The sequence below is a fragment of the Enterobacter sp. 50793107 genome (genome assembly GCF_001463365.1).
Taxonomy (GTDB): domain Bacteria; phylum Pseudomonadota; class Gammaproteobacteria; order Enterobacterales; family Enterobacteriaceae; genus Enterobacter; species Enterobacter cloacae.
The window spans coordinates 1-57671 of record NZ_LNII01000079.1 but is presented as its reverse complement, the minus strand read 5'-3'; the positions used below and the strand labels follow the sequence as shown (position 1 = coordinate 57671).

At 56.1% G+C, this 57671-nt stretch carries 53 protein-coding genes and 1 riboswitch (1 of these 54 running past the window's edge); of the genes, 23 read left to right on the top strand and 30 right to left on the bottom strand.

All coding sequences use genetic code 11. The features are described from left to right. On the bottom strand, positions 1-870 hold the 5' portion of the coding sequence (yvcK, locus tag APU11_RS12190) for a uridine diphosphate-N-acetylglucosamine-binding protein YvcK (RefSeq protein WP_058650925.1). Its footprint begins 39 nt before the window's first position; 870 of the gene's 909 nt are visible here — the first part of the coding sequence; the start codon lies at positions 868-870; its stop codon lies off the left edge, out of view. A 226-nt stretch (positions 871-1096) separates the two neighbouring features. Then, positions 1097-1231: riboswitch (molybdenum cofactor riboswitch) on the top strand. On the opposite strand from yvcK, the gene moaA reads away from it, so the two are divergent. The 6 genes from moaA (at position 1219) to APU11_RS12160 (ending at position 4692) form a co-directional block, all read left to right on the top strand. Next, positions 1219-2208, top strand: a complete 990-nt coding sequence (gene moaA / locus APU11_RS12185; RefSeq protein ID WP_013097494.1) for a GTP 3',8-cyclase MoaA — start codon at positions 1219-1221, stop codon at positions 2206-2208. (Overlaps the previous riboswitch by 13 nt.) 24 nt (positions 2209-2232) lie before the next feature. Next, on the top strand, positions 2233-2745 hold the full coding sequence (gene moaB / locus APU11_RS12180; RefSeq protein ID WP_013097493.1) for a molybdenum cofactor biosynthesis protein B: 513 nt from the start codon (positions 2233-2235) through the stop codon (positions 2743-2745). 3 nt (positions 2746-2748) lie between these two features. Further along, positions 2749-3234 (top strand): cyclic pyranopterin monophosphate synthase MoaC, encoded by a 486-nt coding sequence (gene moaC, locus APU11_RS12175; RefSeq protein ID WP_013097492.1) that lies wholly within the window; start codon positions 2749-2751, stop codon positions 3232-3234. Continuing rightward, the gene (moaD, locus tag APU11_RS12170) at positions 3227-3472 is read left to right on the top strand and encodes a molybdopterin synthase sulfur carrier subunit (protein WP_038984997.1); all 246 of its coding nucleotides are present in this window, start codon (positions 3227-3229) and stop codon (positions 3470-3472) included. The genes moaC and moaD overlap by 8 nt, the downstream gene beginning before the upstream one ends. A 1-nt stretch (position 3473) precedes the next feature. Beyond that, complete coding sequence (moaE, locus tag APU11_RS12165) at positions 3474-3926, top strand: molybdopterin synthase catalytic subunit MoaE (RefSeq protein ID WP_013097490.1); 453 nt, start codon at positions 3474-3476, stop codon at positions 3924-3926. A gap of 58 nt (positions 3927-3984) precedes the next feature. Then, positions 3985-4692, top strand: coding sequence for a Bax inhibitor-1/YccA family protein (locus APU11_RS12160; RefSeq protein ID WP_014831151.1), 708 nt, complete (start codon positions 3985-3987; stop codon positions 4690-4692). A gap of 82 nt (positions 4693-4774) precedes the next feature. Here APU11_RS12160 and APU11_RS12155 read toward each other — a convergent pair whose 3' ends face one another. The 3 genes from APU11_RS12155 to APU11_RS12145 are packed head-to-tail and all read right to left on the bottom strand — an operon-like array spanning position 4775 to position 7733. Further along, a complete protein-coding gene (locus APU11_RS12155; protein WP_013097488.1) occupies positions 4775-5737 on the bottom strand; it encodes a YbhN family protein in 963 nt (320 codons plus the stop codon). After that, positions 5737-6975: a cardiolipin synthase ClsB gene (clsB, locus tag APU11_RS12150; protein ID WP_038418944.1), complete on the bottom strand. Its 1239-nt coding sequence runs from the start codon at positions 6973-6975 to the stop codon at positions 5737-5739. Before clsB ends, APU11_RS12155 begins: the two co-directional genes overlap by 1 nt. Beyond that, complete coding sequence (locus APU11_RS12145) at positions 6972-7733, bottom strand: endonuclease/exonuclease/phosphatase family protein (RefSeq protein ID WP_013097486.1); 762 nt, start codon at positions 7731-7733, stop codon at positions 6972-6974. Before APU11_RS12145 ends, clsB begins: the two co-directional genes overlap by 4 nt. Positions 7734-7866: 133 nt before the next feature. Here APU11_RS12145 and APU11_RS12140 point away from each other — a divergent pair, with 133 nt between their 5' ends. Next, complete coding sequence (locus APU11_RS12140) at positions 7867-8277, top strand: YbhQ family protein (RefSeq protein ID WP_014831155.1); 411 nt, start codon at positions 7867-7869, stop codon at positions 8275-8277. Here the strand turns inward: APU11_RS12140 and APU11_RS12135 are convergent. Genes APU11_RS12135 through cecR form a run of 5 tightly spaced genes read right to left on the bottom strand, consistent with a single transcriptional unit; the run spans position 8239 to position 13879 of the window. After that, on the bottom strand, positions 8239-9345 hold the full coding sequence (locus APU11_RS12135) for an ABC transporter permease (protein ID WP_014831156.1): 1107 nt from the start codon (positions 9343-9345) through the stop codon (positions 8239-8241). The two genes, APU11_RS12140 and APU11_RS12135, sit on opposite strands and share 39 nt — an antisense overlap. A gap of 9 nt (positions 9346-9354) precedes the next feature. After that, a complete protein-coding gene (locus APU11_RS12130; RefSeq protein WP_038418946.1) occupies positions 9355-10488 on the bottom strand; it encodes an ABC transporter permease in 1134 nt (377 codons plus the stop codon). After that, complete coding sequence (locus APU11_RS12125; protein WP_013097482.1) at positions 10478-12217, bottom strand: ATP-binding cassette domain-containing protein; 1740 nt, start codon at positions 12215-12217, stop codon at positions 10478-10480. Before APU11_RS12125 ends, APU11_RS12130 begins: the two co-directional genes overlap by 11 nt. Further along, entirely contained in the window at positions 12210-13205 is a 996-nt protein-coding gene (gene hlyD, locus APU11_RS12120) for a secretion protein HlyD (RefSeq protein ID WP_013097481.1), read from the bottom strand. The genes APU11_RS12125 and hlyD overlap by 8 nt, the downstream gene beginning before the upstream one ends. Continuing rightward, positions 13202-13879, bottom strand: coding sequence for a transcriptional regulator CecR (cecR, locus tag APU11_RS12115; RefSeq protein ID WP_013097480.1), 678 nt, complete (start codon positions 13877-13879; stop codon positions 13202-13204). The genes hlyD and cecR overlap by 4 nt, the downstream gene beginning before the upstream one ends. A 205-nt stretch (positions 13880-14084) precedes the next feature. Between cecR and rhlE the strand changes: the two genes are divergently transcribed. After that, positions 14085-15437, top strand: coding sequence for an ATP-dependent RNA helicase RhlE (rhlE, locus tag APU11_RS12110; RefSeq protein WP_058650924.1), 1353 nt, complete (start codon positions 14085-14087; stop codon positions 15435-15437). Positions 15438-15534: 97 nt separating this feature from the next. Continuing rightward, complete coding sequence (dinG, locus tag APU11_RS12105; RefSeq protein ID WP_020684989.1) at positions 15535-17712, top strand: ATP-dependent DNA helicase DinG; 2178 nt, start codon at positions 15535-15537, stop codon at positions 17710-17712. On the opposite strand, the gene APU11_RS12100 is transcribed toward dinG, so the two are convergent. The 5 genes from APU11_RS12100 to APU11_RS12080 form a co-directional block, all read right to left on the bottom strand. Further along, positions 17699-18199 carry a fimbrial protein gene (locus APU11_RS12100; RefSeq protein ID WP_058650923.1) on the bottom strand — a complete coding sequence of 167 codons (501 nt, stop codon included), beginning with the start codon at positions 18197-18199 and terminating at the stop codon, positions 17699-17701. The two genes, dinG and APU11_RS12100, sit on opposite strands and share 14 nt — an antisense overlap. Positions 18200-18209: 10 nt before the next feature. Next, entirely contained in the window at positions 18210-19193 is a 984-nt protein-coding gene (locus tag APU11_RS12095) for a fimbrial protein (protein ID WP_072200411.1), read from the bottom strand. A gap of 23 nt (positions 19194-19216) precedes the next feature. After that, positions 19217-21712: a fimbria/pilus outer membrane usher protein gene (locus tag APU11_RS12090; RefSeq protein ID WP_058650926.1), complete on the bottom strand. Its 2496-nt coding sequence runs from the start codon at positions 21710-21712 to the stop codon at positions 19217-19219. 71 nt (positions 21713-21783) lie between these two features. Then, positions 21784-22458, bottom strand: coding sequence for a molecular chaperone (locus tag APU11_RS12085; RefSeq protein ID WP_058650922.1), 675 nt, complete (start codon positions 22456-22458; stop codon positions 21784-21786). 61 nt (positions 22459-22519) lie between these two features. Then, positions 22520-23053, bottom strand: coding sequence for a fimbrial protein (locus APU11_RS12080; protein WP_029882477.1), 534 nt, complete (start codon positions 23051-23053; stop codon positions 22520-22522). Positions 23054-23278: 225 nt separating this feature from the next. On the opposite strand from APU11_RS12080, the gene ybiB reads away from it, so the two are divergent. Further along, positions 23279-24241: a DNA-binding protein YbiB gene (ybiB, locus tag APU11_RS12075; protein ID WP_058650921.1), complete on the top strand. Its 963-nt coding sequence runs from the start codon at positions 23279-23281 to the stop codon at positions 24239-24241. A gap of 114 nt (positions 24242-24355) precedes the next feature. Here the strand turns inward: ybiB and ybiJ are convergent, their stop codons facing one another. From ybiJ to mcbA, 3 genes are all read right to left on the bottom strand, one after another. Next, a complete protein-coding gene (gene ybiJ, locus APU11_RS12070; RefSeq protein ID WP_013097471.1) occupies positions 24356-24616 on the bottom strand; it encodes a DUF1471 family protein YbiJ in 261 nt (86 codons plus the stop codon). 285 nt (positions 24617-24901) lie between these two features. Then, a complete protein-coding gene (locus tag APU11_RS12065; RefSeq protein WP_013097470.1) occupies positions 24902-25168 on the bottom strand; it encodes a DksA/TraR family C4-type zinc finger protein in 267 nt (88 codons plus the stop codon). 117 nt (positions 25169-25285) lie between these two features. Continuing rightward, entirely contained in the window at positions 25286-25552 is a 267-nt protein-coding gene (mcbA, locus tag APU11_RS12060) for a DUF1471 family periplasmic protein McbA (protein ID WP_013097469.1), read from the bottom strand. 243 nt (positions 25553-25795) lie between these two features. Here mcbA and rlmF point away from each other — a divergent pair, with 243 nt between their 5' ends. Beyond that, positions 25796-26704, top strand: a complete 909-nt coding sequence (gene rlmF, locus APU11_RS12050) for a 23S rRNA (adenine(1618)-N(6))-methyltransferase RlmF (protein ID WP_058650920.1) — start codon at positions 25796-25798, stop codon at positions 26702-26704. A gap of 45 nt (positions 26705-26749) precedes the next feature. Here the strand turns inward: rlmF and ybiO are convergent, their stop codons facing one another. From ybiO to rhtA, 6 genes are all read right to left on the bottom strand, one after another. Further along, the gene (gene ybiO / locus APU11_RS12045; protein ID WP_058650919.1) at positions 26750-28963 is read right to left on the bottom strand and encodes a mechanosensitive channel protein; all 2214 of its coding nucleotides are present in this window, start codon (positions 28961-28963) and stop codon (positions 26750-26752) included. Between the two features lie 129 nt (positions 28964-29092). Beyond that, positions 29093-29815, bottom strand: coding sequence for a glutamine ABC transporter ATP-binding protein GlnQ (glnQ, locus tag APU11_RS12040; RefSeq protein ID WP_013097465.1), 723 nt, complete (start codon positions 29813-29815; stop codon positions 29093-29095). Beyond that, the gene (gene glnP, locus APU11_RS12035; RefSeq protein ID WP_003858462.1) at positions 29812-30471 is read right to left on the bottom strand and encodes a glutamine ABC transporter permease GlnP; all 660 of its coding nucleotides are present in this window, start codon (positions 30469-30471) and stop codon (positions 29812-29814) included. Before glnP ends, glnQ begins: the two co-directional genes overlap by 4 nt. 93 nt (positions 30472-30564) lie before the next feature. After that, entirely contained in the window at positions 30565-31308 is a 744-nt protein-coding gene (gene glnH / locus APU11_RS12030) for a glutamine ABC transporter substrate-binding protein GlnH (RefSeq protein ID WP_013097464.1), read from the bottom strand. A gap of 361 nt (positions 31309-31669) precedes the next feature. Further along, the gene (dps, locus tag APU11_RS12025) at positions 31670-32173 is read right to left on the bottom strand and encodes a DNA starvation/stationary phase protection protein Dps (RefSeq protein WP_013097463.1); all 504 of its coding nucleotides are present in this window, start codon (positions 32171-32173) and stop codon (positions 31670-31672) included. 299 nt (positions 32174-32472) lie between these two features. After that, positions 32473-33360 carry a threonine/homoserine exporter RhtA gene (gene rhtA, locus APU11_RS12020; RefSeq protein WP_058650918.1) on the bottom strand — a complete coding sequence of 296 codons (888 nt, stop codon included), beginning with the start codon at positions 33358-33360 and terminating at the stop codon, positions 32473-32475. A 354-nt stretch (positions 33361-33714) separates the two neighbouring features. On the opposite strand from rhtA, the gene ompX reads away from it, so the two are divergent. Next, entirely contained in the window at positions 33715-34233 is a 519-nt protein-coding gene (gene ompX / locus APU11_RS12015) for an outer membrane protein OmpX (RefSeq protein WP_013097460.1), read from the top strand. 149 nt (positions 34234-34382) lie between these two features. Here ompX and APU11_RS12010 read toward each other — a convergent pair whose 3' ends face one another. Both APU11_RS12010 and mntS read right to left on the bottom strand, forming a co-directional pair. After that, a complete protein-coding gene (locus tag APU11_RS12010) occupies positions 34383-35966 on the bottom strand; it encodes a phosphoethanolamine transferase (RefSeq protein WP_058650917.1) in 1584 nt (527 codons plus the stop codon). Between the two features lie 283 nt (positions 35967-36249). Beyond that, a complete protein-coding gene (mntS, locus tag APU11_RS12005; RefSeq protein WP_013097458.1) occupies positions 36250-36378 on the bottom strand; it encodes a manganase accumulation protein MntS in 129 nt (42 codons plus the stop codon). Between the two features lie 183 nt (positions 36379-36561). On the opposite strand from mntS, the gene mntR reads away from it, so the two are divergent. From mntR to APU11_RS11960, 9 genes are all read left to right on the top strand, one after another. Then, entirely contained in the window at positions 36562-37035 is a 474-nt protein-coding gene (mntR, locus tag APU11_RS12000; protein WP_013097457.1) for a manganese-binding transcriptional regulator MntR, read from the top strand. After that, entirely contained in the window at positions 37032-38141 is a 1110-nt protein-coding gene (locus tag APU11_RS11995) for an anion transporter (protein ID WP_058650916.1), read from the top strand. The genes mntR and APU11_RS11995 overlap by 4 nt, the downstream gene beginning before the upstream one ends. A 101-nt stretch (positions 38142-38242) precedes the next feature. Next, a complete protein-coding gene (locus tag APU11_RS11990; RefSeq protein WP_038418967.1) occupies positions 38243-39337 on the top strand; it encodes an HlyD family secretion protein in 1095 nt (364 codons plus the stop codon). After that, on the top strand, positions 39334-40905 hold the full coding sequence (locus tag APU11_RS11985) for a DHA2 family efflux MFS transporter permease subunit (protein ID WP_060578506.1): 1572 nt from the start codon (positions 39334-39336) through the stop codon (positions 40903-40905). The genes APU11_RS11990 and APU11_RS11985 overlap by 4 nt, the downstream gene beginning before the upstream one ends. After that, a complete protein-coding gene (locus tag APU11_RS11980; RefSeq protein WP_058650915.1) occupies positions 40905-42428 on the top strand; it encodes an efflux transporter outer membrane subunit in 1524 nt (507 codons plus the stop codon). The genes APU11_RS11985 and APU11_RS11980 overlap by 1 nt, the downstream gene beginning before the upstream one ends. Before the next feature lie 106 nt (positions 42429-42534). Then, positions 42535-43575, top strand: a complete 1041-nt coding sequence (locus tag APU11_RS11975) for an aldo/keto reductase (protein ID WP_058650914.1) — start codon at positions 42535-42537, stop codon at positions 43573-43575. A 147-nt stretch (positions 43576-43722) separates the two neighbouring features. After that, positions 43723-45099 carry a glycoside hydrolase family 1 protein gene (locus APU11_RS11970; RefSeq protein ID WP_058650912.1) on the top strand — a complete coding sequence of 459 codons (1377 nt, stop codon included), beginning with the start codon at positions 43723-43725 and terminating at the stop codon, positions 45097-45099. Between the two features lie 51 nt (positions 45100-45150). Then, positions 45151-46473: a PTS transporter subunit EIIC gene (locus APU11_RS11965; RefSeq protein ID WP_013097450.1), complete on the top strand. Its 1323-nt coding sequence runs from the start codon at positions 45151-45153 to the stop codon at positions 46471-46473. 15 nt (positions 46474-46488) lie between these two features. Continuing rightward, entirely contained in the window at positions 46489-47205 is a 717-nt protein-coding gene (locus tag APU11_RS11960; protein WP_013097449.1) for a GntR family transcriptional regulator, read from the top strand. A gap of 43 nt (positions 47206-47248) precedes the next feature. Here APU11_RS11960 and ldtB read toward each other — a convergent pair whose 3' ends face one another. Next, on the bottom strand, positions 47249-48169 hold the full coding sequence (ldtB, locus tag APU11_RS11955) for a L,D-transpeptidase (protein WP_020689864.1): 921 nt from the start codon (positions 48167-48169) through the stop codon (positions 47249-47251). A 221-nt stretch (positions 48170-48390) separates the two neighbouring features. Between ldtB and APU11_RS11950 the strand changes: the two genes are divergently transcribed. Then, a complete protein-coding gene (locus APU11_RS11950; protein WP_013097447.1) occupies positions 48391-49986 on the top strand; it encodes an ABC-F family ATPase in 1596 nt (531 codons plus the stop codon). A gap of 93 nt (positions 49987-50079) precedes the next feature. On the opposite strand, the gene APU11_RS11945 is transcribed toward APU11_RS11950, so the two are convergent. Beyond that, positions 50080-52443, bottom strand: a complete 2364-nt coding sequence (locus tag APU11_RS11945; RefSeq protein WP_058650910.1) for a glycoside hydrolase family 31 protein — start codon at positions 52441-52443, stop codon at positions 50080-50082. Positions 52444-52460: 17 nt separating this feature from the next. Then, positions 52461-53762, bottom strand: a complete 1302-nt coding sequence (locus tag APU11_RS11940; RefSeq protein ID WP_023621974.1) for an MFS transporter — start codon at positions 53760-53762, stop codon at positions 52461-52463. A gap of 286 nt (positions 53763-54048) precedes the next feature. On the opposite strand from APU11_RS11940, the gene APU11_RS11935 reads away from it, so the two are divergent. After that, positions 54049-55122 (top strand): LacI family DNA-binding transcriptional regulator, encoded by a 1074-nt coding sequence (locus tag APU11_RS11935; protein WP_058650909.1) that lies wholly within the window; start codon positions 54049-54051, stop codon positions 55120-55122. On the opposite strand, the gene APU11_RS11930 is transcribed toward APU11_RS11935, so the two are convergent. Then, a complete protein-coding gene (locus tag APU11_RS11930; protein ID WP_058650908.1) occupies positions 55119-56375 on the bottom strand; it encodes a DUF1479 domain-containing protein in 1257 nt (418 codons plus the stop codon). The genes APU11_RS11935 and APU11_RS11930 overlap by 4 nt on opposite strands. 152 nt (positions 56376-56527) lie before the next feature. Continuing rightward, entirely contained in the window at positions 56528-57343 is an 816-nt protein-coding gene (locus APU11_RS11925) for a Cof-type HAD-IIB family hydrolase (protein ID WP_029882866.1), read from the bottom strand. Positions 57344-57671 lie beyond the last annotated feature (328 nt).

Genomic DNA, 57671 nt, shown 5'->3' with positions numbered 1-57671 from the left:
CAACAAGTGACGGTCATGACGGTATTTGATATCGCTGGCCTCCAGCGGCTCCTGCACCACCACGCGATCGCCAATGCCCGACACATCCACTTTCGGCCCGACCACGACACCATCGATGATTTTTTTACCGACGTACTGCTCCATCAGCTCCAGTTTATCCGCCAGCGACAGGCTGGCCGCAGCCGGACTCAATTCGCGGCCTAAATTACCGATGTACACCATCGGGGCGGGCGTTCTGCGCAGGGCCTGTGCCAGCTCTTTCACCAGTAAAATCGGCATCAGGCTGGTGTAAAAACTGCCCGGGCCAATCAGGATCAAATCCGCCTCGGCGATGGCCTCAACTGCTTCGCGCGTGGCAGGAACGGCCGGGTAAGTCATCAGCTCTTTCGGCGGCAGCGTAAGCTGATCAATATTCACTTCGCCGTACACTTCATGACCTTCCACGTCGATAGCCATCAAATCGACCGGTTGTTCAGACATCGGGATCAGGAACGCATCCACTTTGAGCAGATTGCGGATGAGATTGATCGCTTCCAGCGGGCGCACGCTCAGGTGATCCAGCGCTTTAAGCATCAAATTTCCAAGGTTATGCCCGGAAAGTTCCCCGTTACCGCCAAAACGGTACTCAAACATCGCCGAGGCGACGCTCGGTTCGGTAATTAACTGGTTCAGGCAGTTACGCATATCGCCCCAGGCAATGCCGCCTTCTGCGCGTCGGATCCGCCCCGTCGATCCGCCGTTATCCGTTGTTGTTACTATCCCTGTCAGTCTTGAGCCAAGGGATGACAAAGAGGACATCACCCGGCCCAGACCATGGCCTCCACCCAGTGCCACCACCCGGTCAAGATCCGCAAAAGTGCGATTGCGCATACCTATTCCTTATCACGTTCGATCTGCGTAACAGTAACCTAACTACCCCTAAAAGACGATGCCTCAGCCAGGGCAAAATGACGTATATCAATGCGAATCTGCTGTTTTGGCGTATTCTGTAACGAAAATGCACGATCAGGTCGCTATATACATGTTTATATAGCGTTAAGCGGTAATGGCGAAAGGGTGATTTACGCGCTACTATCGCCATAACCACGTTTTCAAATTTGAAAACATACACTCTAGCCCTGGTGCCTGTGTCGAAAGATATGGCGCCCTGGCCGTGGCAACTATGCCACCAGGGTACAGAAAGAAATGACTGTGCCTCCCGTATCTGGAAAGGTGTACATGGCTTCACAACTTACTGATGCTTTCGCGCGTAAGTTTTACTACTTACGTCTGTCGATTACCGATGTGTGCAACTTCCGTTGCACCTACTGTCTGCCCGACGGCTACAAACCGGGCAGCGTCACCAATAACGGCTTTCTCTCCGTGGATGAAGTTCGCCGCGTTACGCGCGCGTTCTCGGCACTCGGCACGGAAAAAGTGCGTCTGACCGGCGGAGAACCTTCGCTGCGCCGTGACTTCCCCGACATTATTGCCGCCGTGCGTGAAAACGAACGCATCCGTCAGATTGCGGTGACCACCAATGGCTACCGCATGGCGCGCGATGTCGCAACCTGGCGTGATGCGGGCTTAACGGCCATTAACGTCAGCGTGGACAGCCTGGATGCCCGTCAGTTTCATGCCATTACCGGGCAGGATAAATTCCAGCAGGTGATGGACGGTATTGATGCCGCGTTTACCGCCGGGTTCGATAAGGTCAAAGTCAACACCGTACTGATGCGTGATGTAAACCATCATCAGCTGGATACCTTCCTGGCGTGGATCAAATCCCGCCCCATTCAACTGCGGTTTATTGAACTCATGGAGACGGGCGAGGGCAGCGAGCTGTTCCGCCGCCATCACATCTCCGGCATGGTGTTGCGCGATGAGCTGCTTAAACGCGGCTGGATCCACCAGATCCGCCAGCGCAGCGACGGCCCGGCGCAGGTCTTTTGTCACCCGGATTACGAAGGGGAGATTGGGCTTATCATGCCTTACGAGAAAGATTTCTGCGCCAGCTGTAACCGCCTGCGCGTCTCCTCGGTGGGCAAACTGCATCTCTGTCTGTTCGGGGATGGCGGCGTTAACCTTCGCGATCTGCTGGAAGACGATGCGCAACAGACCGCGTTGGAAGCGCGTATTTCTGAGGCGCTGACGCATAAAAAACAGACCCACTTCCTGCATCAGGGCAACACCGGCATTACTCAGAACCTGTCATACATTGGCGGGTAATCAGGCTTAAGAAGGAACCAGAAGATGAGTCAGGTCAGCGCGGAATTTATCCCGACACGTATTGCCATCCTTACCGTTTCCGACCGTCGTGGCGAAGAGGATGACACCTCCGGCCACTGGCTGCGCGAAGCCGCCCATGACGCCGGGCATAAGATCGTCGATAAAGCGATCGTCAAAGAGAACCGCTATGCCATACGCGCACAGGTCTCCCAGTGGATTGCCAGCGATGAAGTGCAGGTGGTGTTGATCACCGGCGGCACCGGTTTTACCGCAGGCGACCAGGCGCCAGAGGCGCTTATCCCGCTGTTCGACCGCGAGGTAGAAGGCTTCGGCGAAGTGTTTCGCATGCTGTCGTTTGAAGAGATTGGTACCTCGACGCTGCAGTCACGTGCGGTGGCGGGCATGGCGAACAACACACTGATATTCGCCATGCCGGGCTCGACCAAAGCCTGCCGCACCGCGTGGGACAACATTATCGCCCCGCAGCTGGATGCCCGTACCCGTCCGTGTAATTTTCATCCTCATTTAAAGAAATAAGCTATGTCGCAACTGACCCACATTAACGCCGCTGGCGAAGCGCATATGGTGGACGTCTCCGCCAAGGCCGAAACGGTCCGCGAGGCGCGTGCCGAAGCGTTCGTTACCATGCTGCCAGACACCCTGGCGATGATTATCGACGGCAGCCACCATAAGGGTGATGTCTTTGCCACTGCCCGCATCGCCGGGATCCAGGCGGCGAAACGCACCTGGGACTTAATTCCGCTCTGCCACCCGCTGATGCTCAGCAAGGTGGAGGTCAATCTTCAGGCCCAGCCAGAGCACAACCGCGTGCGCATCGAATCGCTGTGTCGTTTAACCGGTAAAACGGGCGTGGAGATGGAAGCGCTGACGGCGGCGTCCGTTGCCGCGCTGACTATCTACGATATGTGCAAAGCGGTGCAGAAAGATATGGTGATTGGCCCGGTTCGTCTGCTGGCGAAAAGCGGCGGCAAATCCGGTGATTTTAAGGTGGACAGCCATGATTAAGGTGCTCTTTTTTGCCCAGGTGCGTGAACTGGTGAATACCGACAGCCTGACGCTGGAAGCGACGTTTAAAGACGTTGCCGCACTGCGTGCGCATCTGGCGGCGCAAAGCGACCGTTGGGCGCTGGCGCTGGATGAAGGGAAGCTGCTGGCCGCCGTCAACCAGACGCTGGTGGAGTTTACCCATCCGCTGGAGGCAGGTGATGAAGTGGCCTTCTTCCCACCGGTGACGGGGGGTTAAGATGGCTGATACGCGAATTCTGGTTAGCCCTGAGCGCTTTAACGTCGGTACGGAATATCACTGGCTGGCAGAGCGCGATGAAGACGGTGCTGTTGTGACCTTCACCGGTAAAGTGCGTAACCATAACCTTGGCGACAGCGTAAAAGCGCTGACGCTGGAACACTATCCGGGCATGACCGAGAAATCTCTGGCTGCGATCGTCGAAGAGGCGCGAGGCCGCTGGCCGCTCGGGCGTGTGACGGTTATCCACCGCATCGGTGAGATGTGGCCGGGCGAGGAGATCGTTTTCGTGGGGGTGACCAGCGCCCATCGCGGCAGCGCGTTTGCCGCCGGGGAGTTCATCATGGATTACCTGAAAACCAAAGCCCCGTTCTGGAAACGTGAAGCGACGCCGGAGGGGGAGCGGTGGGTTGAATCGCGCGACAGCGACAAACAGGCCGCCAGCCGTTGGTAACAGGTTTATGTGGATGTGTTAGTCTTAACGTGTGTGTCTACTTAATCAGGAGTGAATCATGGACCGATTTCCGCGTTCCGATTCGATAGTACAGCAGACCCGTAGTGGCCTGCAGACGTATATGGCTCAGGTTTATGGCTGGATGACGGTGGGCTTACTGCTTACCGCATTTATCGCGTGGTATGCGGCCAATACCCCTGAACTGATGATGTTTATCTTTTCCAGCAAAATCACCTTCTTTGGGCTGATCATTGCGCAACTGGCACTGGTGTTTGTGCTCTCCGGTCTGGTACAGAAGCTGAGTGCCGGGATGGCGACCACCCTGTTTATGCTCTATTCGGCACTGACGGGGCTGACGCTTTCCAGCATTTTCATCGTCTATACCTACTCCTCCATCGCCAGCACCTTTGTGGTCACCGGCGGGATGTTTGGTGTGATGAGCCTGTACGGTTACACCACCAAACGTGACCTCAGCGGTCTTGGCAACATGCTGTTCATGGGGCTGATCGGGATTGTGCTGGCGTCGCTGGTGAACCTGTGGCTGAAGAGCGACGCGCTGATGTGGGCGGTGACCTATATCGGGGTGGTGATTTTCGTTGGCTTAACCGCCTACGACACCCAGAAGCTGAAAAATATCGGTGAGCAGATTGACGTGCGTGACAGTTCCAACCTGCGGAAATACTCGATTCTGGGTGCCCTGACGCTGTATCTGGACTTCATCAACCTGTTCCTGATGCTGCTGCGTATTTTCGGCAACCGTCGTTAAGTACAGCCCCTCACCCTAACGGTGCGGTTTTCTCCCTCTCCCTGTGGGAGAGGGCCGGGGTGAGGGCATCAGACCGCTGCGCCTATTTTGCCATCGCCTTCTCGTTCTTCGCTCTCAGCTTTTTCGCCCGGCTCTCAAGCACCAGATAACAGACCGTTGCCAGCGCCAGCGGCAGGAAGTAATAGAGCATGCGGTAGGCGAGCAGGGCGGCGATAATCGTCCCATGAGAAACATGTTCTCCGGCAAGCAGGGCGATAAATACCGCTTCCAGCACCCCAATCCCGGCCGGAATATGTACGATCACCCCGGCAATACTGCTCACCAGCAGCACCCCCAGCACGAAGAAATAATTCACATCTTCGCCAATGAGCAGCCAGATAATTGCCCCCATCGCCATCCAGTTGGCGCTGGAGACCGCCATCTGCAGCACGGCAAATTTCCATGAGGGTAAAACCAGCTTTTGCCCTTTGATGGTCATATGGCGGCGTCTGGCAAAGGCGCAGGCCCAGAGATACAGGGCGATAATGAGCAGGAGCGCGAAACCCAAAATCCGCAGCGTGGCTTCATCGATATACCAGTGTGCGGGCAACTGCACCACGCCGATGGTAAAGATCACCCCACCCAGCAGAATATAACCCAGCCAGTTGGTAGTGATGCTCAGCGAAAATATACGCGTGATAGTCCCACCGGGCAGTCCCAGGCGCGAGTACAGGCGATAGCGCATGCCAATCCCCCCGACCCAGGTGCTGAGCGTCAGGTTAAAGGCGTAGCAGATAAACGACACCAGCATGACCTGGCGTTTTGCCAGCTTGTGGCCGCAGTAGGCGCGACCCAGCAGGTCATAGCAGCCGTACATCAGATAGCTCACAATCACCAGCCCAACCGCTCCCAGCAGCACCATCCGGTTGTAGTTGCGGATGACTTTCCACACCTCTTCCCAGTCCACCTTTTGCGCGTAAACCACCAGCAGCACCGCAACGGCAATAAAAAACAGCCAGGTCAGGATCTTTTTCGCCATTCGCCAGCGTGGATGCGATTTAGACATCAGGTTTTCCCTCCATCTTCCGCCTCAATGCGGTCCTGGGTTTCCATTTCGGGTTGAACAGGCGGATCCACCAGCGCAAGTTTTGGGGTATGCGCCGGCAGCCAGCCCACCATCGCCGGGAAATGGCGCAGGAAGTGGAACACCACTACGCTGATCCCCAGATTCCACCAGGTGCGTTTTGGCACCATGGACTCGTCCACGCGCACGCAGTCGTTGACGATCAGCCCCTGCAGGTTATCCCGCAGGGTCTGGTTAAACTGGCGATCGTGAATGATCAGGTTCGCTTCCAGGTTGAGTGACAGGCTCAGCGGATCGAGGTTACTGGAGCCGACGGTCGCCCAGTGATCGTCCATCAGCGCGACTTTGCCGTGCAGCGGTCGGCGACGGTATTCGTAGATTTGCACTCCGCCTTTGAGCAGGTAGTTATAGAGCAGCCGCGCGCCGACTTTGACGATGGGCATATCCGGCTCGCCCTGTACAATCAGCTTCACGCGGACGCCGCGTCGGGCAGCACTGCGCATGGCGTGCAGCAGCCGGTAGCCCGGGAAGAAATAGGCGTTGGCGATGATCACTTCGCGTTTGGCATTCGCCAGCATTTTCAGGTAGTGGCGCTCAATATCGTCCCGGTGCTCGCCGTTATCCCGCCAGACGAACAACGCCTGCGCTTCGCCGGGCTTCCGGTTCTCTTCCGGACGATGGCGGCGCTTCCACCAGCGTCGGGCGGCCTCTTTGCCGGGTAAGTTTTCCAGTTCAAACAGCAAAATGTCCTGAACCACAGGCCCTTCGATGCGGATGGCGTAATCCTGCTTGGCCTCCGGGCCGTAGTCAGACATATGCTCGGCGGAGTAGTTAATGCCACCGACAAACGCCACCGTCTCATCAATGACGACGATTTTGCGGTGCATCCGGCGAAAGAGATTGGTACGCATGCCGAACAGGCGAGGGCCGGGATCGTAGTAGCGGAACACAACGCCTGCGGCAGTGAGCTCATTCACGAACGCATCGCTAAGATCGGGCGAGCCATAGCCATCCAGCAGCGCTTCAATTTTGACGCCGCGCTGGGCGGCGCGCAGCAGCACGCTGTGCAACTGTTTGCCCACATCATCTTCAAACCAGATAAAGGTCTCGAGGATCACTTTATGCTGCGCGCGGTCTATCGCATCAAAAACGGCGGGGTAATATTCGTCCCCGTTGACCAGCAGCGTGATCCGGTTGCCTTCCTGCCAGGTACATTTCATAAGTGGATCTCCGCGCTCAGCGGGGCATGGTCGGAAAGGTGGCGCCAGTTAAGCAACGCCAGCGCGGTCGGGCTGCTGGCATGGGCGTTTTTCACATAAATGCGGTCAAGCCTCAGCAACGGGAAGCGCACCGGAAACGTGCGCGCAGGTCTGCCGTGCGCGCGGGTGAAAATCTCCTCCAGCCCGGCCTCCACCTTCAGAGGGTGGTTAGCCCGCTGCCGCCAGTCGTTAAAATCCCCGGCAATGACCACCGGCTCTCCTTCGGGCAGGGCATTAGTCCACTCGGCCAGCATCTGCAGCTGTGCCTGGCGATGCGCTTCCCGCAGACCGAGATGCACACAGCCAACGTGCACCGGAAAATCGAGATCCGGCGGGGCGATACGGCAATACAGCAGCCCACGCTTTTCGCTTTCGCCGACGGAGACGTCCCGGTTCTCGTAATGTTCAATGGGATAACGCGACAACACCGCATTTCCGTGATGCCCTTCAGGATAGACCGCATTGCGGCCGTAAGCGTAATCACTCCACATGGTGTCGGCCAGAAATTCGTAGTGGGGCGTGTCGGGCCAGTTTTCGAAGTGCATCGGATGGACCTCGTGCGCGCCCATCACTTCCTGCAGGCAGACAATGTCCGCGCTGACGGTGCGAACCGCGTCGCGCAGCTCCGGTAAAATGAAGCGGCGATTAAATGCTGTGAAGCCTTTATGAATGTTTATCGTCAGCACTTTAAGCGAGAAATGCTGCATTTTTTTGGTCATAAGCTCCTTCCTGAGTGACTATCCCAATGAAAATAAAGTGTAGTCGTCGTCACAAAAAGATGCGGTGTTACGGAATTTTCCGTAAAGTGCGGTAGTCTGATTAAGCAGAGAAAAATCCTTCAGGAGAGAAGCCATGAAGTGGCAACAACGTGTTCGTGTCGCAACGGGTCTAAGTTGCTGGCAGATAATGTTGCATTTACTGGTCGTGGCCGTACTGGTGATGGGCTGGATGAGCGGCACGCTGGTGCGTGTTGGCTTAGGACTATGCGTCCTCTATGGCGTCACCGTGCTGTCGATGTTGTTCCTGCAGCGCCATCATGAAGCGCGCTGGCGCGAGGTGGGTGATGTGCTCGAAGAGCTCACCACCACCTGGTACTTTGGTGCCGCAATGATTGTGCTGTGGCTGCTGTCCCGCGTGCTGCAAAACAACCTGCTGCTGGCGCTGGCCGGTCTGGCCATTCTTGCAGGGCCTGCGGTGGTCTCTTTGCTGGCCAAAGAGAAAAAGCTACGCAATGTTGCGTCTAAACATCGCGTACGCCACTGACCCCGTCGTGGCCGCTATGACCAGTAGCGGCCACAAACTTCCCCAGATAATATCCAGACTCGCATCCTTCAGATAAATTTGCTTGGTGATATCCGTAAAGTGACGAATCGGGTTTATCCACGTCAGATCCTGTAACCACACCGGCATATTCTCAACCGGCGAAACATACCCGGAGAGCAGGATGGCCGGCATCATAAAGACAAACACGCCAATAAACGCCTGCTGCTGCGTGGAGCAGAGCGCGGAAATCAGCAGGCCAAACCCGACCAGCGACAGCCCGTAGATCACCATCGTGAAGTAGAACAGCGCCAGCGACCCGGCGAACGGGATCTGGTAGGCCCAGATCCCCACGCCCAGCACGATGGTGGCCTGGAACGTGGCAACAATCAGGGCGGGAACCGCTTTACCGACGAAGATTTGCCAGGTCGCCAGCGGGGAGACCAGCAGCTGATCGAGCGTACCTTGCTCGCGTTCGCGGGCGACGGACAGGGAGGTGACGATCATCACCCCAATGGTGGTGATCATGGCGATCAGCGACGGCACCACAAACCATTTGTAGTCCAGGTTTGGGTTGTACCAGTTACGTACCACCAGCTCGCTGTTGTTGGGCTTCGGTTTCCCCTCCATCAACTCCTGCTGATAATCCTTCACCACCTGTTGCAGATAATTCGCGGCAATCTGCGCGCTGTTGGAGTTACGCCCGTCGAGGATCAACTGCATGGGCGCGGGCTGGAAGGTGTCCAGATTGCGGGAAAAATCAGCCGGAAAACGCACCAGCAGCAGCGCTTTCTGGGTATCGATGGTGGGCTGGATCGCCTGTGGACTTTTCAGCAGCAGGATATGGGTAAAAGCCTTCGCCCGGGCAAAGCGCTGGGTCAGCTCGACGGAATGTTTACCGTTGTCTTCGTTGTAAATCGCGATGGTGGCGTTGGTCACCTCAAGCGTGGCGGCAAAAGGGAACAGAAACACCTGGATGAGCACCGGCAACACCAGAATGGCGCGGGTTTGCGGCTCGCGCAGCAGCGATTGCAGCTCTTTGCGTATTAACGTCCATAAACGGTGAAACATGTTCGCTCCTTAATCCAGACGCCGTTTGGTTTTCATCCACGTCAGCCCAATAAACATCGCCGCCGACGCCAGCAAAAACAGGGTATTGATAATCAGCACTACCGGAATATTCCCCGCCAGGAACAGGCTTTGCAGCGTGCTGACGAAATAGCGCGCCGGAATAATGTAGGTCACGGCGCGGATCACCGCGGGCATGCTGTCTATCTGGAAGATAAACCCAGACAGCATAATCGACGGTAAAAAGGCGGCGTTCAGCGCCACCTGCGCGGCGTTAAACTGGTTGCGGGTGACGGTGGAGATGAGCAGCCCCATGCCCAACGTGCTCAGCAGGAACAGGCTGGTGATGAAAAAGAGCAGCACCAGCGAGCCGCGGTATGGCACCCCGAGGATAAACACCGAGACCAGCATACAGAGCAGCATCGCCAGCATGCCGAGGAAGTAGTAGGGGATAAGCTTACACAGCAGCAGCTCAAGGCGCGTCACTTCGGTTGAAAGCAGCGCCTCCATGGTGCCGCGCTCCCACTCGCGGGCAATCACCAGCGAGGTCAGGATTGCGCCAATCACCGTCATAATGATGGTGACCGCACCCGGGATAATAAAATGCTGGCTGATGGCGGCAGGGTTAAACCAGTAGCGCATCTGTACGTCGATCAGCGGTTCGAACGTTTCGCCCCGGTCTTCGGCGCGCTGCATCTGCCAGAGCTGCCAGATCCCCTCTACGTAGCCCTGGACAAAGTTGGCGGTATTCGGCTCGCTGCCGTCAGTGATCACCTGGATCGGCGCAGCGGTATCTGCCCGCGCCATGTTGGCGGCAAAATCGACCGGGATCACCACCAGACCGCGGATTTTCCCGGCCTGCATCTTCTGAATAAGCGCTTGCCGGTTGTCGCTGATGGTGGCGTCAATGTAGGGCGAGCCGGTCATGGCGTGGGTGAAATCCAGCGCCTCTTCGCTCTGCTGCTCCAGTAATATCCCGACCCGCAGCTTGCTGGAGTCGAGGTTGATCCCATAGCCGAAGATAAACAGCAGCAGAAGCGGGATAACCACCGCAATCAGCCAACTGCTGGGGTCACGCACGATCTGACGCGTCTCTTTGATGCACAGCGCGCGCACCCGGCGCCAGGAAATCGCCTTATTGCGCATCGGCATTCTCCTTATCCCAGTCGTGGATGAGGGTGATAAACGCCTGCTCCATGGTCGGGTCCGGCACCTCGTCGTCTGCGGCCTGGGCTTTCAGGTCATCCGGCGTGCCGTGGGCAATCAGCTTGCCGCGATAGACCAGCCCGATACGGTCGCAATACTCCGCCTCGTCCATAAAGTGGGTGGTTACCATCACCGTCACCCCTTTCTCCACCATGCTGTTGATGTGTAGCCAGAACTCGCGGCGGGTGAGGGGATCAACACCTGACGTGGGTTCATCCAGAAACAGAATATCGGGCTCGTGCATCAGCGAGCAGGCCAGCGCCAGCCGCTGTTTGAATCCCAGGGGCAGCTCATCCGTGGCGTGGGAAGCGATAGCTGTCAGGCCAAACGCCTCGCTCATCCGGTGGATTTTCTCGTCCTGGGCGCGCCCTCGCAGGCCGTAAACGCCGGAGAAAAAGCGCAGGTTCTGCTCGACCGTCAGGTTGCCGTACAGCGAGAACTTCTGCGCCATATACCCCAGATGCTGGCGCGCCTTGCCGGAGCTGACTTTCAAATCCATATCCAGTACCAGCGCTTTGCCGGACGTAGGCACCAGCAGGCCACACATCATCTTAAAGGTGGTGGATTTCCCCGCGCCGTTTGGCCCGAGCAGGCCAAAAATTTCACCGCGCTTCACCGCGAAATTGACGTTATCGGTGGCGGCGAAATCACCGAATTTTTTGGTCAGGGATTTGGCTTCGATCACCGTCTCACCCGGCGTACCTTCTACCGTGTGCAGGATCGCCCCGAGCGGCGATTCCGAAGTACCCGCTCCGCCCAGCAGATCGATAAACGCGTCTTCAAAGCGGGGAGCCGTCTCTTCCATCTCAATGTCAGGCATGCCCGGCGCGTGACGAATATCCGCTTCGGTCGCCTCTTTGGTCAGGATCACGCGCACCGAACGGCCCTGAATCATCCCGTCGCTGACCTGGGGCAGCTTCAGCACCCGTTGCAGCAGTTTGCGGTTCGACTCCTGCGGGCTGTGCATCAGGAAACTGCGTCCGGCCATGCTTTGGGTCAGCTTCGTCGGTTCTCCCTGATAAAGCAGCTCGCCTTCGTTCATCAGCAGCACATCGCGACACTGCTCGGCTTCATCCAGATAGGAGGTGCTCCAGAGGATCAGCATTCCGTCACCGGCCAGCTCGTGCACCATCTGCCACAGTTCGCGGCGTGAAATGGGGTCCACGCCCACGCCGGGCTCATCCAGCAGCAGCACTTTCGGCTCGCCGACCAGCGTACAGGCCAGCCCCAGCTTTTGCTTCATCCCGCCGGAGAGCTTGCCCGCCAGACGATCGGTGAAGGGACCGAGGGAGGTGAAGGACAGCAGACGGGCGAAAGTCTGCTGACGGGTTTCACCGGTCACGCTGCGCAGATCGGCGTACAGATTAAGGTTCTCCATCACCGTCAGGTCTTCATAGAGACCAAACTTCTGCGGCATATAGCCGAGCATGGCGTGGAGTGCACCGTCATCTTTAATCGGATCGAGTCCGAGCACGCTGGCCGCCCCTTCATCGGGCTTAAGCAGGCCTGCCAGCATCCGCATCAACGTGGTTTTGCCTGCGCCGTCCGGACCAACCAGCCCGGTTACATAGCCTTTCTGGATGGTGCAGTTCAGCGGCGCGACGGCCGGTTTTTCCATGCCCGCGAAGCGTTTGACCAGATTGTCGAGCCGGATAACCGCGTCATTCATGTCGTTCCCCGCTGTTCACTTTTACGGTGACTGGCATGCCCTGACGCAGCGCATCGTCCGCATCGGTGACGATGATGCGCAGGCGATACACCAGGTCGGTACGCAGATCCGGCGTTTCCACCGTTTTTGGCGTGAACTCAGCGGTGGGTGAAACAAAGCCCACTTTGCCGTGATACGGTTTATCGGGACGGCCGTCGGTATAGAGCAACAGTTCGCGACCCGGCTGCATCTGGCCGAGGTTTGGTTCATCAATGTAGGCGCGCACCCATACCGGACGGGTGAGCGACAGGGTTAAAACGGTGCTTCCGGCGTTGAGCATGCTGCCGGGCTCCACGGCGCGGGTCATCAGCGTGCCGTCAGACGGTGCCACCAGCGTGGTGTCATGCAGATCGAGTTCCGCCTGGGCCAGTTGGGCCTGCGCCTGTTCAAGGCTGGCTTTGGCCTGGGCGATATCCTGCGGGCGGTTACCGGTGTGGTACTGACTCAGTTTGTCCTGTGCGGATTTCAGCGTTGCCTGAGCCTGATCTCGTGATGAACGGGCGTTTTCCAGATCGTTGGCCGAAATAGTGCGGCTTTTCCACAGCCCCTGCTGGCGGGCATAGAAATTCTGCGCATAGTCATAGGCTGCCTGCGCCTGTTTGACTGCGGCAGCAGCCTGGGCAATCTCTTCGTCACGATAACCGGCCAGCATCAGATCATATTGCGCCTGGGCGACGGAAACGCCGGCTTTTGCCTGCATTAACGCGTTCTCGTAGGGCGCTTTATCAAGCATCCCCAGCGTCTGCCCGGTTTTGATGGTGTCGCCCTCATCCACGTTAAGCGACGCCAGCCGCCCCCCGACGCGGAAGCTCATATTCACGGTGCGAATATCAACGTTACCGTACAGCGTCAGGCCGCGATCCTGATGGCTTTGATACCACAGCCAGCCACCGACGCCTGCGGCAAGCAAAACAACAACCACCAGAATGATGGCGACAGGTTTTTTCATGACTTCAGGCTCCTTTGCGTTAAGCCTTGCAGGATCAGATCCAGATGACAGGTGATAACCTGGCTAATCTGCGCGGCTTTATCCTCATCAAATTGTGTCCAGCCGGTGCGTAACAGAATCGTTTCTCGCCCCAGACGGAAGGCCAGAATCTCACCCAGCAGGGCGTGGGTATGCAAAATCGTAGCGGTATCGTTGGCGTCTTGCCCGGTATAGGCCGCGATCAGCCGGGTAAGGTGCGTGTGCATCGGGGCAATCACCTGGTCATGCACCAGCTGGTAGGCGGCAGTGGGGAAGAGCTGTTCACGGGAGATAAATCGACTCAGGTTCAGCGTGTCGTCGTGCGTCAGCAGGCGGATCATGTTGTGGCAGGCGTTGAGGATCAGCTGGCGGATAGCGTCACGATCGGGCGACGGCTGGCTGAGCAGCGCGGTGGCTTCCTCCACGTGTGGGTGAAACTGCGTGCCAATAAAATCGGCGATCCACTGGGCACAGGCGAGGTATAAATCCTCTTTTGAGCCAAAATAGTAGGGGATAGCCGCAATGTTTTGCCCGGCCTGCGCCGCGATATCCCGGGTGGTGGCGTGTAAGCCATACTCACCAAACTGCGCCAGCGCGGCAGCAATAAGCTGGCTTTTGGCCTGTTCGCCTTTAGAGGTTGTCGGGGTTGTATTCATAGCGGCATTAAAAATTAATCAATCGATTGATTAAGATTATGCCTGATTAGCGAAATCGTCGAGGGAAGGTGGAGGGATATTTTATGCGCCACGTCACAAAAGCTGCTACACTCCGCCCCTTCGCGACATTGTGGTTTTTGTCCTCCTAATTGTTATATCTCCCTGAAAACTACACCTGTGATGGTCGGGGCGGTTCGGAGTTTTTATGTCTTTTGATTCCCTTGGCCTGAACCCGGAAATTCTGCGCGCGATCGCAGAGCAGGGCTACGTTGAGCCAACCCCAATCCAGCAGCAGGCGATCCCTGCCGTTCTGCAGGGCCGTGACCTGATGGCCAGTGCCCAGACCGGGACCGGTAAAACCGCAGGCTTTACCCTGCCACTGTTAGAGTTGCTGGTAAAAAATCAGCCGCACGCGAAGGGGCGTCGCCCGGTTCGTGCGCTGATCCTCACCCCAACCCGCGAACTGGCGGCGCAGATTGGCGAGAACGTGCGTGACTACAGCCGCTATCTCAACATTCGTTCGCTGGTGGTTTTCGGCGGTGTGAGCATTAACCCACAGATGATGAAACTGCGCGGCGGCGTGGACGTGCTGGTGGCAACGCCGGGCCGTCTGCTGGATCTGGAACATCAGAACGCCGTGAAGCTTGATAACGTCGAAATTCTGGTGCTGGACGAAGCCGACCGCATGCTCGACATGGGCTTTATCCACGATATTCGCCGCGTGCTGGCTAAGCTCCCGCCGCGCCGTCAGAACCTGCTGTTCTCCGCGACCTTCTCCGACGAGATCAAAGCGCTGGCTGAAAAGCTGCTGCATAACCCGCTGGAAGTTGAAGTGGCGCGCCGCAACACCGCCTCTGAGCAGGTGACCCAGCACGTCCATTTCGTTGATAAAAAGCGTAAGCGGGAACTGCTCTCCCAGATGATTGGTCAGGGTAACTGGCAGCAGGTGCTGGTCTTTACCCGTACCAAGCACGGTGCAAACCACCTGGCGGAACAGCTGAACAAAGACGGTATTCGCAGTGCGGCTATCCACGGTAACAAGAGCCAGGGGGCGCGTACCCGTGCGCTGGCGGACTTTAAATCCGGTGATATCCGCGTGCTGGTGGCCACCGACATCGCTGCCCGTGGTCTGGACATTGAAGAGCTGCCGCACGTGGTGAACTACGAGCTGCCAAACGTGCCGGAAGACTATGTTCACCGTATCGGCCGTACCGGTCGTGCGGCGGCCACTGGCGAAGCGCTCTCGCTGGTCTGCGTGGATGAACACAAACTGCTGCGCGACATCGAACGCCTGCTGAAGAAAGAGATCCCGCGTATTGAAACGCCGGGATACGAAGTGGATCCGTCCATTAAAGCGGAGCCAATTCAGAATGGTCGCCAGCAGCGTGGCGGCGGTGGACGCGGTCAGGGCGGCGGCCGTGGTCAGCAGCAGCCACGCCGTGCCGAAGGCGGTGCGCCGAAGTCGGGCAATAAACCGCCTCGCCGCGACGGCGAAGGGAAACCGGCAGGAGAAGGGCAGCGCCGTCGCCGTCCGCGTAAACCGGTTAACCCACAGTAATCTGGAAGCCCGGCCGTAAAGCCGGGCTTTTCTTTTTGCGGCGACGAAAATAAAGTGCCACAATAGTGGCTGTTTATACAGTATTTCAGGTTTTCCGATGGCTTTAACCGCGGCGCTGAAAGCGCAGATTGGTGCCTGGTATAAGGCACTCCAGCAGCAGATCCCCGACTTTATCCCCCGGGCACCACAGCGGCAGATGATTGCCGATGTGGCAAAAACGCTCGCCGGTGATGACGGGCGACATCTGGCGATTGAAGCGCCAACCGGGGTCGGTAAAACCCTCTCTTATTTAATCCCGGGCATCGCTATTGCACGGGAAGAACAAAAGACGCTGGTGGTCAGCACCGCTAACGTGGCGCTACAGGATCAGATCTTCAGCAAAGACCTGCCGCTGCTGCGCAAAATTATCCCTGAGCTGCGTTTTACCGCCGCCTTTGGCCGCGGACGTTATGTCTGCCCGCGTAACCTGGCGGCGCTCGCCAGCAGTGAGCCCACCCAGCAGGATCTGCTGGCGTTTCTTGATGACGAACTGACGCCAAACAACAAGGCGGAGCAGGAACAGTGCGCGAAGCTGAAAGCCGATCTCGACAGCTACAGGTGGGACGGTTTGCGCGATCACACCAGCCAGGCCATCGGCGATGATTTATGGCGCAGGCTCAGCACCGATAAAGCCAGCTGCCTCAACCGTAACTGTCACTACTACCGCGAGTGCCCGTTTTTTGTCGCCCGGCGGGAGATCCAGGAAGCGGAAGTGGTGGTCGCCAATCATGCGCTGGTGATGGCGGCGCTGGAGAGCGAGGCGGTGCTGCCGGAGCCGAAAAACCTGCTGCTGGTGCTTGATGAAGGCCACCATTTGCCTGACGTAGCCCGGGATGCGCTGGAGATGAGTGCTGAAATCACGGCCCCGTGGTTCCGCCTGCAGCTCGATCTGTTCTGCAAGCTGGTGGCCACCTGCATGGAGCAGTTCCGTCCCAAAACCACGCCGCCGCTGGCGGTGCCCGAGCGTCTGAGCGAACACTGTGACGAGGTCTACGGCCTTATCGCATCCCTGAACAACATTCTGAATCTGTATCTCCCGGCGACTCAGGAGGCAGAGCACCGTTTTGCCATGGGGGAGCTGCCGGACGAGGTGATGGAGATTTGCCAGCAGCTGGCGAAGCATCTGGAAAAGCTGCGCGGCCTGGCAGAGATGTTCTTAAACGATCTCAGTGAAAAGACCGGCACCCATGACGTGGTGCGTTTGCACCGTATTCTTCTGCAAATGAATCGTGCGCTGGGCATGTTTGAAGCGCAAAGCAAACTCTGGCGGCTGGCCTCAATGGCGCAGGCGTCCGGCGCGCCGGTCACCAAATGGGCCACCCGCGAAGTGAGAGACGGGCAGGTACACCTCTTTTTCCACTGCGTGGGCATCCGCGTGGCCGATCAGCTGGAAAAGCTGATCTGGCGCAGCGTGCCGCACGTGGTGGTAACGTCAGCGACCTTGCGTTCCCTGAACAGCTTCTCGCGGCTGCAGGAGATGAGCGGCCTGAAGGAAAAAGCGGGGGACCGTTTCGTGGCGCTGGACTCGCCGTTTAACCACTGCGAGCAGGGCAAGCTGGTGATCCCGCGCATGCGCTACGAGCCGCTTATCGATAACGAAGAGCAGCATATTGCCGAAATGGCCGCCTATTTCCGCGAACAGCTGGAGAGTAAAAAATACCCCGGCATGCTGGTGCTGTTTGCCAGTGGACGCGCCATGCAGCGCTTTCTGGAACATGTTACCGATCTGCGTTTACTGCTGCTGGTGCAGGGCGATCAGCCGCGCTACCGGCTGGTAGAGCTCCACCGCCAGCGCATCGATAACGGCGAGCGCAGCGTGCTGGTGGGGTTACAGTCTTTTGCGGAAGGTCTGGATCTGAAGGGCGACTATCTGACCCAGGTGCATATTCACAAAATTGCCTTCCCGCCCATCGACAGCCCGGTGGTGATCACCGAAGGAGAATGGCTGAAAAGCCTCAACCGCTATCCGTTTGAGGTTCAAAGTCTCCCGGCGGCGTCGTTTAACCTGATTCAGCAGGTGGGTCGTCTGATTCGTAGCCACGGCTGCTGGGGCGAAGTGGTGATCTACGACAAGCGTCTGCTCACCAAAAACTATGGTCAGCGCCTGCTGAATGCCCTGCCGGTGTTCCCGATAGAACAGCCGGAGGTGCCTGAAATAAAAAAACGCCCGGCAAAACAGACTGCCGGGCGTCGGAAAAGCATCCGTGCTAAGGGGCGCGGTCCTACTGGTAAGTAAAGGTGGCCTGAACAACGCTGTTGAAGGTACCCGCCGTCACAGGCAGGGCGGTAGCGTAATAGCGTGCCGCCATAGGAAAATCGGCGGTGTGGGTACCGGCGTCAATCACCACGCTGAAGCGGGCTTCGGGGGCAAGCACGATGTAATCCAGACGGTCGGCCAGCTCTAATGCCACCCCTTTGGCAGTGCCACTATTGGCGAATTTAAAGGGGTGTTCCGTATCGCGGGGGCCGTCAACGCTGATGGTGGCAACCGTCAGCGTGGGCGGACAATTGGTGAGCTTTAAATCGAAGTTTTTCCACGGGCCGGTGTCGCCGATATCCTTAAAATCACTGGCGACGGCCTGTCCCAGATCCACCACCATGTTCTGGCTGGCGCTGTCTACCTGGCAGGTGGTGTCGTAAATATTCCCTTCGATATTGAGCGTCACGTCGGTCGCGCCCACAGAGAGGCTCGTCAGAGCGAGCAAAAGGGATAACGTTTTCATCTTCGCTCCGTTACTGGTATTCAAGATCGATGGTGGCAATCGTATTGGCTTTCCCCGCCGTGACGCTGGCATCTGTCTGGTAATACTGCACCGCGAAGGGGATCACATCCGGAACGCCTGGTTCGGCTCTTCCACCCACCGGGATTGGGTAGTCGTATTTAAGATCGACACCGTCAAGCAGCATTCTCACCCCCACGCCCGTGGCGCTGTCGCTGCCGGGCGTCAGGTTCAGGACATCTGCATACTGGCTGTTGATGCCATTTGCGCTGGTTACCGAGGCCGTAAGATTGACCTCTTCGGTACAGGTAGCGGTGATGTTGAAATACTTCCAGGCGGTATAGCTGCCCACGTGGGTAAATTGCGACACCGGGAAATTGCCGAGGGTCACCGTCAGATTTAGCGGATCAATAGAACAGGTCGCCGTTCTTTCGCTGACCGTGGCGGAATAGTGGCTGGTATTACGTGCACCAGAAATCCCCACAGAGTTATAAACCCCGAATCCATAGGGATCCTGCGCGAGCGAAAGGGTACCGCTACCGATATGTGATGCCGTTTTGATTAACCGCTGGGTGTAGCTGAAAGAAAATGTTTGTCCGCTGTCGCTGCTGACCGTCCCAATGGGCGTGGCGGTTGTATCGCATGAGTACCCTTTGCCGCGAACGATCTGCCCGCTGCTGTTCAGAAGCTCAATGCCGATGCCGTCAACATTGGTGGTGTACACGCCCGGCATGCCAGGCACTTCCGTTCCCGTTCCGTAATAGCAGGAAATTAGGGTGTGATTCGTCATCGTGCCGGTACAGCTGCCGTTAACGGTATGGGTCTTTGCCGAACCCGGGATGACGCCGCCAATATCGAGTGTTGTGGGAACAGAAAGCGTGCCCGCATCAAGGGTATAAGGCAGATCGGCGCTGTCACAGGAGGTTGCCGCCTGGGCATGCGGCACCAGACACGCGCTCGTGAGTAAAACCAGCAGTGCGAAGACATATCTACACATGTTCATTTTTTCCTCGGGAAGGGTCATACACACTGCGCCGTAACGTTAAGAACAGGGCCGTCGGCTTTGGTGGGCAGGTGATAAGTTGCCTTGCAATGGCTGTCGGCGGTTTTCCCCCAGCTGACATTAACCGTACCTGTCTCGTGCATACCGGTGAGGTACACCTGCCCGCCGTCGCCTACGATAAATTCACCGTCCTGATGGGCCTGAGATGCCGTTGCGCCAAAGGGGATCGGGCGACCATCCGCGTGTTTTAGTGTCATCAACACCCGACTGCCTACGTGCGTTTCATAATGTGCTCGCACAATGGCGCCGCGCGTTGGTGTCACCGTTTTTGCGGCCTGGTCGATATCGGCATTTTCCGGCAAGGTTTCGGTGTTCAGCGCGAGGGTGTTGTGACGGTATGGCGAAACGTACGGCACAATGGCATAGCCGCGAAAATCGGTGTTAATGCCTGTCTGATTGGTGACGTTGGTGTCGTCTGCGCCCGGCGCTTCGATCAGCGCAGCGGTCTCACCCATCGGCTGACCAAGGGTGATGCCATGCGCATGGGCGATCATGCTGCCCTGAAGACCGATATTGAGCTGTTGTTGCTGGTTATCCTGGGAATACCCGGCGCTCACTTCGCCGTAGGTGCCTTTATAATCGGCATTCAGACTGGTGCTGTCCCCACTGCTCTGACTATGGCCCTGCTGAACCCCCCAACTGAGGTTATTACCGGCCAGCGCCGTGCCGTTCAGACCCACGCTTTGGGTTGTTTCGTGCTTCGTGCTGTTCAGGTTGTAGTTCACCCAGGTGTTGCTGAGCCAGCGATCGAGCGGAACGGAGACGTTAAATGCAATCGTCTGCTCGCTGGTTTTCTCATTATTGTCATCCCCGCTGTCACGCGTGTTTTTATCCAGTCCGTAACTGAGACCGTAGCTGATGCCGTGCCAGGAGTTGTTGTAGCCGAGGTTCAGTGAGGTCATCCCCTGGCTTGAATTCCAGTAGTTCTCTTTGACCAGGCTTAACGTCAGGGAACCAAACGCCCCGCCCAGGGACTGGTCGACAGTCGCCTCCTCGCGGCTGCGGCGCGTGTCCGGCGTTTCCCAGTCGTCATTACGGGTATGGGAATCCAGCGTGTCCTGCAGGGTGTAGAACCCCTTGCTGTTATAGCGATAGCCAGCAATGGAAAAATGGGTACCGGTGGTGGCGAAATCTTTGCTGTAGCGGATGCGCCAGGAGCGCCCGCGAGTGGGGTCCTGATCCTGCATCTCTGATTTGGCGTCGGTGACATCCACCGAAAAGGCCCCGAGATCGCCGATATTCTTGCCGACCCCCAGCGCCAGCGCATCGTAATACTGGCTTGCCTGCACGCCGCCGTAGACCGTAAAGCCGTAAGGCAAGCCGTAGATTGCCGTACCCTGCATAAACGGGGTTTTTTCGACGTCGTTGTCATAGCTGCGATAGCGCCCCGCGGTGAGGCTGTATTTAAAGCGGCCTTCACGCTGCAACACCGGCACCGACGCATAAGGCACCACAAAATGCTGTTCGCTGCCGTCCGTCTCTTTTACGGTGACGTTCAAATCGCCGCTTCCGCCGGTGGGGTAGAGATCGTTGATCTCGAACGCGCCGGGAGCGACATAGTTCTGGTAAATGACGTAACCATTCTGGCGAACGATAACCTGGGCGTTACTGTGCGCCGTACCGCGGATCACCGGCGCAAAGCCCTTCATGCTGTCCGGGAGCATGTCGTCATCCGAGGCGATCTGCGCCCCGGTGTAAGAGATGCTGTCAAACACGTCGGAAGGGGAAGAGCTTTGGCCGAATGTGACGTTCCCGCCAAGGGCGATAATATCGCGCTGGGCGTAGGTATAGACCGAAGAAAACTGGCTCTCTGCGTCACCGTCACCGCTGGTTTTGCTCCAGGTGGAGTAGTTACGAAAACGCCACGCCCCGAGGTTAAGACCCGGACGCAGGTTAAGAAACTCGCTGCGCTGATCGCTACCGTTCTCACCTTTGCCGCGGTTGTTCCCGGCGGTGAAGCTGTAATTGAGCAGCAGGGCGTTAATTCCCTCGTCATATTCCTGCGGGTCGACGTAATCACGCGGCACCTGAGTAATTGCGGTCTGGGGAATGCTTAACAGCAACTGCTGCGGATTAACATGAAACGTTGCGCTGGCGGAGGGGATCACGCTCAGGTCAATACACTGCGCCTTATCGTCCTGCCCGAATTTTTCGATATTAATACCGAAGCTTTTTAGCTGGGCGGCGCTAAGACACGGCTGCAGGGTTGATTTACCACTGGCGTCTTTCTTCAGCGTGAACTCAATCTCTTTGCTTGCCACTTTATTATTGTTGACGTAAACGTCAACGTGATATTTACCGGGAGCCTGACCGGGACCAATCTCATAAATACTGAGGTCGGTTTTACCCTGGCCTGGGTTATCAATATCCAGTAGCGCCGGGTTGAAATAATCATCGGCCAGCACTTTTTGCACACACACACCCAACAGCGTGCAGCCCAATGCAATAAGCATTGAGCGTCCGTGCTGTTTGGGTGGTTCGGTGGAGTAGTCCCAGCTCATAATAATTTTCGCTATTCCAGACGTTATTTAATCTGTGCGCTATAGGACTGGCTAATACCGCCGTAATCATTGATGATTTTCCAGTTCACGGTGTGTGCTGTAATATTTCCTGGTGTCGTGAAATGGGTTTCACTTTTTGGGCCAGCATAGGTGGCTTTATCAACTTTTTTACCGTCGAGCGTTATTTCCTGGAAATTCATATAAAACGGCGTGGGGTTTTCGACAATCAGCTGGTTTCCCCGGGTGTGCCAGGATAATTGCGTGGCAACATCTTCCGGTTTACCGGTAATTCCTGACGGGCGATAAAGCAGCTTAATGCGGGTTTTAATCGCAATCTGCAGCGTATTAACGCTCTCATTGCGCGCAGAAGAGGGGATGGATTTAATATTCAGCCAGAACAGCGATTCGCGATCGGCAGGTAAGTTTCCCCCGGTTCTGATGATGCGCAGAACGTTCTCTTGCTTCGCATCAAGGCGAAACAGCGGCGGCGTGATCAGAAACGGTGCTTTCTCACGTGCGTTATCTTCCGTCTCGACCCATGACTGCACCAGATAATCGAGATTGTCCGGGTTGGTGATCCCAATAGAGGATTCTTTTTTACTTTCTGGGTAGACCACGCGCGTGCCGCCAATGGTAATACCCGCATGGGCAACGGAGGCAATAAATAAAAAAGAGGAGGCCAGAAGATATTTTCGCATAGTGACACCGTAATAAAGCAATAACAGATATTAGCCACTGGGGTAGCTAATATCTGTTTTATTAGTTGTAAACGATAGTGAAGGTAGACGCGGCATTCGCCAGTCCGGCAGACACCGTTCCTCCGGTCTGGATATAACGTGCACCAAACTGCAGATCGTTTGTTGTGGTACCAGGCGTGAGCGTATATGCAGCAGAGGCCGTATATAAACTCAGTGGATTTTCTGTTTTATCCAGCAACTGAACACCCACTCCTGACGCCGAACCGGTTCCTGATGTCACAGCAAGAATATCTTTGTTGTTACTGTCAGGTGTCCCGCCGAATGTCACCGAGGCGCTGGTAACCGTTTCAGGACAATCTTTTAACTGAATACTAAAGCGGGTTGTCGAGGTCGTCGAACCACTTCCGGTAAATGCAGATTTAGACACCTTACCTAATGAAACATTAAGCGGATTGCTTAAACCGTTTACCACAGTACATGCAGAATCAATAATCTCACCTGTGAAATTAATTTGACCTTCACCACTGGACGCAAATACAGAAACGGAAGCACACGCCATCCCGGCGGCGATCCCCGCAATAATCATTTTTTTCATTTAAATCCTCTGAATGAAAGTATGGCACTTCAGGTATTAATCATCACGTGGCTGATTAATTCGGCATGAACTATCGCTGAGAACTATTTTTCGTTCAATTTATCTTCAGACCATTTTTACTCTCGAAGGGCGTTTGTTCGGGTGTCGGGAGAGAAAGGAAAATGATTACCCGCCAGGCATTTATCAGGGCTATAGTATCTGCAAAGAGCCGCAAGGAGAGATGTCGTGGACTATCGTAAAATTATCAAAGAGGTAGGGCGGGGAAAAAATCATGCCCGCGACCTGGATCAGGAAACGGCCCGTGCGCTGTATACCCATATGCTTAACGGCGACGTGCCCGATCTGGAGATGGGCGGTATCCTGATTGCGCTACGCATTAAAGGTGAAGGCGAAGCGGAGATGCGCGGTTTCTATGACGCGATGCAGGCGCAAACGCTGCGCTTAACGCCACCGGTAGCCAGACCGATGCCGATTGTCATCCCTACCTACAACGGCGCGCGCAAACAGGCGAATCTGACGCCGCTGCTGGCTATTCTGCTGCATAAGCTCGGGTTCCCGGTGGTTGTTCATGGCGTTAGCGAAGATCCGACTCGCGTCCTGACGGAGACCATTTTTGGCATGTTAGGTATCGAGCCGACCCTGCACGCTGGACAGGCACAGGCAAAGCTGGATGGTCATCAGCCGGTCTTTATTCCGGTTAAGGCGCTCTGTCCACCGCTGGAAAAACAGCTGGATATGCGCTGGCGCATGGGCGTGCGCAACAGTGCGCACACCCTGGCGAAACTGGCGACGCCGTTTGGTGAAGCGGATGCCCTGCGCCTCTCCAGCGTATCGCACCCGGAGTATGTCACGCGGGTGGGCAAGTTCTTTGAAGATATCGGCGGCAGGGCGCTGCTGATGCACGGCACCGAAGGGGAAGTTTATGCCAATCCGCAGCGCTGCCCGCAGCTGGTGCTGATTGATGCCGCCGGCACGCGACCCGTGCTGGAGCGGGGTGAAGAGAATGTGGATGTGGTGTTGCCGGAGGCAAAAGATCCGCACACGACTGCGCACTGGATTGAGCAGTGTCTGGCCGGCAATGTCCCTGTTCCGCACGCCCTTAAGCTGCAAATGGCCTGCTGCCTGCTGGCAACCGGAGAAGTGGAGTATGTCCAGGCGGGGTTGGCCCGTGTGGAACAGGCGTTTTAGGCAAAAAAAAGCCCGTCCAGTGGCGGACGGGCAAGCAAGGGTAACAACAGGGTCAATGAGGGTTGGAGCAGCTCACCAGAGGGTATGGTGAGGGTGGAGCATTAATTCAGTCGATTATTTGTAGATAACCGCGGTACCGCTCAGCTTGTTATTGCCGTTAGCGGAGGTAATGGTGTATCCGCTTGCACCGGCCGCTGCCGCTTTCTCAGCCAGTTTGGCTTCCAGACCGTCCAGCGTGGTTGCGCCATCAGCACTCACCACACCTACTTTATTCATGTTCTGTGCCTGAGCAGAAGAAACGGGCTCTACAGCGAAAGCGCCAAAAGACAGAGCGGACAGGGCAACAGCAGCAACAGCATATTTGATGGTTTTCATAATTAATCTCTCGCAGGTTTTTCTGTTAAGGGGACGATGTTCCGTCGATGTGATAAGTATCACGTTTTTTTTTGGCAGATAAAATCGAAGAGAATTGACGTGGTTGCTCAAAAAAATTGAATGACAAATAACTTATTGAATATTAATAAATTCAGAAGGGCAATTTACAGTTCTTGTCGCTCCGGTTTACAGACGCATGATTCATGGCACATTTTGCTACGCGCCTGTTAAAAAATCGTGAGCGTAAAGGAAATCGCTTGCGCGGTGAACTTCGGTAAAGGAAAGTCAACGTAACTGGCTGTCTTTCGATCCTCTGCGATTATATCCTGAATGTGATTTATTCTTTGAATCTTTATTCTGCTGGCAGGAGACGCATAACCGTACGCCGGGCATGGCTTTACGGCGCGCTTCCGGAATCGTTTCTCCGCACTCTTCACATTCCGTTAAACTTTCCCCGCGCGGAATTTCACCGCGAGCACGGGCAACGGCATCTTCAATGGTACTGTTGATCTGTTCGTTAACGGCGTCATCATTCGCCCATCCGGAAGCCATGGCTTATCCTCACGTTCGGTGTGTATCTTATTAATGTGGGGTCAAAAAACGTACAGTCAAGACGGGAGGTGAGAACTGCATCTGTCAGCCAGATGCAGTGGTTCTCGGAAGGGGAACTTATTTATAGATGGTTGCTGTGCCATACATATGGTTATCGCCGCCAGCGGAATTCACCACGAAGCCTTTCGCACCTTCTTCGCGCGCTTTTTCGGCCAGCTTGTTTTGCAGATCGTCAAGGTTACTTGCACGGCTTACCGAGACGGTGCCTGCGGGGCGCAGCTGGCTGGTATCGGTACTTTCGGTCAGTGACTGAACGGCCATGGCAGAAAATGACGCACTCGCCAGCGCGCCAGCGATAACAACAAGAGTCAGGTATTTTTTCATAATCACATCCTCAGGGGGAAACAACAGGTGATTCCCTTTAAGTTTAGAAGCCTGACGAGTGTGATTTAGCGCAAAAATTTGATGATGATCTGCTTATTTTTTGAACGATATAAATTGACAATTCGCTGACAGATCAGCGACATAAAGGTCACTGATTTATGGCGTTTTTTTGCGCACAGCAGAGAGATATTTACCGTTGCTCCCGCACAGGGTATCTTACGCCGCTGTTTAAAGGAGAATGCCATGACTTCCAAGCCGGGATTACACCCGCGAAATCGCCACCGCAGCCGCTATGACATGAAGGCGTTATGCCAGAGCTGCCCTCCGCTGCAGGACTACATCGTGCAGACCCCAGCCGGTGAGCCTTCGGTCAACTTTGCCGACCCGCAGGCGGTAAAAATGCTGAATAAAGCCCTGCTGGCGCATTTTTACGGCGTTACGCACTGGGATATCCCGGAAGGCTTTCTCTGCCCGCCCGTGCCGGGGCGTGCCGATTATCTCCACTATCTTGCCGATCTTCTGGCTGACGATCGTGGCGGCGTTATTCCTCAGCAGGCCACGGTTCTGGATATTGGGACCGGCGCGAATCTGATTTATCCGCTCATCGGAGTGCATGAATATCACTGGCGCTTTACCGGGAGCGAAATTGGCGCTGAGGCGTTTGCCAGCGCGCAGGCGATCATTAATGCCAATCCTGGCTTAAGTCGGTCTATTCGCTTACGCCGTCAGAAAGATGCCGCCTCTATTTTCAACGGCATTATCCACAAGAACGAGCACTACGACGCCACCCTCTGCAACCCGCCATTCCATGATTCAGCGGCTGCCGCCCGGGCCGGGAGCGAACGTAAGCGTCGCAATCTGGGTCAGGCTGAAGATGGCGCGCTCAACTTCGGAGGCCAGCAGCAGGAGCTGTGGTGCGAAGGGGGCGAGGTGGCGTTTATCCTGCGCATGATCGCGGAAAGTAAACAGTTTGCCCGTCAGGTGAAATGGTTTACCACCCTGGTTTCGCGCGGCGATAACCTGCCGCCGCTCTACCGCGCGCTGACCGAAGCCGGTGCCGTGAAGGTGGTGAAAAAAGAGATGGCGCAGGGACAAAAACAGAGCCGCTTTATTGCCTGGACGTTTACGGACGATAACAAACGTCGCAAATAGCACGCCGTCGTAAGCCGGGTAAGGCGAAGCCGCCACCCGGCTCGGTTACAGCGTCGGCTCCTGCGGAGGGAGCGGCGAGGCAGGCGGCGGCAGCACCTGATACGTCTGCACCGGCATACGCACATCCGCCATATCAAAGTGTTTTTTCACCATGCTGTCGAGGGCAAAACGTACCGTCCACTGTTTGAGCGGCTGGGTAGTGAACGACACGCGCAGGGTAAAGGCGGTGTTGGTCAGCCCGACAATACCGGCAAACGACGGCTCGCCAATCACCAGGCCGCGAATATCCTCCATGGCCATCATCTCATCTACCGCATCCCGCAGCGCCTGTTTGGCTTTATCGGCATCTTCATGACGATCGACATCGTAATTTGCCACCACCGAGCCAATACCCCGGACGAAGTTGGCGAAGGTGGTTATCGATGACCACGGAATAATATGGTACGCCCCGGTGTCCTGGCGCACGCCGACGGATCGAATCGACATTCGCTCAACGGTGCCGGTCAGCGGCCCGATGGTCACCAGATCCCCGGTGTTCATGCCGTTTTCAAACTGAATAAAGATACCGGTGATAATGTCCTTCACCAGCGTCTGCGAGCCGAAGGAGATAGCCAGACCCAGCGCACCCGCACCGGCCAGCAGTGGCGCGATATTCACGCCGATTTCCGAAAGCACAATCATAATCGTGATGGTACTGATGATAACCGCCAGCGCGTTGCGGAACAGGGTGAGCAAGGTGCGGGCACGCGCGCTTGGCAGCGGCCTGCCGTGAATGTCAGAGACCAGGCGGTTCTCAATCAGGCTGGCCAGCAGCGTCCAGCCTACGGCAGAGAAGAACAGGATCAGCGCGATACGAATTAAAATATCAACGGTCTTTTCCCCCGCGCCGTTGTGCAGCCAGTTCCAGAAATCGAACAGTCCCCAGGCATTGAGCAGCAGCATAATCGCCACACAGACGGTGAGAATGCGCGCCACCTTCAGTGAAACCGAAAGCCAGCCGTTCACCCGTTTTTGCAGCTCCGGGTAATTGCGCTGGACCTGAGCAGACAAGGTAATGGTTTTCGATAGCCAGCGAGAGAGCAGGCCGGAAACAAAGGCCGCGACGCCAATAATGGCCAGGCTTTTAAACGTGGCACCCATCATAAATTTCAGGCTGTTGCCGGGATCGAACAGCGAGAAGAAGCACAGCACAATGAAGTAAGTGCTGGCCAGCCAGTGCCACACCAGGGCAAAAGCGCGAATAAAGAGGCTAAAGAACGAAAGGGAACGGTCGGCCAGATGCAGCAAGCTCTCGGTGATCGTCTTTTTGTTACGGAAGATGAGGTAGAGCGCCCAGACGGTAATGCAGATCATAATCAGCACATTCGCCAGCGCACCAGACTGGACGTTCACCTGGTTGGAGATAATTGGCACGGCCACCAGCAGACCATAACCAATCAACCCGCTGAGCACGCTCAGACGCAGCGCCCAGTATCTGGCGCTGCTATCCCGAATAGTGAAAGGGCGAAGATCCGGCACGCGTGGGCAAAATATCAGCCGCAGCAGCGCCTTAAAGAACTCAATTACGGCGAAGGCATTCAGAAACAGCGCCTGCTGGAAGGCGATAGTTTTGTTGCCGGTATTCAGCCTGTCGGCCAGCAATTGCCCTGTAAACAACGTCAGCGCCAGCAGCAGTAAATCAATGATAAACGCGGCGGCGATCATCAGCGGCAGATGCAACCAGCTGCTTTTCTGCTGATTCTTCTTGCGACCCCATTGCCCCATTTTTCGGTACAGGGGCCACGCGCACAGGCGCACCAGCCAGTAAAAAATGAAGACGGCGGACGCCAGCAGTAAAAATTGCGTGGCAGCCGCGGTAAACGTACGGGGGTTAAAGGGCTTGTGCGAAGAGCCCATCAGGTTGCGATAGAGCTGGGCAAAGCGCGAGGAGAGGGCATCGGCATAGTGGCGGCTAACCTCAGTCACATTTTCCAGCACCGTTTTTTGCTCTTCTACCGGCGGCGGGGTGATGGTTGGAACGGGCTCCTGGGGCGGTGTGGCGGCAATTTTTCGCAGCTGATCGACTAACTCTTGCCGGGAGGTGTCGTTTTCCAGCACATCGGCAAGGGCACTGTAGGCGGCTTTTTTCTCTTCTGCATCCGGTTCCGATGGAGGCGTTTTTTGCTGCGCAGTGGACGTTCCGGTGGTGACGCCGGGGATAGCAACGGCTATCGATGGCGCACTAAACAAGCTAAGCAACAACAGCAGGATCCACGGCACGGTGCCCTCCGGTGAAAATGTCGAACAAAATGATAAGTATAGAGGGCAGGGAGCGGAGGGCGTGTTTTGGGAACAATCTGGCGTAAAAAAGCCGGGCATGCCCGGCTTTGCATTTCAGAGGTCTGGTAATCAGGAGACGTGCTGCAGAAACTCCTGCAAACGCTGGCTTGGCGGGTTTGCAATCAGCGCCTGCGGGTTACCGTCTTCTGCGATACGGCCTTTATCAATGAAGATAAGGCGGGACGCCACTTTCTCGGCGAAGCCGATTTCGTGGGTCACGATCACCATCGTCATGCCCTCTTCGGCCAGATCCTGCATGACTTTCAGCACCTCGTGGCGCAGCTCCGGGTCGAGTGCGGAGGTTGGCTCATCAAACAGCATCATTTTCGGTTTAACCGCCAGCGCGCGGGCGATAGCCACACGCTGCTGTTGTCCACCGGAAAGTTCAGAAGGGTAGTGGTGAGCACGTTCTGCGAGGCCCACTTTCGCCAGCAGATCTTTAGCCAGCGCTTCCGCCGCCGCTTTGTTGGCACCGCGTACGCGCAGCGGGCCAAACATTACGTTTTCCAGCGCCGTCAGGTGCGGGAACAGGTAAAACTGCTGGAACACCATGCCCGCTTCCTGACGAATCAGACGGTCGTCCACTTTCGGATCATTCACCTTCAGACCATCGACGATCAGATCGCCACTGGTGATCTCTTCCAGCTTATTGATGCAGCGCAGCAGCGTGGATTTACCGGAGCCAGAGGGCCCGATAATGACAACCACTTCACCCTGTTTGATGCTCAGATCGATATTGTGCAGCACCTGGGTTGGACCAAAGTGCTTGGATACGTTTTTAAATTCAATCACAGGATTTTCATCCTTCTTTCAAGACGACGCAGAACGAAGCTAAGAACCAGAGTGATAATCAGGTAGACAACGGCTACCGCACTCCAGATTTCCAGCGCACGGAAGTTGCCAGCAATGATCTCCTGGCCCTGGCGGGTCAGTTCAGCAACGCCAATAACGATGAACAGCGACGTGTCTTTGATACTGATGATCCACTGGTTGCCCAGCGGCGGCAGCATGCGGCGCAGCGCCAGAGGCAGAATTACGTGACGGATGGTTTCGCGACGCGAAAGACCTAACGCCAGACCCGCTTCACTGAAGCCTTTATGAATCGACAGCACCGCACCGCGCGTAATTTCCGCGATGTAGGCACCTGAGTTGATCATAATGGTCACGACGGCGGCGCTGAACGGGTCGATGCGCAGGTCGGTGAAGGCCATTGGCAGGGCGAAGTAGATGAACATGACCTGTACGACAATAGGCGTGCCGCGGATCACTTCGATGAAAACCAGTGCGATGTGGTTTGCAATCCAGCCACCGTAGGTGCGGGCGAAACCGGCGACAAGACCGATAATCAACCCGCCAACCAGACCGAGGACCGAAATCCACAGGGTCATTTTAGCGCCTTCAAGCAAGAGAGGAATGGCAGGCCAGATGGCGCTCCAGTCAAACTGCATGATGTATTCCTGTATACCGTGGTGAAAAACGAAAAACGTAGGCCCGGTAAGCGTGAGCGTCACCGGGCGTTACAAACCTGAATTCAGGTAAAATTATTTAGGCTCGGTACCGAACCATTTTTTGTAGATTTCGTTATACGTGCCGTTCTCTTTCAGGGTTTTCAGCGCGCCGTTAACTTTCGTACGCAGGTCGTCGCTGCCTTTCGGGAAGGCAATACCGTACTGCTGTGCTTCCAGAGACTCACCGACCGCTTTGAACTTACCGTTACCTGCGGTTTTGATGAAATAGAGGATGTTAGGCGTATCGTGCAGAACCGCGTCAGCACGGTTGGTGCCAAGTTCCATATAGGCGTTATCGATGTTCGGGAACTGGCGCAGATCTTTGGTTTTGATGTTCGCTTTCGCGTAATCAACGGAGCCGGTGCCGCTCTTCACCGCCACCACTTTACCGTCGAGATCTTTCACGCTTTTAACATCGTTATTGTCAGCTTTGACCATCACCAGCAGGCCGCTTTTGTAGTAGCCGTCAGAGAAGTCGATCGCTTTTTTACGCTCATCAGTAATGGTGATGCCTGCCAGGGCCAGGTCTACGTTTTTGGTTTGCAGTGCCGGGATGATACCGCTGAAGTCCATTGGCTTCAGGGTGTAATCCAGTTTGAGTTCTTTTGCGATTGCGGCCCACAGATCCACATCAAAACCAACGTATTTATCACCCTGTTTGAATTCAAACGGAACAAACGCCGTGTCGGTGGCTACAACCAGTTTATCGGCGGCCTGAGAAGAGACCGCAAAAGCCAGGGTAAGTGCAGCCAGTGAAACTTTTAATACAGACTTCATAGCATTTCCTTTTATATCCACGGGGCGATCCCCTGCGAGAACGACAGGCACAATGAAAAAATCGTGCCAACTTTACAAGCTGTTGTTTTGCAAAGGGGAGGATGTCATGCATTGCACAATAAACGTGGCAATGATGTCTGATTGCACCAAGGTGGAGCACCGTTTTGGTGCGCGTCGTTTGGCTCAACTGACGGGGAGATATTTAGCGCAAATAATGATGAAAAAACAATCTTCCGTTAACGGTTGTGTGAGGTGATTATTACATTTCTTTCACGTTTGCAGCGTCTCAGTGGAAAAGTGTGCACCATAAATGTGCAAAACCCTCACCGGAGGCGAGGGTTTGATAGAAAATTCGTATGGATTATTCGATGTTAGATTCGATAAACCACAGGAATTGATCCAGGTCGCGAGACGCGGCGGTGAAGATATCCGCAGTATCTTCGTCTTTAGCCTGGCTAATCGCTTTACGCACGTCGTTAGCCACAATCGCATAACGGTCTGCCAGCTCTTTTAGGTGATCCTGAACGGTGTGAATATCCAGCGGATAGCTTTTCAGTGGCGTTTTGCTGTTAATCACCTGCGTGGTACCCAACGCCACACCGCCTAACTGCACGGCGCGTTCGGCCATGGTGTCCAGGTGGGTGACCAGTGCTGTGCGGAAGCCATCCAGCATTTCATGAACGGCAATAAAGTTTGCACCGCGCATATTCCAGTGGGCCTGTTTGGTGATCAGCGAAAGATCGATGAACTGGATCACCTGGCGATTCAGCAACTCAATCGTTGCTTTTTTGTCGCTGTCCGATACATCGTTACGGGTATAAAGCAGATTAGACGCTTTCGTTTTCACCAGTTTAGCGGTACTCATAATCTCATATCCTCTTGATGTTTATGTCCCAGGTAATTACGGAACTAAGTATAGCACCGGATTTTTTCCCTGCGGTTTGGCTGTGCCTATTGGTTTAATAGCAAGAAGGGAGTTGAATTATTAACTGCTTGAACTGTATGGTATTTTTTAAAATTGACACAGATCAATCTTAATTCTCTATTTACCATTAAGGGCGAGGGAAATATGACTTTTCGATGACGAAGAATGTAAGAAATTATAAATAATACAGAACTGGCCTTTATTCTGCATGGCACCGAGGCCATGCAGAATATACGGTATTAGCGGATGTCCACTTTCTCAACTTTTGGCTCAGGGCGCATGGTGAGCGTTGACCCCATCGACGCCGCAATAATGGAGCACAGCGCCAGCGTCTGGGTAAATGTGAGGGTTTCCCCGAGGAATACCATACCGGAGATGGCGGCCAGTGCAGGCTCCATGCTCATCAGGGTACCGAAGATGCGCGTCGGCAGCCGCGTGAGGGCAATCATCTCCAGTGAATAAGGCAGAGCCGTTGAGAGGATGGCGACAGCAAAACCCACCGGCATTACTGACCACTGCCAGATAGAGTCCGTCGCCTGAGCCATACCCAGCGGAACAAAGATGATGGCGGCAATGAGCGAGCCCAGCGCGACGGTCGCCGGGCCGTGCTCTTCGCCAGCGCGCTGACCCGTAAGGATATACACCGCCCAGCAGGCTCCGGCGCCCAGAGCCAGCGCGGCACCCGTCAGGTCGATTTCAGAGACGCTCTGGCCCAGTGGCAAGAGGAACCACAACCCCACAACCGCTAGCACCACCCAGATAAAATCGACAGGCCGTCGGGAGGAGAAAAGGGCCACCGCCAGCGGGCCGGTAAATTCCAGCGCGACGGCAATCCCCAGCGGAATGGTCTGGATAGAGAGATAGAACATATAGTTCATGGCCCCCAGCGCCAGCCCGTAGAAAAGCAGCGGGAGGCGCTGCTCTTTTTTGACGCGCAACCGCCAGGGTTTAAAAATGACCACGAGGATCAGGGTACCCAAAGCGATACGCAGGGCAGTCACCCCCGGTGCGCCTACCAGTGGAAAGAGCGATTTCGCGAGGGACGCGCCACTCTGTATGGACAGCATCGCAATCAGAATTACAGCAACCGGCATCCAGACCGATGACGTGCGGGATATCCCTGGCATCCTTTCTCCTGTCAATTTTTGTCAAATAGGGTAAAAGCCGCAGTGTAATTGAAATATGGCGCAACGGTTGAGCTACTGTTGAAAAAAAACCAGGGAAAATCCGTAAAATGGATAAGCGTTGCTGGTTTTATCGCCTGTCAGATTAGGAATAATCTGGATGAATGTAACGGCGTTGACGCGCAGTATGAGTATTTAGCAACAGAAATCCTTTGTGATTTGAACAAGATAACTGATGCTGGAAACGTTCTGTTACAGGAAAGGTCCCGTTAGACATCACGAATCACAAAGAGTTTCGCAAATTTTTTTGATATATTTAAAACTTACGGATTTACTTGAAGCACATTTGAGGTGGTTATGAAAAAAATTGCATGTCTTTCAGCACTGGCCGCTGTACTGGCTGTTTCCGCAGGTACCGCTGTAGCTGCTACTTCCACTGTTACCGGTGGTTACGCTCAGAGCGATATGCAGGGCGTAATGAACAAAGCTAACGGTTTCAACCTGAAGTATCGTTACGAGCAGGATAACAACCCACTGGGCGTGATCGGTTCTTTCACCTACACCGAGAAAGATCGTTCTGAAAACGGCGCATACAACAAAGGCCAGTACTACGGCATCACCGCTGGTCCAGCTTACCGTATCAACGACTGGGCAAGCATCTACGGTGTTGTAGGTGTTGGCTACGGTAAATTCCAGCAGACCGAAAACCAGGGTCTGAACCGCACAGCAAGCAACAGCGACTACGGCTTCTCCTATGGCGCGGGTCTGCAGTTCAACCCAATCGAAGACGTTGCTCTGGACTTCTCCTATGAGCAGAGCCGTATCCGCAACGTTGACGTTGGCACCTGGATCGCGGGCGTAGGTTACCGCTTCTAATCACTTCGGTGAGCCAGTAAAAAATCCGCCCATGTGGCGGATTTTTTTTTGCATGGTAAAAGCAAAACGGCAACCAAGGGTTGCCGTTTTTAGTGTTTTTTCCCTCTCCTGTGAGAGAGGGCCAGGATGGGGGCATCAGACCGCACAGCTTACTTACTCTTTATATCGAAAATATCCGTACCCAAATGGTTATAGTCAACTTTCTGTAACTTGAAGTTGGTAACGTACACTGGGGGAGCTTTCTTGTTTGAGATAAACGGGTAAGCATTTTTGATCTGCTCTGCTGAAATCCCCGTCCACTGCGAGAAGAACGTCAGGAAATCATTGGCCGAGCGGCGCGCGGTGATAATACGATGCTTCTTGTCATCACTCGATAACACCATAAACGGTACCTGGAAGTTTTGCTGGAATTTATCGTCGTGCGCCAGATACTGCACCTCTTTACCGCGCTCTTTAAACGCCAGCCCGTGATCCGAGAAATAAACCATCGAGAAACTCTCACCCGTATTACGTAGCTGATCGTACAGCTTGCTGAGCAGTTCGTCGGTTTGCGTCATGGTGTACAGATAGCAAGAGGTCTCTTTAGATTGCACAAACTCGGCGTATTTCCCCTGCGTGCGGTCACAGGCCTGAGGGTGCGAACCCATCAGGTGCAGGACGATCAGCTGTGGCTGCGTACGCTGCGTGGCAAAAACCTGTGCCGTCATCTTGAGCAATGCTTCGTCTTTGGTATTTTTATCGGCTTCAAAATCCCCGTTTTTCAGGAACTGCACTTCATCGGCACGCTTCGCGATGCTGGCAATGGCGGTATCGTATTCGCCAATTTGCCCCTGATTAGAGAACCACCACGTCTGAAAACCGGCACGGTTTGCCAGCGTGACAAAGTTATCCTGATACTGTGGTTTGCCGTCGACAACGCGGTTCAGGGTCAGGCCGAGCGATTTCTGCGTCGAGCCGCTGGCCGCAATATAATCGGTAAACAGGGTACCGTTGACGGAGCTGGCGAACGGCGTGTTATCCCAGTGTCCGCCGAACGCGCCCATCGCATCGCGGCGTGCGCTTTCGCCGATGACGACCACATAGGTATGGTACTTCGGCTTCACCGCCAGCACGTTCCAGGTGTCTTTCATATTGGAGAGCTCAGCCATGCGCGCCTGCTCGTCGAGAACTTCCTGGTTATTGACGACAACGTCTTTTACAAAGCGGAACACCGGGTAGCCGGTATCCTTCAGCTTGAACACGCCGCCCCAGGCCAGGTTTTGCACGGGGGTGACAAAGAAGGTCACTACGCTGAATGCCAGGCACAGCGTCTCTATTTTTCCCCACGCTTTTTTCTCATCGGGTTTACGACGCACCGCTATAACGCCAAGCGCAAAAATAAAGAGGCCGACCACGTAGCTGTACCACGGGAAGATCGTCAGGATCTCGGTCGACTCTTCCATGTTGGTCGAGTGCAGCGCCAGCAGGGTATTAAAGTTTGGCGAACCGTAAGCCTGACCAAACGGGAAATAGAGCGCTGCAATCAGGGAGCAGATGCCCACTAACGTTTTTTGCGCGCGCGGCGCGGTACGCCACAGCAAATGCAGAATGCAGGTAAATGCAACGGCATACAGCAGGCTGAAGGGGTAACCCAGCGCAAAGTTAATCAGCAAGGATTGTAAAAAGTAGAATGCCGTCCACGGACTTAAGGCCCGACTGCGGGTAACAACGGTGTCTATCAGGGTTAAATTCATAGGTCACTATCATGCATAAAAACGCCATGTGCTCACCCTGGCGTCAAGGGTCATAACCTGCCTGACAGTGCGTGGAGAGGGAATGAGGGTCCGCTTCAGCGAGCCGCAAATTGTGCAGGGCTGCAAGAAGATAGTGCGAGCGCTAAATAATATCAACCGTTGCTAAGCAGATGTTTTGCGAAGAGGATTGCAAATCCGTAAAAAAAACCGGGAATAGGGCGGCCGGAGGCCAGTTTACAGCGGGAATATGACGGCAAAATGAAGCGGCGTACCGCAACGCCGCTTAGTGGGAAGGTTTGTCGTCCTGATGTGGCTTGTTGTTAAACATATCGCACAGCATGTTCAACAGCATTAAGCGCACCCTGAAGGGGGAGTGAGTAAACACGGTCATACACCTCTTGAATTCGTTCATAAGACCTCCTGATTTTTGATCCCTTCGATCCGTGAAGGGTGACTGCATTACATACAGATATAGCACAGGCTATATTGTATAGCTATGGCTATTTCGTTAATTTTTTGTGCTTGTAGAGGTATGGTTTACAATGTGCGCTCTCGATACCGGGCGCTGGAAGCGTCACCCCACTGAGGAAGTACAATGAACCGTCGCGCAGGTAAGCCAACAATCAGAAAAACGACGCAACTGGTGAATGTGGAAGAGCACGTCGAAGGTTTTCGTCAGGTGCGTGAAGCCCACCGACGTGAACTGATTGATGATTATGTTGAGCTGATTTCCGATCTGATTCGCGAGGTCGGGGAAGCACGTCAGGTTGATATGGCGGCCAGGCTGGGGGTTTCGCAGCCAACCGTTGCGAAGATGTTAAAACGTCTGGCCTCCGTCGGCTTAATCGAAATGATCCCGTGGCGCGGCGTCTTTCTGACGCCGGAAGGGGAGAAGCTGGCGCAGGAGAGCCGCGAGCGCCACCAGCTGGTGGAGAACTTTTTGCTGGTGCTGGGCGTAAGCCCGGAGATTGCCCGTCGGGATGCGGAAGGAATGGAACACCACGTCAGCGAAGAGACGCTGGTGAAGTTTCGTGAGTTTACGCTTAAATATGGTTCCTCCGCTGAATGAAAATCCCTGGACTGCAGGCCCTCACGCGCGATCGCTTCTTTCATCTCTTATTGATTATTGGTGCAGGTTTAAGCCTTTTTGTGCCGTTTGCGCCCCAAGCCTGGCCTGCGGCGATTGACTGGCGCACCATCATTACCCTGAGCGGGTTAATGATGCTCACCAAAGGGGTGGAGCTGAGCGGCTACTTCGACGTGCTGGGGCGCAAAATGGTGCGCCGGTTTGCCACCGAACGCAGGCTGTCGCTGTTTATGGTGTTCTCCGCCGCGGTGCTGTCGACCTTTCTCACCAACGATGTGGCGCTGTTTATCATCGTGCCGCTGACGCTCACCCTGCGTAAGCTGTGCGAGATCCCGGTGAGCCGGCTGATCATCTTTGAAGCGCTGGCCGTCAACGCGGGCTCGCTGTTAACCCCTATTGGCAACCCGCAAAACATTCTGCTCTGGGGACGTTCAGGGTTATCGTTCGCCGCCTTTACCTGGCAGATGGCGCCGCTGGCGCTGGTGATGATGGCGTCGCTGCTGGCGGTCTGCTGGTTTGCCTTCCCGGATAAAAAACTGCAATACCACAGCGGCACAACCGGCCCGCAGTGGCAGCCTCGTCTGGTCTGGAGTTGCCTGGGGCTGTATATCGTCTTTCTGTTTGCGCTGGAGCTGCGGTATGAACTGGCGGGTGTGCTGCTCGTGGCGGCTGGTTTTGTCGTGCTGGCGCGACGCGTGCTGGTGAGCGTGGACTGGACGTTGCTGCTGGTCTTTATGGTGATGTTCATCGACGTGCATCTGCTTATCCAGCTCCCGGTGCTGCAACACGTGCTGCATAGCGTCAGCGGTCTGTCGCAACCGGGGCTGTGGCTGACGGCGATTGGCCTCTCGCAGGTCATCAGCAACGTGCCTTCTACCATTTTACTGCTCAACTACGTTCCGCCGGACTCGCTTCTGGCCTGGGCGGTTAACATCGGCGGGTTTGGTCTGCTGCCCGGCTCGCTGGCCAACCTGATTGCCCTGCGGATGGCGAACGATCGCCGCATCTGGTGGCGCTTCCATCTCTGGTCGATCCCCATGCTGCTCTGGGCTGCGGCGATCGGTTTCGGATTATTCCTTCTCATATAGTGCGCAATTTGTCAGTTTTTCCTGGCAAACGTATAGCAACGTCCTAGTTTTAGTGAACGGCATAGTGTGATGCCGCTCACTGACAGGACCGTTGCTGAACTATGGCTGAAGATCAAAACACGCCTGCTGACGAGCAGGACAAAAACAATAATGAGCGTAAGCGTCCGGGCAAAAAACCGTTAATTATCCTCGGCATTGTCGTGGTGGTGATGGTCATCGTGGCGCTGGTCTGGTGGTTTTTAACCCGTAACGAAGAGACAACTGACGACGCCTTTACCGACGGCGATGTGGTGACGATTGCCCCTAAAACGGCGGGTTATGTCACGGCGCTACATGTGCGTGATAACCAGCGCGTGAAAAAGGGCGATCTGCTGGTGGTTATCGATCCGCGTGATACCACCGCCCAGCGCGATCAGGCTCAGGCCCAGCTTGGCCTGGCTATTGCGCAGCTGCATCAGGCCCAGGCACAGCTGGCGCTCTCGAAAGTGCAATACCCCGCCCAGCGCGACGAAGCCAAAGCGCAGGTGCTGAAAGCGCAGGCAGACCTCGCCAACGCGCAGGCGGAGTATCGCCGCCAGCGCGGGGTCGATCCGCGTGCAACCACCCAACAAAGCATTGATTCCGCCAACGCCCAGCTGCGAAGTGCACAGGCCGCTCTGGCAAGCGCGCAGGCCCAGCTGGAAGTGGCGGAGCAGGTACAGCTGCAAATCCGCCAGCAGGAGACCAACGTCGAAGCGCGTGAGCGCCAGGTCGATCAGGCTAAAGCGCAGCTGGAAACCGCTAACCTCAACCTCTCTTACACCGAAGTTCGCGCCCCGTTCGACGGGTTTGTCACTAAGCGCAACGTGCAGCCGGGTACGCTGGTGCAGGCGGGCACGGCGCTGTTCTCGCTGGTCTCACCCAACGTCTGGGTGGTGGCCAACTTTAAAGAGTCTCAGCTTGAGCGCATGAAGCCAGGCGATAAGGTGGAGGTTTCCGTCGATGCCTGGCCAGATATGGCGCTTGAAGGCCATGTCGACAGTATCCAGCAGGGCAGCGGCTCGCGTTTCTCGGCGTTCCCGTCGGAAAACGCCACCGGCAACTTTGTTAAAATTGTCCAGCGCGTGCCGGTGAAAATTGTGATTGATAAAGGGCTGGATCCGAACAAACCGCTGCCGCTGGGGCTGTCGGTAGAACCGAAGGTCACCGTGGAATGACGGATCACAGCCACGACAACTGGAAGCCCGCCAGCAATCCGTGGGCGGTGGCGATTGTCGTCACGCTGGCGGTGTTTATGGAGATCCTCGACACCACCATCGTCAACGTGGCGCTGCCGCACGTGGCGGGCTCGCTCTCGTCCAGCTATGACGAGTCCACCTGGGTATTAACCAGCTACCTGGTGGCTAACGGCATCGTCCTGCCCATCTCGGCGTTTCTCAGCCGGGTGTTTGGCCGCAAGCAGTTCTTCCTGATTTGCATCGTGATGTTCACCGTCTGCTCATTCCTGTGCGGGATCGCGACCGAGCTGTGGCAAATCATCTTGTTCCGTGTGATGCAGGGCTTTTTTGGCGGCGGCCTGCAGCCCACGCAGCAGTCGGTGCTGCTTGACTACTTTAAACCGGAAGACAGGGGTAAAGCGTTTGGTCTCTCCTCCATCGCCATTATCGTTGCGCCGGTACTCGGCCCGACGCTCGGGGGCTGGATCACTGACAACTACTCCTGGCGCTGGGTGTTCTTTATCAACATCCCGGTGGGGATAGTGACGGTGCTGGCGATCTACCAGCTGCTGGAAGATCCACCCTGGGAGAGTAAAGCCAAAGAGAAGCTGACTATCGACTGGACGGGGATCGGCCTGATCGCGCTTGGCCTCGGCTGTCTGCAGGTGATGCTCGACCGGGGCGAGGATGATGACTGGTTCTACTCGAACTTTATTCGCACCTTTGCGGTGTTAACGCTGGTCGGCATCATTGGCGCCATTTACTGGCTGATGTATGCCAAAAAACCGGTTGTTGATCTGCACTGCATGAAGGACCGCAACTTTACCATCTCCAGCCTGCTGATGGCGGGGATGGCGATGATCCTTTACGGCAGCTCGGTGGTGATCCCGCAGCTGGCGCAGCAGGATCTGGGCTATACCGCCACCTGGTCCGGGCTGGTGCTGTCGCCCGGCGCAGTGTTGATTGTATTGACCATCCCGCTGGTCCTGAAGCTGATGCCGGTGGTGCAGACGCGCTGGATCATCGCCTTTGGCTTTACCTGTCTGGCTGTGTCGTTCTTCTGGTCGCGCACGCTCACCCCGGATATCGACTTCGAAACGCTGGTGCTGTTCCGCAGCGCCCAGTCGATTGGGCTGGGGTTCCTGTTTGTCCCGCTGACCACCATTGCGTTTATTTCTATCCCGAGGCGGCTGAACGCGGATGCCGCGGCGCTGTTCACCATGTTCCGTAACGTTGCGGGTTCGATTGGCATATCGCTTTCCACGGCGGTCATCACCGAGCGCTCGCAGGCCCACAGCGCGCACCTTGCGTACCACGCCTCGCCGTTTAACGAGCAGTTCCAGCAGGCGATCCGCGAAAGCGCGCAGGCGATCCAGAACTTTACCACTCAGGTCGGCGACCCGACCGGCATTGCCACCGGGCGCATGTACCAGACCATGATTGAGCAGTCGCGCTTCCTGGCCTATATCGACGTATTCACCATTCTGAGCGTGGTGGCGCTGGTCCTGATTCCGTTTTGTTTGTTGCTCTCGCCGGTTAAGAGCGAGGGGAGTGCAGGAGCACATTGATGATACACAGACGTTTACACCCCCTGATGATAATGATGCTGCTGGCAGGTTGCGCCGTGGGGCCGGATTACCAGCCGCCTGCACCGCCTGCCGTCACGCACTGGAACGATAAAGGCGACAGCACGGTGAAATCACAAACCACCTCCGCTGCGACTAACCCGCGCTGGTGGAAAACGTTCGGCTCGCCGCAGCTCGACAGTCTGATTGAACGCGCCATCGCCGGGAATTTGTCCCTGCAACAAACGGTGCTGCGCATCGCTGGTGCGCGCGAACAGATTAACCAGGCGGGCGGGGCGTTTTATCCGTCGGTCAACGGCAATCTGCAGGCGACGCGCCAGCAGCTCGGCCTGGAAGGTGAGTTGAAGTCTCATGGGGTCTACGACCAGCTTGATAACGTCGATCCGGAACTCAGGGGTGCGTTAGGACCGCTGACGCAGCCGATCAACCTCTACCAGGGCAGCTTCGACGCCCAGTGGGAGATTGATCTCTGGGGCAAAGTTCGCCGTCAGGTTGAAGCTGCTGAAGCGCAGCAGAAAGCCGCTATTGAGCAGCGTAACGACGCGCTGGTCTCCCTTGAAGCCGAAGTGGCGCGCGCCTGGCTCCAGCTGCGCGGGGCGCAGAGCATTATTGCCACGCTGAACACCCAGATTAAAAGTGCGCAGCAAACGCTGGATCTGACCGAAAGTCGCCAGCGGGGCGGGTTGTCGCCGCAGATGGACGTAGAAAATGCGCGGGCGCAACTGGGCAATCTTGAAGCACAACTGCCGCAATATCAGGCGCAGGAGCGACAGGCGATGAACGGCCTGGCGATCCTGGTCGGCAAGCCGCCGGGGGCGTTGGATGCGGAATTGCAGTCCGCCCAGCCGATGCCTGCGCTGCCGGATATCGTGCAAACGGGTATTCCATCCACGCTGGCGCGACGTCGTCCGGACGTGCGAGAAGCGGAAGCGAATCTCCATGCCGCCACAGCGCAAATTGGCGTGTCGGTGGCCGAGCTGTTCCCGAGCTTTACCCTGTCCGGGCAGTTTGGCCTGCGTAACAGCGAATCCAACTGGCTCACCGACTGGAGCAGCCACTTCTACAGTTTTGGTCCGCAGGTCTCCATTCCCATCTTCCAGGGCGGAAGACTGGTCTCCAGCGTGAAAGTGGCGCGTGCGCAACAGGGGGCGGCGGTGCTGGATTATCGCCAGACGGTACTGACCGCGCTGGGGGATGTTGAGAATGCGCTGGTGAGTTACCGCACCGATCAGCAGCGTGAAGCGGGTCTGGCAAAAACCATCGATGCGCTGCAAAACGCCTTCGACCTGGCCAGCGATAGCTACCGACAGGGGATTGCCAGCTTTATCGACGTGCTCGACGCCCAACGTCAGCTGGCACAGGCCGAGCAGCAGCGTGCCCAGGCGCAGGTGCAAAGCGCGCTCGATCTGGTGGCGCTCTATAAGGCGCTTGGCGGTGGCTGGGAGCCCTATCAGCAGGTGCAGTTACTGGATTACGCCGTCTTTGGCGATGCCCCGCGCGGATAATATTCAGAGGATTGGGCAAGAAACGGACAGGAACGCCACATTCGCGTTGGCCAGGGGGCGGGTATAACTATCAGGCACCCATCAAACGACATGTGAGGACTATCTTATGCGTTATCAAAAACTGGGCAATACCGGTCTGTTTGTTTCTGAACTGTGCCTTGGCACCATGACCTTCGGCGGTGAAGGTGGCATGTGGGGCAAGATTGGCCAGCTGCAGCAAAGTGAAGCCGAGCAGCTGGTGGGCCGTGCGCTGGATGCCGGGATCAACTTCATCGACACCGCGAACGTCTATTCCGAAGGCCGCTCGGAGGAGATCACCGGCCAGGCACTCAAGAACCTGAAAATTCCGCGCGAAAACGTGGTGGTGGCCACCAAAGTGTTTGGCGAAACGGGTACGGCGGGGGTGAACTCACGCGGCAGCTCACGCTATCACATTATCAGCAGCGTGAAAGAGAGCCTGCGCCGTATGCAGCTCGACCATATCGATCTCTACCAGCTTCACGGTTTCGACCCCGCAACGCCGATGGAAGAGATGCTTTATGCCCTGGATAACCTGGTGCAGCACGGCCACGTGCGCTACATCGGTGTCTCTAACTGGGCCGCGTGGCAGATCGCCAAAGCGCTGGGCATTTCCGAGCGGCTGGGTCTGGCCCGTTTCGCGTCGCTGCAGGCCTATTACACCATCGCCGGACGTGATCTGGAGCGCGAACTGGTGCCAATGATGCAGAGCGAAGGCGTCGGGCTGATGGTCTGGAGCCCGCTGGCGGGTGGCCTGCTGAGCGGAAAATATGGCCGCGACGGGCAGAGTGAAGCCGGTGGCCGTCGTCTGGAGTTTGACTTCCCGCCGGTGGAAAAAGAGCGCGCCTTCGACTGTGTGGATGTGATGCGCACTATTGCCGAAAACAAAGGCGTCTCCGTCGCGCAAATCGCCCTGGCGTGGCTGCTGCATCAGAAGGTGGTGACCAGCGTCATTATTGGTGCCAAACGCGTCGATCAACTGGATGACAACATCGCCGCAACCGGGATCCGTTTAAGCGAACACGAGCTGAAACAGCTTGATGCCGTCAGCGCACTGCCGCGCGAATATCCGGGCTGGATGCTGGAGCGGCAGGGGGAATATCGTCGTAATCAGCTCGCACAGCAATAACCCTCCTTTCCCCGGTGGCGCACCGCTCACCGGGGCTTTTTTTCCCGCTCTGCTCACAAAATTCGATCCTCCTCTTTGATCGCTTTTACATCTTCGCCTATATGACTAGTCATGAAATTTAAATGACTAGTCATATAGGGAGAGACCATGAATCAATCACTGCCAGCCAACTTTTTATGGGGCAACTCGGTATCCAGCATGCAGACGGAAGGGGCATGGAATGAGGGCGGGAAGGGGATGTCGGTGTACGACATTCGCGAAGCGGGGGAAAACATCTCCGACTGGAAAGTGGCGACCGATTCCTACCACCGCTACCGGGAAGATTTCGACCTGATGCAGGATCTGGGCATGAACTGCTACCGCTTTCAAATCTCCTGGAGCCGGGTCTGTCCGCAGGGCGACGGCGAGTTCAACGATGAAGGCATCGCCTTTTACGACCGCTTTATTAACGATCTCATCGCCCGCGGTATCGAGCCGATGATCTGCCTTTATCACTTCGATATGCCGCTGGCGCTGGCGCAGGAGTACAACGGCTTTAACGATCGTCGCGTCATGGATGCCTTTATCCGCTATGGCAAAAAGATGATCGACTGCTTCGGCGACCGCGTGAAGTACTGGCTGACCTTCAACGAGCAGAACATCTTCCATATGCCGGAAGCGTTTCGTATTTCCGGCTACATGAAAGGTGAGAAAACCCTGCGCGAGCTGTACGAGTTGCAGCATCACACCATGGTGGCGCACATGACGCTGACCGAATACCTGCACCAGACAAAACCGGGTCAGCTGATGGGCGGTATGCTGGCACACCAGCTGGTTTACCCGGCCACCAGCAAACCGCGCGATATCTTCTGCGCCCAGCAGTACGACGAATTCCTCAACCAGAACCTGCTGCGCGTCTTTGCTGGTCAGGGCTATAGCCCGGCGGTGATGGCGGTGGTGGAGCAGGAAGGGTTTGGCGATATATACTGTGCCGAGGATCTGGCGCTGTTCGCAAGAACCCAAAACGACTTTATGGCCTTCAGCTACTACGCCAGTAAAACGCTGGACAGCGATGCCATTCCGCAGGGAACCCCGGTGAACAATTACCTGCTGTACGGCGATAAAAATAACCCGTACCTGAAAGCCACCGAATGGAACTGGCAGATCGATCCGCTCGGTTTTCGCACCATCATCACCCGCTACGCCAACGACTGGCGCATGCCGGTGTTCCCGATTGAAAACGGCATTGGCGTGATTGAATCCTGGGATGGCGTGAACCCGATTGAGGATACCTACCGCATCGACTATCACCGGGCGCATATCGAGGCCATGAAAGCCGCCATGTTCGAGGATGGCGCTGAGGTGATGGGGTATCTCGGCTGGGGTCTGATCGACATTCTGAGCTCCCAGGGCGACATGCGTAAGCGCTACGGCGTGGTCTACGTCAACCGTGAAAACCACGACCTTAAAGACCTGAAACGCGTGCCGAAGAAGAGCTACGCGTGGTTAAAACAGGTTATCCATACCAACGGACGCGAGATGTAAGCCGTACGCTGCCGGGCCGTTTTTGTGACTGATTGATGGGAACTATCCGCTATGTCTGAAACAAAAATCACACCGCATATGCAGTCCTATGTCGATAAATTTGTTGAGTTCTCAGCGCGCCTGGCAAACCAGGTGCATCTTCGCTCCCTGCGCGATGCCTTCGCCACGGTGATGCCGATTTTCATCCTCGCCGGACTGGCGGTACTGGTGAACAATGTGGTGTTTCCTTGGATTTTTGACGGCGACACGCTCACGCACTTCAAGGTATGGGGCGAGGCGATCATCAATGGCACGCTGAATATCGCCGCGTTGCTGCTGGCGCCGATGATTGCCTGGTCGCTGGCGCGCAACAAGGATTTCGACAATCCGGTCTCGGCAGTGGTTATCGCTGTCAGCAGCTTTATTATCATGATGCCGATGCGTCTGCAGCTCACGCCCGTCGGCAGCGACACCACGGTGAATGTCACCCAGGTGCTGACCTTCGCCAACATTGGTTCGACCGGGATTTTCGCCGGGGTGCTGATTGGCTTGCTCTCGACGGAGCTGTTTATCGCCATCTCGCGGCTCAAGGCGCTGCAAATATCACTGGGGGAAAACGTGCCGCCGGCGGTCAGTAAATCTTTTAGCGCCCTGATCCCAACCATCCTGACGCTCTCACTGTTTGCCGTTCTGGCCGCGCTGCTGGCGAACGTATTGCACACGGATCTGATTCACCTGATCACCACCTTTATCCAGCAGCCGCTGCGGCTCATCAATACCAGCCTGCCGGGGACGATTTTTATCTACAGCTTTGGTAACTTCCTCTTCACGCTGGGTATTCATCAGTCGGTAGTTAACAGCGTGGTGCTGGAGCCGTTCCTGTTGATTAATACCAATGAGAACATGCTGGCCTTTGCCAACGGCCAGCCGATCCCGCATATCATCAACAACATCTTCGTGCCGACCTTTGGCATGGTGGGCGGTACCGGTAGCACCATTTCACTGCTGATCGCCATTTTTATCTTCTCGCGGCAACAATCGGCGAAACAGGTGGCACGTCTGTCGCTGGCGCCGGGTCTGTTCAACATCAACGAGCCGGTGATTTTCGGCCTGCCGATCGTGTTTAACCTGCCTTTAATGATCCCGTTTGTCCTGTTGCCCGCCATTGGCATTTACTTCGCCTGGCTCTGCACCACGCTGGGATTAATGTCGCGCTGCGTGGTGATGATCCCGTGGACCACGCCGCCAATTCTGAGCGCCTGGCTGGCAACGGCGGGGGACTGGCGGGCGGTGGTGGTGCAGTTGGCAATCATCGTATTTGGTGTATTCTTCTACCTGCCTTTCCTCAAAATTGCCGAGCGAGTGGCGTTGAAAAACAGCGGGATAGAACATTAAACAGAAGGAAGGACGATGGCGGCGAAGTACATCACCATAGCGCGTGAAATCAAAAAACGCATCATCAGCCAGCAGTATGCCGCCAATGAACCGCTGCCGGACCAGTTTGCCCTGGCGGCGGAGTTCAATACCAGCCGGATGACCATTCAGCAGGCCATGCGTCAGCTGATCGTTGAAGGGCTGGTATATACCCGTCAGGGGCAGGGGACGTTCATCCGCAAAAACTTCCTTCAGCTGTCGCAGTGGGATCTCTCCGGCAGCGACTACTTTGGCGCGACCAAAACCTGGGAGCATCTGGGCACGGTGACGAGCCAGGTGGTGCATTTTGAACTGCGCTTCCCGAACGAAAAAGAGCAGGCCTCGCTGATGATTAATGCCGATACGCCGGTCTATGACTTCATTCGTCTGCGTTTACTTAATGGTGAGCCCATGTCGCTGGACGCGACCGTAATGCCGCTCAACCTGGTGCCCGGGCTGAACAAAAGCCATCTTGAAAGCTCGGTGTTTCGCTATGTGCAGGAGACGCTGGGTCTGAAAATTATGGGATCGTACCGCGTGGTGCGGGCGCTAAAGCCGAATGCGCTGGATATGCAGCATCTGGTCTGCGAGGAGAGCGACCCGGTGCTGGAGGTGGAGCAGGTGATCTATCTGGAAGATGGCACGCCGCTGGAGTATGCGCACTGTCATTATCGTTACGACCACGGCGGGATTGTGATCGTGAATAACGGATAAAAAAAAGCGGGCATCGAAGCCCGCTTTTTTCGCTGTGTCGCGATTAGTTCAAACGCACCGGCATACCGGAACGGTTCTGCACAGCCTGGTCAACGATAGTCGTTTCCACGTCCGGCTGAGAGGTCACGGACTGCACCGCGCTGGTCAGCGTAATCGGCACGATTTCGTTATTGTTGATCTGGTCTTCGCTGGTGGACAGCGGGTTGTGCACTTCAATGTAACGGCTGCCATCCGGCTCAGAGGTCGCTTTAACCGGTTCGTTGATGAACTGGACGCGGGTACCTACCGGCACGTTTTCGAACAGGAATTTGATGTCGTCGTTACGCAGACGCACGCAGCCGTGGCTTACGCGCAGGCCGATACCGAAGTTAGCGTTGGTACCGTGGATGGCGTACAGGCGGCCGATGTACAGGGCGTACAGACCCATTGGGTTATCCGGGCCTGCCGGAACCACGGCTGGCAGCGGTTCACCTGCCGCGATGTATTCCGCGTGCATTTTCGCTGTAGGGGTCCAGGTTGGGCCTGCTTTCTTACGTTCAACTTTGGTGGTCCAGTTCAGCGGGGTATCTTTACCCAGCTGACCGATACCGATTGGCAGCACGATTACCGTGTTGGTGCCTTTCGGGTAGTAATACAGACGCATCTCCGCGCTGTTAATCACGATACCTTCATGAACGGTATCCGGCAGGATCAGCTGCTGAGGGATGTTGAGAACGGTACCTGCTTTTGGCAGGTATGGGTCAACGCCCGGGTTCGCTTCCAGCATGTTAGACAGGCCCAGCTGGTACTGTGCTGCGAAATACTCCAGCGGCTGAGTGTTACCCTCAGGCACCGTCACCACCTGGTTTTGACCCACCAGACGGCTACCGTCTGTCGGCAGCGGATAAGTCACCGCAGAAGCGGTTTTGCAAAAACCTACTACGGCTAACGCCGCCGCAAAAAGCGTTGTTAATTTCATGTTCATGTTGTGCGAGGTATCTAAGCCATTCAGGCGTGAGTTGATAAGTCTGAATCTGTGATGGGAGCGCATTATATGTGCATTCCCGCTAACAGGGAATTCAGATGTGTACGAAATCACATTTTTTTCGATTTTGTTAAAGTTTAGCGGAGCGTCGCAACACAGGATCTCAATTCGGAATTGTGGCATAATGCCGTGTTTATCACACTTTTCGCAGGAATCTCCCCGTGTTAGTTACCAGCAACGTCACTATGCAGTTTGGCAGTAAGCCGCTGTTCGAAAACATTTCCGTCAAATTTGGCGGCGGCAACCGTTACGGCCTGATTGGTGCCAACGGTAGCGGTAAATCCACCTTTATGAAGATCCTCGGCGGTGACCTGGAGCCTACGCTCGGCAACGTGTCGCTCGATCCCAACGAGCGCATCGGTAAACTGCGTCAGGATCAGTTCGCCTTTGAAGAGTTCACCGTGCTCGACACCGTGATCATGGGGCACGCGGAGCTGTGGGAAGTGAAGCAGGAGCGCGACCGTATCTATGCGCTGGCCGAAATGAGCGAAGAAGATGGCTACAAAGTGGCCGATCTGGAGACGCAATACGGCGAAATGGACGGTTATTCTGCAGAAGCGCGTGCGGGCGAGCTGCTGCTGGGCGTGGGCATTCCGGTCGAACAGCATTACGGCCCGATGAGCGAAGTGGCACCTGGCTGGAAGCTGCGTGTGCTGCTGGCGCAGGCGCTGTTCTCTAACCCGGACATTCTGCTGCTCGATGAACCGACGAACAACCTGGACATCGACACCATCCGCTGGCTGGAGCAGACGCTCAACGACCGCGACAGCACCATGATCATCATCTCGCACGACCGTCACTTCCTGAACATGGTGTGTACGCACATGGCGGATCTGGATTACGGTGAGCTGCGTGTTTACCCGGGCAACTACGACGAATACATGACGGCGGCCACCCAGGCGCGTGAACGTCTGCTGGCGGATAACGCCAAGAAGAAAGCGCAGATTGCGGACCTGCAATCCTTCGTCAGCCGCTTTAGCGCCAACGCCTCTAAATCCCGTCAGGCAACATCGCGTGCCCGCCAGATTGACAAAATCAAACTGGAAGAAGTTAAAGCTTCCAGCCGTCAGAACCCGTTCATCCGTTTCGAGCAGGACAAGAAACTGTTCCGTAACGCGCTGGAAGTGGAAGCCCTTACCAAAGGTTTTGATGAAGGCCCGCTGTTTAAAAACTTCAACCTGCTGCTGGAAGTGGGCGAGAAGATCGCCATTCTGGGTGCCAACGGCGTGGGTAAATCCACCATGCTGAAAACCCTGGTCGGCGAACTGCAGCCGGACAACGGGAGCGTGAAATGGTCCGAAAACGCGCAAATTGGTTATTACGCGCAGGATCACGAGTATGAATTTGAAAACGACCTGACCGTCTTCGACTGGATGAGCCAGTGGAAGCAGGAAGGGGACGATGAGCAGGCGGTGCGCAGTATTCTGGGGCGTCTGCTGTTCAGCCAGGACGACATCAAGAAGCCTGCCAAAGTGCTCTCCGGTGGAGAGAAGGGCCGTATGCTGTTCGGCAAGCTGATGATGGAAAAACCGAACATTCTGGTGATGGACGAACCGACCAACCACCTGGATATGGAATCTATTGAATCGCTGAATATGGCGCTGGAGATGTATCAGGGCACCCTGATCTTCGTCTCTCACGACCGTGAGTTCGTCAGCTCGCTGGCGACCCGCGTGATTGAAATTACGCCAGAGCGCGTGGTGGACTTCACCGGTAACTATGAAGATTACCTGCGCAGCAAAGGTATCGAGAACTAAAAAAAAAAGCCGGGTGGCGGCTTCGCCTTACCCGGCCTACGTTCTGTTCCCTCTCCCTGTGGGAGAGGGTTAGGGTGAGGGCATCAGGCCGCACTACATCACCCACTCACTCCCTTCAATCCCATTCACCAGCAGCCTGCGTTTTTCCCCCGCCGGTAATGACACCTTCAGTGCTTTCCACGCCGGACGATAATCTCCGCGCGCAGTGATCTTCAAATTGATGGTTGCCCCATCGCACACCATTTCCCACTCTACCCACAGCGCATTGCCGTTCTGATAGCCCCAGCTTTCACCGTCATCTTCAAACAGCAGACCAGTGCTGGTGCCCACGCCTTTGACCGGGAACAGCTTCAGCTCGCGGGTGTCGTCTTTTTCCGCGCTGACGTGAGTGATGCGTTCGCTGAGCGGCAGACCGGCACCGGCGCGCACCAGCAGCGGCAGTTTTTCCAGCGGTGCATCCAGAGCGATCCACTGCCCGCCCGCGTACCACGCGTGGGTGTAAAAATCGTACCAGCCGGTTTCGTTATCCGGCAGCCAGAGACGGCGCTCGCGCTGTCCGGCCTCCACCACGCTTGCCACCAGCAGGTCCCGGCCCAGCAGGAACTCGTCGCACTCTTCAAAGGTCTGCGCATCGTGTTCGTGGTCGAGGAAGGTTGGGCGCAGCATCGGTTCGTCATCGGCATGCGCCTGCCAGAGCAGGGTGTAGAGATACGGCAGCAGACGATAGCGCAGCTCAATGGCACCGCGAATGGCAGGGGTGACGCCCGGATACATCCACGGCTCGTTCACCGTGTGGTCATCGTTCCACGAGTGAATGGTAAAGCGCGGGTGCATCACGCCGTTCTGCACCCAGCGGACAAACAGTTCGGCGTCGGGTTTGTCGCCAGAAAAACCGCCGACGTCATGGCCGACGTTAAACAGCCCGGACAGGCTCATGCCCAGCCCCATGCGGATGTTATAGCGCAGGGTGTCCCAGCTGGTGCGGTTGTCGCCGCTCCAGGTCTGGACGTAGCGCTGCATCCCCGCGCAGCCAGAGCGGGAGATCAGATAAGGACGTTTCTCCGGCGCGAAGCGCTGCTGCGCTTCCAGCGAGGCGCGCATCATCAGCAGGGGCATCACCGGCCGAATGTGCTTGATGGCGATCTCCCTGCCGAAGCCATAGCAGCGCGCTTCTCCGTCCCACACCTCGTACTCGTTATTGTCGTTCCAGGTTGAGTCGATGCCCATCTCCAGCAGCTGCGTGGTCACGCCGTTCTGCCACCACTGCACCGTCTGCGGGTTGGTAAAGTCGAGGTGCGACCCTTCGTCGTCCCAGAAGCTTGAACGTTCAGGTGCATCGGTTTCTGAATCACGAATGAACAGGCCGCGTTCCGCCACTTCACCGTAGCGCGGGTGATCCTGCAGCAGGCACGGCTTGATGTTGGCCGCAAGCCGCAGCCCCGCGTCGTGGAACGCCTGGCTCATTGCCTTCGGCTGCGGCACCTTGTCGTAGTTCCAGTTAAAGACGTAGCGCTTGCCGTTGATGGAGGTATAGCCGGAGGAGAGCTGGAACGAGTCGCACGGAATGGCGTGCTCGTCGCACAGGCGGATAAAGTTCATCAGCTGGTTCTGCGCGTCCGGCGCGTCGGTGTAGTGCATGGTCGAGCCGCTGTAGCCCAGGCTCCATTTCGGCCCGAACAGCGTTTTCCCGGTCAGGCGAACGAAGGCCTTAGTGACGTCCAGCGCGCGGCTGCCGGTAAAGAGGTAGTAATCAATATCGCCCGCTTCCGCCTGCCAGCGGCGGTAGGCGGTGTGGTAGTTGTCGATCTCGTTGCCCAGATCCAGCCAGCAGCTGCTCAGGTTGTCGTAAAACAGGCCGTAGCTCACGTCGTCGCGGCGGGTAAGGGTAAACGGGATGTGCTTGTACAGCGGGTCGGTGCTGGCCGCGTTGTAACCCATCGCGTCGAGGTTGCGCATCTCATAGCGTTTGCCGTTGCGCTGTAAATCACCCGCTTTCTCGCCGAGGCCATAGAAACGCTCGTCCTGGCGGCGGCTCAGATAGTGCGCCACGCCGTCGCCGTGGGCGTTCAGCAGATAGGCGCTGGTCGGACGGTCATTGACCAGCGGCTGCCACTCACCGGCGTCATTGCGATAATGCCACTCCAGCCACAGCGGTTGATGAACGGTCACACGCAGCTGTTCGGTGGCAATTGTCAGCCCCTCATCCTGCTGGCTTAGCGTCCAGGCAGGGCAGGTGAAGCCGCTCAGATCGTCGCGACGACGGCCTTCCCACGGCACATCTTCTTCCGGGGCGATGCTCCAGGTGCGGTCCAGCGCCAGTTCACCTTTACGTTTGATCAGTACGCGGAACAGGTTCTCTTCCAGCACATACAGGCACAGGCGGTGCTGGTTATCCACCAGCAGTTCCAGATGGTTGGCCGACTGCTTATCGACGGTCCAGTTTTTCAGGGTTTTCATATGCAATACATCCACTATCAGGCGCGCTTGGCGCGACGTTCAGCAATAAATGCCACCAGGAAAACAGCGCCAATCAGGTCAAAGAAACCCATGGCAATAAAGAGCGGGTTGAAGCCGATTTTGTCGGCGGTCACACCAATCAACAGCGAGAACAGGAAGCTGGCGATCCACGCCGCCGAGCCGCGCATACCGTTAACGGTCGCCATCTGGCCTTTATCGAACGACTCCACCACCAGGGCGCTGAGCATGCAGGAGATGATCTGATGCCCGAAACCGCCGATGGAGATCAGCACGATGGTGATGTACGGGTCGCGGGTAATGGCGACGACGGCCAGAGAGATCATCAGGAACGCGCCGGTGACGGAGCTTGCCACCACGGAGTTGACGCGGGAGCAGCCAAACAGGCGGGTATACAGACGGGTGAGGTAACCGCTCGCCACGCTGCCGAGATCGGCGGCCAGGAACGGCAGCCAGGCAAACATCGCGATCTGCTTCAGATCCATGCCGTGCTCTTTGGCGAGATACAGCGGCACCCAGAAACTCAGCACTGCCCAGGCCGGTTCCGCCATAAAGGCCGGGATGGCGATACCGTAAAAGCGTTTGTTTTTTGAGACGGTTTTCAGTGCGGTCAGGAAGGGCAGTTTTACCGCAGGCGGTTCGTTATCCTGCTTGATAAACGCCAGCTCGTCTTTGCTCAGGTTCGGGTGCTGCTCCGGATTGTGGTAGAACGCCCACCACAGGATCACCCACAGCAGCGCCAGCACGCCGGTGAACATAAACGCGCCCTGCCAGCCAAACGAGGCGTGCGCGAAGTAGATGATAGGCGGAGCCAGCATTGCGCCAATGGAGAAGCCCACACCAGCCCAGCCGGCTGCCACAGGACGTTCCGATTTCGGGAACCATTCACCAATGGTTTTGGCGTTTGCGGGCGTGGCGGCGGCTTCAGAAGCCCCCATAAAGAAGCGCAGTATGGCAAGGTGCAGCCAGCTCCCGGCACCCGCGTGGAAAATACACATCAGCGCCCAGATCCCGGCGCAAATCATAAAGCCAATCTTCAGGCCGATCACGTCGATCAGCCAGCCGCACAGAGGCTGGAAAATGGTGTAGGCGATCTGGAATGCCCCGACGATCCAGGAGTACTGCTCGGTGGTGATACCGAGGCTCTCTTTCAGTTCCGGGGCGAGGATCCCGAGTGAGTTTCGGGTGATGTAGTTAACGGTGACGCCAAGTAAGAACAGCACCAGCACATACCAGCGCAGGTTTTTAATGACGCGACGGGTTTTGCTTGCCGCAACGGTGTTATTAATGTCCTGACTCATTTTACTCTCCACAAGACGGACGGTAAGGGGACGGAGGTTCAGGTGTCACACAGGTTTATGACGTTGATTGTTATCTGTTTTACCGCTTCAAGTTGCTATACAACTAGTATGGAAGTTGTGTGACAAGTTCACCTTAAGGGAGAAAATGAGAGGGCAATAGTGGATTTTGTGCAAAATTTCTCATAACTGAGCGACATCATTTGGCATCATGGCTTTCACATCAGCTATTGCCTGATATCCACGCTATGAAAATTTTGTCATTTCGCAAATGGAGCCAGATCACAAAATGGACAAAAGGCTAAAAATCACCGAAATCGCTGCCCGGACTCAGCTCTCCATCAGCACCGTTTCGCGGGTCCTTGCCGGGAAGGCGAATACCAGTCAAAAAGCACGTGCGAAGGTGCTGGCATGCGCGCGCGAGCTGGGGGTGCTGGACGGAATGGCTGCGGGCCGTTTGCTGCTCAACAGTCTCGTTGTCTTCGCCCCACAGCGCGCCTTTGACGAGCGGTCTGACATCTTTTACTACCGTGTGATCCAGAGCGTAAGCAAAGGCCTGGCCTCGTACGATGTTCGCCTGCGTTACTGCGCGCTGGAGGAGAACGACAGCGACGCCCAGCTGTTTCTGGCGCGAATGAACGAGCCGGACACCCAGGCCGCCATCCTCCTCGGGATTGACGATCCGCATATCCACGACCTGGCAGTGGATGTCGGTAAACCCTGCATGCTGATTAACTGCCGCGACCGGCATATGCGCCTGCCTGCCGTCGCGCCGGACCATCGGGCCATTGGCGAGCGGGCGGCGGACTATCTGTTTGAAATGGGACACCGAGAGGTGATGAATGTGTTGTGCCTGCGGCGTTACACCATGGAGCTGCGCCTTGCGGGGATCCGCGATGCATGGCAGTCACACAACCTGAAGTTCAACGACAAACGCGATTTGCTGGTGGCGCCGAGCTTCAGCGCTCGCGAAACAGAGCAACTGGTCACCGACTGGCTGAGCCACATGCAGGGGAAAGACTTGCCGACTGCGTTTCTGGTGGGGGGTGACTTTATGGCAGCGGGCACCATCAGCGCCCTGCAAAAACAGGGGTTACGCGTGCCGCAGGATATTTCGGTGATGAGCATTGACGGCTTTAATCTGGCGGCCATTCAGGATGTACCGTTAACCGCGGTGCATGTCCCGCGTGATGAGCTGGGCACCGAAGCGGTACATATGCTCCAGCAGCGGCTGATGCGCCCGGAGGCGCCGTCAGGCACGCTATTGCTTAACGGCACCCTGACCGTACGGGAATCGGTCCGGCGGATACGTCAGGGGAAACGACGCACCGCCGTTGAGCGGGAAGGGCTGTACGACAGTTAAGCCATGCCCAGCGCACGCTTGCCGTGGATATTGAGATCGGCCACGGTAAAGCGATCCTGCCAGGTTTTTTCATAATCCTCGCGCGGGAAATCACCCGGTGATGCCCCGGTTTCCAGCGCCGCTTTCACCTTCTTCGCGTAGGCGAGGTTCTTCTCGCACATCGGCGCGGCAGGAATGTACATCACGTTGCCCCAGCCCTGTTGATCCTCAACCGGCGCGACGGAGTGGATCACATCGCAGTGCCACCACACCGAATCGCCCGCCTCCAGTGCCGGAATGCTGGTGAGCGCTTCGATAAGCAGCGGGTGCCATTTCTCTGACACCGGCAGAACGCGCCCCGGCGCGACGCCGCACAGTTCGTCCTCCGGCACGTCATCCAGCAGCGGACGCAGCAGAATATAAGCCATCGCTTCCGGGATTGGCACCACGTGCAGCAGCCCCTGGCCCGGGATCATGTCCGACAGCGCCGTCCAGCCCTGGAAGGTGCGGAACACCGAACATTTGGTGGTGTTATCCACGGTGTACTCTTCCACTTCAGTACGGTGCGCAGCATTCCACGGATCGTATTTCTCTACGTTGCCATCAAACACGCGGGCGAAAACCTGCTGATAGGCGGGCAGCAGCCAGCGCTCCAGCGCACCGGAATCGGTATGCGCGCCCAGCCCTTTCGAGGTGGTACCCGGTGGACGACGGCGGATGCGATCCGGATAAATCACGCTGACGTCCGGGTCGAACCACTGTTTGCCGTTGCTCTCGAATGTCCACAGACGGTTCAGAAACGACTGCACCTGTGCCATCTCTTCACTCTGGCGCGCCTGCATTTGCGCCTGTGACCAGTAGATAGGGTAAATCTCCGGGCGAGACGCCGTTAAGGTACCAAAGAAGTTATCGCCGGGCCCTTTATAGACTTCATCAAACTGGTTGAGATCGAGGTAATCGAGCATCGACTGATCCCATGCCAGCGCCTGCTCGCGCGGGAAATGACCTTTTATTACCGCGCAACCCCGGCGTTTGATCGCCTCACGCTGCGCGGATGTGATGGTGCCATTTTTCACATCCGCAAACGGGATCGCCGGCCAGACGGGCTCGCCTTTGTTTTTCAGGGCGTTAATTTCCGCCACGCGGGTCGCGATGGTATCGCTGAGCTTATCGAACACCGCCTGCACATCGCCGATTTGCGCCCGTAGCTCGCGCTTCATCTCACGGATTGCGGCTTTGTGATCCGCCGGCAAAGTTTCACTGGTAAACGTCATAACTGCCTCGCATCTTTCATTCGAAAGTAAAAATGTCTACAAGTGATACTTTAAGTTAAAAATTGGTTAATGCAAGTTTAAAAAGTTGACGGGTAGCACAGGATGGAAAAAGAGTGAGGGGGGGCCGGAGCGCGGCTCCGGCAGGAAGGGAATCAGGCGTCGAACGGGGAGTGGTGATCCAGCACCGCCTGAATAACGTTCAGCGCGCCCTGGTGGTTGTTGTCGTCGGTGCTGTAGCGGCTTACGTCTCTGATGCTTTCGGCTGCGTTGCCCATTGCAAAGGAGTATTTCACCAGCTTCAGCATCTCCGCGTCGTTGCCGCTGTCGCCAATACCCACGCACTCCTGCGGGGAGACTTTCCAGCGTTTCAGCAGACGGCTGATGCCATTGGCTTTGTGCAGGCCGGGGATAATCAAATCGACAAAACCAAAGCCGCTGGTGACCGGCTTCATAATGCCGTCCAGGGAGACATGCAGTTTATCGACCAGATTAGGGATATCGCTGTCCGGCAGGTTCAGGGAGAACTTAAACAATACGTCGTTAATGTCGCGGTAGTCGCTGATACGCTTTAAGCGGTGATAGTGCTTTGACATCAGCGCCACGAACGCCTCGGGAGCCTGGTCGCTGACGTAAGCGCTGTCGAGACCGCAGGCCACAAAGTTCAGCCCTTTGTCTTTCAGCAGTTCGCCAATAACGATTTGCGACTCATGACGCGTCAGCTCGCCGTGGAAAATTTGTTCACCGTGATCGAAGACCAGCGCACCGTTTTCCGCCACGAAGGAGATCTGATCTTTCAGTTCCGGGAAGAAGGAGATGAGCTGGTAATACTGGTTACCGCTGGCGACAACAAATTCAATATTACGGGCTTTAAGCTGCTCAAACTGTGCCTGAAAGCGGTCACGATCGTACTGCTTGGCATCATCAAGGAAAGTTCCGTCCATATCGGTGACGATAACTTTAACGGTCATACTGTGCTCCTGGGTCACTGCGTTTTGAAACATTCTAATAACAAGGTGACGGAGAGCACAAATTTAATTTCATTCGAAAGTAAAAGCAAAACGGCAACCGACGTTGCCGTTTTTAGTCTTTTCTCCCTCTCCCGGTGGGAGAGGGCCGGGGTGAGGGCATCAGCGTGCGCATTTCCCCCTCACCCTAACCCTCTCCCTCAAGGGCTGAGGGATCCCCAGTAATATGGTCATGCCACCATGACCATATTACTGTACTCTTTTCCCAGCTTTTTCATCTCGTTAACTATATTCAGGCGTCTTACTTTCCCGGGCTCATGCCGGATGACTT

Excerpts from the sequence above, each read along its gene's own strand:
- ybiJ (WP_013097471.1), bottom strand. The coding sequence starts at position 24,616 with ATGAAAACCATCAAATATGCTGTTGCTGCTGTTGCCCTGTCCGCTCTG.
- APU11_RS12010 (WP_058650917.1), bottom strand. The coding sequence starts at position 35,966 with ATGAATTTAACCCTGATAGACACCGTTGTTACCCGCAGTCGGGCCTTA.
- APU11_RS11960 (WP_013097449.1), top strand. The coding sequence starts at position 46,489 with ATGGCGGCGAAGTACATCACCATAGCGCGTGAAATCAAAAAACGCATC.
- ldtB (WP_020689864.1), bottom strand. The coding sequence starts at position 48,169 with ATGAACATGAAATTAACAACGCTTTTTGCGGCGGCGTTAGCCGTAGTA.
- APU11_RS12130 (WP_038418946.1), bottom strand. The coding sequence starts at position 10,488 with ATGCGCAATAAGGCGATTTCCTGGCGCCGGGTGCGCGCGCTGTGCATC.
- APU11_RS12135 (WP_014831156.1), bottom strand. The coding sequence starts at position 9,345 with ATGTTTCACCGTTTATGGACGTTAATACGCAAAGAGCTGCAATCGCTG.
- rlmF (WP_058650920.1), top strand. The coding sequence starts at position 25,796 with ATGACTTCCAAGCCGGGATTACACCCGCGAAATCGCCACCGCAGCCGC.
- clsB (WP_038418944.1), bottom strand. The coding sequence starts at position 6,975 with ATGAAATGTACCTGGCAGGAAGGCAACCGGATCACGCTGCTGGTCAAC.
- APU11_RS11990 (WP_038418967.1), top strand. The coding sequence starts at position 38,243 with ATGGCTGAAGATCAAAACACGCCTGCTGACGAGCAGGACAAAAACAAT.
- APU11_RS12095 (WP_072200411.1), bottom strand. The coding sequence starts at position 19,193 with ATGTGTAGATATGTCTTCGCACTGCTGGTTTTACTCACGAGCGCGTGT.
- APU11_RS12080 (WP_029882477.1), bottom strand. The coding sequence starts at position 23,053 with ATGAAAAAAATGATTATTGCGGGGATCGCCGCCGGGATGGCGTGTGCT.
- glnH (WP_013097464.1), bottom strand. The coding sequence starts at position 31,308 with ATGAAGTCTGTATTAAAAGTTTCACTGGCTGCACTTACCCTGGCTTTT.
- dps (WP_013097463.1), bottom strand. The coding sequence starts at position 32,173 with ATGAGTACCGCTAAACTGGTGAAAACGAAAGCGTCTAATCTGCTTTAT.
- APU11_RS11965 (WP_013097450.1), top strand. The coding sequence starts at position 45,151 with ATGTCTGAAACAAAAATCACACCGCATATGCAGTCCTATGTCGATAAA.
- moaC (WP_013097492.1), top strand. The coding sequence starts at position 2,749 with ATGTCGCAACTGACCCACATTAACGCCGCTGGCGAAGCGCATATGGTG.
- APU11_RS11995 (WP_058650916.1), top strand. The coding sequence starts at position 37,032 with ATGAAAATCCCTGGACTGCAGGCCCTCACGCGCGATCGCTTCTTTCAT.
- hlyD (WP_013097481.1), bottom strand. The coding sequence starts at position 13,205 with ATGAAAAAACCTGTCGCCATCATTCTGGTGGTTGTTGTTTTGCTTGCC.
- APU11_RS12090 (WP_058650926.1), bottom strand. The coding sequence starts at position 21,712 with ATGCTTATTGCATTGGGCTGCACGCTGTTGGGTGTGTGTGTGCAAAAA.
- APU11_RS12140 (WP_014831155.1), top strand. The coding sequence starts at position 7,867 with ATGAAGTGGCAACAACGTGTTCGTGTCGCAACGGGTCTAAGTTGCTGG.
- APU11_RS12160 (WP_014831151.1), top strand. The coding sequence starts at position 3,985 with ATGGACCGATTTCCGCGTTCCGATTCGATAGTACAGCAGACCCGTAGT.
- APU11_RS11970 (WP_058650912.1), top strand. The coding sequence starts at position 43,723 with ATGAATCAATCACTGCCAGCCAACTTTTTATGGGGCAACTCGGTATCC.
- APU11_RS12100 (WP_058650923.1), bottom strand. The coding sequence starts at position 18,199 with ATGAAAACGTTATCCCTTTTGCTCGCTCTGACGAGCCTCTCTGTGGGC.
- APU11_RS11975 (WP_058650914.1), top strand. The coding sequence starts at position 42,535 with ATGCGTTATCAAAAACTGGGCAATACCGGTCTGTTTGTTTCTGAACTG.
- APU11_RS12145 (WP_013097486.1), bottom strand. The coding sequence starts at position 7,733 with ATGACCAAAAAAATGCAGCATTTCTCGCTTAAAGTGCTGACGATAAAC.
- ompX (WP_013097460.1), top strand. The coding sequence starts at position 33,715 with ATGAAAAAAATTGCATGTCTTTCAGCACTGGCCGCTGTACTGGCTGTT.
- dinG (WP_020684989.1), top strand. The coding sequence starts at position 15,535 with ATGGCTTTAACCGCGGCGCTGAAAGCGCAGATTGGTGCCTGGTATAAG.
- APU11_RS12065 (WP_013097470.1), bottom strand. The coding sequence starts at position 25,168 with ATGGCTTCCGGATGGGCGAATGATGACGCCGTTAACGAACAGATCAAC.
- APU11_RS11935 (WP_058650909.1), top strand. The coding sequence starts at position 54,049 with ATGGACAAAAGGCTAAAAATCACCGAAATCGCTGCCCGGACTCAGCTC.
- APU11_RS12085 (WP_058650922.1), bottom strand. The coding sequence starts at position 22,458 with ATGCGAAAATATCTTCTGGCCTCCTCTTTTTTATTTATTGCCTCCGTT.
- rhtA (WP_058650918.1), bottom strand. The coding sequence starts at position 33,360 with ATGCCAGGGATATCCCGCACGTCATCGGTCTGGATGCCGGTTGCTGTA.
- moaA (WP_013097494.1), top strand. The coding sequence starts at position 1,219 with ATGGCTTCACAACTTACTGATGCTTTCGCGCGTAAGTTTTACTACTTA.
- mntS (WP_013097458.1), bottom strand. The coding sequence starts at position 36,378 with ATGAACGAATTCAAGAGGTGTATGACCGTGTTTACTCACTCCCCCTTC.
- APU11_RS11985 (WP_060578506.1), top strand. The coding sequence starts at position 39,334 with ATGACGGATCACAGCCACGACAACTGGAAGCCCGCCAGCAATCCGTGG.
- mntR (WP_013097457.1), top strand. The coding sequence starts at position 36,562 with ATGAACCGTCGCGCAGGTAAGCCAACAATCAGAAAAACGACGCAACTG.
- rhlE (WP_058650924.1), top strand. The coding sequence starts at position 14,085 with ATGTCTTTTGATTCCCTTGGCCTGAACCCGGAAATTCTGCGCGCGATC.
- APU11_RS11930 (WP_058650908.1), bottom strand. The coding sequence starts at position 56,375 with ATGACGTTTACCAGTGAAACTTTGCCGGCGGATCACAAAGCCGCAATC.
- moaB (WP_013097493.1), top strand. The coding sequence starts at position 2,233 with ATGAGTCAGGTCAGCGCGGAATTTATCCCGACACGTATTGCCATCCTT.
- APU11_RS12155 (WP_013097488.1), bottom strand. The coding sequence starts at position 5,737 with ATGTCTAAATCGCATCCACGCTGGCGAATGGCGAAAAAGATCCTGACC.
- moaE (WP_013097490.1), top strand. The coding sequence starts at position 3,474 with ATGGCTGATACGCGAATTCTGGTTAGCCCTGAGCGCTTTAACGTCGGT.
- glnP (WP_003858462.1), bottom strand. The coding sequence starts at position 30,471 with ATGCAGTTTGACTGGAGCGCCATCTGGCCTGCCATTCCTCTCTTGCTT.
- APU11_RS11980 (WP_058650915.1), top strand. The coding sequence starts at position 40,905 with ATGATACACAGACGTTTACACCCCCTGATGATAATGATGCTGCTGGCA.
- APU11_RS11925 (WP_029882866.1), bottom strand. The coding sequence starts at position 57,343 with ATGACCGTTAAAGTTATCGTCACCGATATGGACGGAACTTTCCTTGAT.
- mcbA (WP_013097469.1), bottom strand. The coding sequence starts at position 25,552 with ATGAAAAAATACCTGACTCTTGTTGTTATCGCTGGCGCGCTGGCGAGT.
- APU11_RS11940 (WP_023621974.1), bottom strand. The coding sequence starts at position 53,762 with ATGAGTCAGGACATTAATAACACCGTTGCGGCAAGCAAAACCCGTCGC.
- moaD (WP_038984997.1), top strand. The coding sequence starts at position 3,227 with ATGATTAAGGTGCTCTTTTTTGCCCAGGTGCGTGAACTGGTGAATACC.
- APU11_RS12125 (WP_013097482.1), bottom strand. The coding sequence starts at position 12,217 with ATGAATGACGCGGTTATCCGGCTCGACAATCTGGTCAAACGCTTCGCG.
- APU11_RS11945 (WP_058650910.1), bottom strand. The coding sequence starts at position 52,443 with ATGAAAACCCTGAAAAACTGGACCGTCGATAAGCAGTCGGCCAACCAT.
- cecR (WP_013097480.1), bottom strand. The coding sequence starts at position 13,879 with ATGAATACAACCCCGACAACCTCTAAAGGCGAACAGGCCAAAAGCCAG.